This is a genomic window from Anaerococcus porci (assembly GCF_009696575.1).
In the GTDB taxonomy this organism is placed as follows: domain Bacteria; phylum Bacillota; class Clostridia; order Tissierellales; family Peptoniphilaceae; genus Anaerococcus; species Anaerococcus porci.
Window position 1 is genome coordinate 115,344 of the sequence record NZ_VULQ01000003.1, and the last position, 57,671, is coordinate 173,014.

Here is a 57,671-nt window from a genome sequence, read left to right on the forward strand (position 1 = left end):
ACTTTCTCTTGAACAAAATAAAGTTGAAATACCAACAATAAGAGCCGTAAGAGTTGCAGCAATGGGACCTTTGGGTGGCATTGGAGATGCTATTTTCTGGTTTACACTTGTGCCGATAGTTGCAGGAATTTCTTCTAATATGGCATTACAGGGTTCTATAGCTGGACCGATTCTATTTTTTACAGTGTTTAATATTTGTCAATTTGCCCTAAGATTCTGGCTAATGAATTGGTCATATAAAATGGGTGAGTCTGCAATTGATATCTTGACTGAAAATGCAAAAGAATTTACAAGAGCTGCATCAATCCTTGGTGTTATAGTTGTTGGAGCACTTGTAAGTGTATATGGGGATACATCAATAGCTCTTGAAGTAGACAATGGTACAACAAATACTCCTGTACTTGTAGATACTATCGTAAATAATAATGAAATATCTCAATATGATGATCTATTATACAAGGATAAGGAGAAAAAAGAGTTAAATGATGGTGCAGTAATAAGAGATTTAGGAAATGGAAAATCAGAAATAGAATTTAACACATATGAAGAACAACCAGTAAAGGTTAAAATCCAAGAAGTGCTAGATGGAATAATTCCTGATCTTGTTCCACTTTCTATTACACTTTTATTATTCTTCTTATTGACTAAGAGAAAATGGACACCTATTAAATGTATCGGATTTTTACTAGTTCTTGGAATTGTTGGTGCATATATAGGAGTATTTTAATGACAAATGCAGTAATAGCAGTAAGTCACGCCTCACTTGCTAGTGGAATTTACTCAGCTATTAAAATGATAGCTGGTGACTTTGATAATGTAAGAATACAAGAATTCAAAGAAAATGACGACTTAAATCTCTTTGATAAAAAACTTAAAGAAAATTACGAATCATTAAAGGAATATGATAATGTTATAGTTTTGGCAGACTTAGCTGGTGGAACCCCTTTTAATAGAGCAGTAATGACTTTAGGTGAATTTGATAATGTGAGAGTTTTGGCAGGTCTAAACTTTGCTCTTTTATTTCAAGCTATAAATAGTGAGGGAAATAATATTGACGAATGTGTTGATGATATATTAAATATAGGAAGAGAATCAATAGTTTCATATAAATCGGAAGAAAACAATATAAATACAGATGATTTTGAAGATGGTATTTAGAAAGCAATACAATAATATAGGATTTTATAAAGTAAGGAAATAACTTTATATTATTTAAGGGGCTGTTGCAAAATTATGAATTTCTATCGTTGCATCATTTCAAGTTACTCCTAGACAATTTGAGAATAGCCTGCCGGCTCATGGAGGCCAAATTGTCGTAGAGGGACTTGAAATGATATTGCAACGATTAATTCATTTTGCAACAGCCCCTTTATTTATTCTTAAAGTCTTGTGTTTTAATTGCAAATTTCCAAGTATTAATACTTTCTACAATATTTTATCTTATATTATTTTCTATATCTCGTATCTTTTCTCTCCATTTAGGAAAGTTGCTTTTAGATTTAGTTCATCATCTAGCAAGATAAAGTCTGCATCATAGCCTACCTTTATCTTTCCACATACATCATCTATATCTACAGATTTAGCTGGCATTAAACTTGCCATTTGAACTGCTTCATAAACATCTACTATATCCCAATCATAAACATTTTTAACAGCTTCTTTAAGTTTTAAGATTGAACCAGCCAAGGAGCCTGATTCTAGTCTTGCTGTACCATTTTCTACCTTAACTGGAAATTCTCCAAGTTTATAATTACCATTTGCCATACCACCTGCCATCATACAATCTGTAATTAGGACAATTCTATCATAGCCTTTTTTATCTATAAGAATTTCAGCTGATGCTGGGTTTACATGATGACCATCACAAATTAGTTCTGAATAAGCATCAGAATTCATGGCTGCTCCCACCATTCCTGGCAATCTATGGTGAAGTCCACTCATACCATTGAAGGTGTGAACAAAGATATTAGCTCCTGCATCAATTGCTTCCATAGCCTCATCATAACTTGCATCAGAATGTCCTAAGGCAACTTTTACTCCCATAGCATTAGCTTTTTTAATGAAGTCTTTTACTCCTTTTCTTTCTGGAGCTAGGGCAATTTTATTTACAAGTCCATTTGACAATTCTTTCCATTTTTTAAGCTTTTCTATATCAGGATCTGACATATATTTTTCATTTTGAGCACCCTTGTATTTTTCTGTAAAAAATGGTCCTTCTAGGAATATTCCACGAACTTTAGCACCTGTTACATCCTTGTATTCATCTCCTACAAGTTTTACTGCATCATTTAGTCTCTCTGTTGTATCTGTAAGAGTTGTTGGTAAAAATGATGTAACACCACATTCTAAAAGTCCCTCACTTATTACATTTAGCGCTCCTTTTTCAGCATTCATTATATCCTTATTTTTGTAACCATGGATATGAGTATCTACAAGACCTGGAGCAAGGATTCCTTCTAAGTATTCATATTCTTCTGGTTCATTTTTTGAAATTGATTTTACTTTTGCATTTTCAACTTCTATATATAATTCTTCTCCAACACTGTCTTCTAATATTACATAATCTGCTTTATAAAACATCTTCTTCTCCTTGTACTTTCTATATATTATAATACCGACTAAGGTGAATTTATCAAAATGGTATTTGTTTATAAATGTTTGTTTTTTATTACTTTATACTTATTTTTATATGTTATTAAATTTGATTAACTTAGGCTTTATTGCAAAATATTATTTAATTATATTGACTTAATTTTTTTATTATGATAATATATATAAAAATAAATCAGAACATAAAAAAGAAGAGTAACTTATAAAGATGATTTAAGAGAGCTTAGTTGTGGTGAGATAAGTAGATTTTTTGTAAGTGAAGATGGCCTTTTATTGTTGGCTTGCGATATGTAGCTTGCTAGGGGTATGCCCCTTATAGCAGATGGTATTGTTTGATACCTACTAAGTCTATTATCGTGAGATATTAGAAAAATAAGGTGGTAACACGAGTCTTCGTCCTTTGGTCGAAGGCTCTTTTTTGTATATAGAAAGGAATATTATGCCAGTTATATTATCTGAAGAATTAATTAAAAAGGAAATTTTAGAAAAAGAAGACATTTTTACCATTGATAAATCTAGGGCAAAAAGTCAGGACATAAGGCCTTTAAAGATTGCCATAGTAAATCTTATGCCTAATAAGGAAGAGACAGAAATTGACCTTCTTAAGCTTATATCAAATCATGCACTCCAGATAGAGGTTGACTTTATAAGAACTGATTCATATATAAATAAACACTCCAATTATGAAAGATTAAATAAGCTCTATAAGTCATATGAAGATATAAAAAACGAGAAATATGATGGAATGATAATTACAGGCGCTCCCATAGAAAATCTTGACTATTCTGATATAAAATATTGGGATGAGCTAAAAATGATATTTGACTATGCTAGGGAGAATGTCTTTTCTACTATTTTTATCTGTTGGGCATCCCTTGCAGCTCTTAACTATTTCTACCATATAGATAGTTTTTCTTATAAGGAGAAAATATTTGGTGTTTATCCTTTCTTTAAGGAAAGTGAATCTAGGCTTTTGGATGGCTTTGATGACGTCTTTAACATACCTCAATCAAGGTACAAAGGAATTGATCCAAAGGATATAGAGCTTGTAGATGATTTGAAAATTTTAGGTGAAAGTGATGAGGTTGGCCTAAGTCTTGCTGCAAGCTGTGATTATAGGTTTATCTTTAGCCTAGGACACTTCGAATATAATAAATATACTCTTGATAGGGAATATAAGAGAGATTTAAAAAATGGATTAGATGCTAAAAAACCTGTAAATTATTATTTTAAAGATAGCGATAAGATAAATATGAGCTGGAAATCAGCAGCAAGTCTTTTTTTCTCAAATTGGATAAATTATGCAGTATACCAAAATACACCTTATAGGCTAGATTCCATAAAAGAGAAGTCAGTATCAAAGTTTGGTGGCTCATCGCTTTCTGATGCGGGTCAATTTAGGAGAGTTAAGGAAATTATTAATAAAAAAGACGATAGGAATGTAATAGTCGTATCTGCACCTGGAAAGAGAAATCCTTACGATATAAAGGTAACCGACCTTCTTATAAAAGCTAGCGAGTCAAATGAGAAGATAAATAATATAGATAAGGAAATACTAAGACTAAGTAAGGTAAAAAATGAAGAAATTGAGATTAAAAATAAAATCTTAGAAAAGATAAGGGAAAGATTTTATGAAATTGTAGATGACTTAGACCTTAATAAAAATATAAAAAAAGAGATAGATGATTGTATTATAAGTGTGTCAGAGTCTTTAAATAAGGACTTTAACCTATCTCGTGGTGAGTACTTAAATGCTAAAATCCTTGCCCTCTACCTTGATTATGATTTTATAGATAGCAAAGATTTAATATATTTTGACGAAGATAATAAGGTTAATTTTGAAAGGACAACAGAGGCTATAAGAAAAAATATAAGAGCTGGAATGAAGGTGGTTGTTCCGGGATTTTATGGAAATAAAGATGGTTATATAAAAACTTTTGAAAGAGGAGGTTCTGATTATACTGGATCAATTTTGGCATCAGCCTTAGACTCATCTGTCTATGAAAATTGGACTGATGTTTCTGGGATTATGACAGCAGATCCCAACATAGACAAAACTGCCAAAAAGATAGAAAAACTCAAGTATAAGGATCTTGAAAAAATAATAAATTCTGGAGCAAGTGTCTATCAAAAGGATGCCATAGCTCCAGTTATGGATAAGAATATTACTATAAAAATACTAAATACCAACAAGCCTGATGATTCCGGTACTACTATAAAAGATTAAAATCCTAAAAGACAGGACTTAAAACCTGTCTTTTAATTAGTCTATAAAGTTTTACAATTTTAAAATTAACGCTTGGTATATATCTAAGGCCTCAGGTTCAAAGTCTCTTTTGTTATTTAGGATAATTTCGGCATCTTTTATCTCTTCTGCTATTTTTTCATCTATTAGGACAAAGTCATCTGAAAGATTTACTAAGACCATAAATTCCTCATCTTTGAAAAATCTTTTAAAGATATAGGCACTTTCATCAAAATAAATTTTCTCATAAGAACCTAGTCCATAAATTGAATTAATTTTTCTCATCATTATAAGTTCATGAATGTAGTATAAAAATGAATTTAAGTTCTTTAAGTCCTCCTTGTAGGAATTGTTATAATTTACCATAGACCCATAGTAATTTTCAACTTTTGAAAATCCTCCCAAATCTGTCATCTCCCACCTTAAAGGGAGTTTACTAGATAGGCTAGTGGTTTTTTTAATCTTCTTTATAATATCATCTTCACTTAAATCCTTATTTTTAAGAATTTTATATCTAGCTTTTATCTTTTTGTCATTTATCTTAGCTATATCAATATAATATTCACTTCTTGCTTCAATCTCTTCGCCTTGAAAAACGAAAGGTAGGGTTTTAAGAGAAAATAATAGGATATAAAGAGCCTTCATAAAATCATGTGACTCATCTTCATCATCAAGAATTTTATCAATTAGCCTAGGATAATAAAGATTTGTTAAATCTATACCATAGTGGATATATTTTTCCTCTGTATTTTTTTGAAGTTTATCCAAAAGTTCGTAATATTTCCTATATTTATTTTTCTCTATTATAGAATTTATATTTGATATATAGACTATATCAGAAAGATTTTCATCATCAATTAGGGAAATATCTCTTACACCTATTATAAATATCAATTTATTTTCTTCGCAAAAAGACTTTATTTCTTTTAAAATACTAGAAGAATTATCTCCAAATCTTTCAAAGAAAAGATCAACATCATTAAGTCTTATGCCCTTTACTCCCTTGTTTTTCCAATAAGATATTATATCTAAAAATTCATCCTTAAAAATATCTATCTTATAAGATTTAATCAGGTCACGAAAGCTAAAATCTAGGATTATTTTCATCCTAATTTCTTTAGCTTTTTTACATAGGTTTTCTATGTCATCTTCTTCTCCCAATTCTTTTTTTAGCTTATAAAAATTATATGAATTTTCATTTTCATAAAAAATATTATGTATTAGGCAATAGGTAAATCCAATCTGACTAATTGTAGATAATTTATTTTGTAATCCTTTTATATCTCCTATTCCGTCATTATCATGGTCAAAAAAAGACTCAACAAAGACTTCATAGTAGCTTGATTTTTTTAAAATATTGTTCATTTTCCCTCGCTTTTAATGAGATATTTACTTATATATTATTACCCTTATTAATAATTTTTCTACATATATCTATATTTTAGTAAATTTTAAAAGATAGGGTCATTATGATTAAATATAAATTAACTATTTTACTCAAATTATAGGTATTTAAATCTTATATTTATAAATATAGACTTTACCTATCTTAACTATAAATATAATAATATATAAAATTAGGCTTTTGCAAAATCTTGCAGAAGCCTTTTTCTTAATTTATATCAGAAACTTTTATTAACTTATCCTCTGGAAGGGTAAGAATCATAACTTTTATACCTTTTTCTTCTATTTTTTCTAAATCTTTTATCTCTTCATCTTTCAAGTAGATTGATTGGGTAATTTCTTTTGTATCTATTCTTCTTCTTTGATTTCCTAAGTTTATTTTATCTATATTTAAACCCTTATCTATAATTTCTAATGCAGATTTGGTATTTTCTACTAAAAGTATAGCTCTTATATCTTCTTCTAAGTGTTTTAATTTATCTATTGCATCAGCTATAGAAAGAAAATATGATTTTACTCCTATAGGTGTTGCCACATTTAGGATTTTTATTTTCTCACTATCTTCTGCTATTTTATCATCTGCTACTATTATTGTATTAGCCTTTACTTCATTTAGCCATTTTTTTGAAACTTGACCATGTAAAAGCCTATCATCTATTCTTGTAAGTACAACTTCTGCCATTTAAATCTCCCATAGATTTTCTTTATATACTCCATCCTTAAACATTTTTTTGAATTCTTCTTGGGCTGGTTTTAAGTCTTCCTTGTAGGTTATTCCTATCCACTTATCATTTGTAGGAATTACTTTAACTTCTGCTATATCATCTTCTAAAAATTCTCCAATCATATTAGGTAGGATATATTCTGCATCTATTAGTCTATCCCTATTTTTTTCTAAATAGTTTTTATAGTATTTTTCACTTATTTCTATGAATTCTGGGAAGGCTGCCCATACATTCATTGAAACTAAAGAGTCTAGGTTTAGGAAATCTTCAGGATGATTTTCCTTAGAAAGCACTTTTCCATCTTTATTTTCTATACCATGGGTTTCTTTAATATCTATTAACATATGGTCTTCATTTTCTAAGCATATTCCCCTATTTACTACCCCATTTTTTGATAGGGTATTTTTTAATTTATAGCCTGCCATAGAAACTTGTAATTTTTTCTTGTTTTTTTCTATAATTTCCGGGTTATTTAGGTAGTCATACATTAGCTTGAAGACTTCCCTACCGTAATAGTCATCTGCATTTATTATTAAAAATGGCTCGTTTATAAATTCTTTGGCATCTATAACAGCTGGGACTGTACCCCAAGGTTTAAGACGATTTTTTGGAACTTCAAATCCTTCTGGAAGTTCTTGTTTTTGGAAGGCATATTCTACATCTATTAATTTTTCTATTCTTTCTCCTATAACTTCTTTAAAGTCCCTTTCTATTTCATCTCTTATGATAAAGACTACCTTATCGAATCCAACTTTTTTTGCATCATAGATTGAATAGTCCATTATTGTATGACCAAAATCATCCATCTTGGCAAGTTGCTTTACTCCTTTTCCATATCTTGAACCAATTCCAGCTGCAAGTATTACTAAACTTGTACTCATTTATGCCTCCTCATATCCATTAGGATTGTTCTTTTGCCATCTCCAAGAATCTTCACACATATCCTCTAAGTCATTTTCACATACCCAGCCTAGGATATCTTCTGCTTTTTTAGCTGAAGCATAACATTTTGCAATGTCTCCTTCACGCCTATCTTCTATTTTATATGGAATTTTCACTCCACTTGCCTTTTCAAAGGCCTCTATCATTTCAAGAACTGAATATCCTTCTCCTGTAGCAAGGTTAAATATTTCCACTCCTGAGAGCTTATCCATAGCCTCCATTGCCTTAACATGACCTTTAGCAAGGTCAACTACATGGATGTAGTCTCTTACTCCTGTGCCGTCTTTAGTATCATAATCATCTCCAAATACATGAACATAGTCATATTTTCCTATTGCAACTCCTGTTATATAAGGGATGAGGTTATTTGGAATGCCCTTTGGATCTTCTCCTATAAGTCCAGACTTGTGGGCTCCTATTGGATTAAAGTACCTAAGTAGGATTACTTTCCATTCATTGTCAGATACATAAAGATCTGTCATTATTTGTTCCATCATGGACTTAGACCATCCATAAGGGTTAGTACATTCACCTTTTGGAAAATCTTCTGTTATGGGGCAAGTTTTAGGATCTCCATAAACTGTTGCTGATGATGAGAATACTATATTTTTAACATTGACTTCTTTCATAGCTTCTATAAGAGTAAGAGTTCCAGTTATGTTATTTTGATAGTATTCAAGTGGTTTTTTTACACTTTCCCCAACTGCCTTAAGGGCTGCACAGTGAATTACTACATCTATTCTTTCATTTATTAAAACTTCTTTTATTTTCTCTTTATCGAGAACATCAGCTTCATAAAATTTTAAATCTTTTCCTGTAATTTTTTCTACTCTTTTTAAGCTTTCTACTGACGAATTTGAGAGGTTGTCATAGATTACAACTTCAAAATTATTGTCTAAAAGCTCTACTGCTATATGTGAGCCAATAAATCCTGCTCCGCCTGTTATAAGTATTCTTTTCATATACCATCCTTTAGTTTTCTAAAATATTAATTTCTGTTTGTGGGTCAAAGAAATGCATTCTTTCTTGATCTAAGTATAATTTTACCACATCTGCCTTTCTAATAGGATTATCCATATTAAGTTTTGCTAAATACTTATCTTTTTTACTATCTAGGTAAACATATTGCTCGCTTCCAAGCATTTCTGTAAAGGTAACTTCTCCTTCTAACTGACAAGGGGTTACTCTTTTTTGGTCATAAAGATGTTCTGGTCTTATGCCAAGTATTACTCCTTTATCTAAGTAGCCAAGCTCTTCTAATTTTTGACCTTTTACTATATCTATTGGAAGCTTATTAGATTCATTTTTAGCAAAGTATAATCCATCTTCTTTTATTATACTAGTATTTATGAAATTCATCTGAGGAGATCCAATAAATCCTGCTACAAAAAGGTTAATAGGATGTTGATATACTTCTGTTGGACTTGCTACTTGTTGGATTTGTCCTTTATTCATTATTACAATCCTATCTGCCATTGTCATGGCTTCTGTTTGGTCGTGGGTTACATAGATAAAGGTTGTATCTAATTGCTCATGTAGTCTTGAAATTTCTGCTCTAGTTTGTACTCTTAGTTTGGCATCAAGGTTACTTAAAGGCTCATCCATTAGGAATACTTGTGGATCACGAACTATGGCACGTCCTAAGGCCACCCTTTGTCTTTGTCCACCGGAAAGGGCTTGTGGCTTTCTTTCTAGGTATTCTTCAAGTCCTAAAACCTTGGCTACTTGATCAACCTTGGTATCAATTTGGTCTTTGGGATATTTTTTAAGCTTTAGGGCATAGGACATATTTTCTCTTACAGTCATCTGAGGGTAGAGGGCATAATTTTGAAAAACCATAGCTATATCCCTATCCTTTGGTTCTACATCATTTACAAGCTTATCTCCTATATAAAGCTCACCTTTTGATATATCTTCTAGTCCTGCTACCATTCTTAGAGTTGTAGACTTACCACAACCTGATGGTCCTACAAAAACTATAAATTCTTCGTCTTTTATCTCTAAGTTGAAATCTTTTACAGCTTCTACTCCGCCATCATATATTTTATAAATGTTTTTAAATGTTAATCCTGCCATTTTTCCCCTCTTATGAAAATCTCCTGTTATATAAGTAAAGATCTAGCAATAGTAATCCAAGTGATATTATTTGGATAAATAAATACTTATATCCAGTAGTAGCATGTCCTATAAATTGTAAAATTACAGCTATTATGAAAATTAGACCCAAAATTAAATTGGCCATTTTTTTCTTTTTATAATAATCCATAACTACTCCTTAATCCACTTTATCTCGCCTAATCTAAGACTTAAATCTTTTACATTTCCATCTTTATCATATACTTTTGTTTCTATATCCTTATTAGAGTTGTTTATAATACAATACTCATCAAGGCCTTTGAAAGCTGCAACTTCTGCATATATACTTTCTGCAAAGTATTTTTTAAGTTCATCTTCCTTATGAGATACATACATGATGGCTCTTTTTATAATCCTTGTATTTTGAAAAGAATATGGACATCCTGCCATATAGAAACTTCTTCCCTTGCCATAGTCTCTTGTAGCCATTCTTACACCTTCATTGTAATAGTCTAGAATTCTTGTATCCTTATCTATGGCATATACATTTTCTTTTCCTTCTCCATAGTCTATCTTTCCTATTACATCCTCAAGTATAAAGTGGGAGTCTTCTACTTTTGTGAAATACTTGTTTCTTCCTTGTGAGAATCCACATTCTACATCAAGACCAAGGACATCCCTAAGTTGGAAAAATTTGCCATTTTTTTGATATGCTGATGGGTCTCCAACCCCAATAAATCCTCCACCATTATAAACATAAGAACGTAATTTTTCGATTATTTTACTATCAGAAAAATAATCAGCTCCAGAAAATGCTGTGTAGGCATCTCCAGCATTTATTATCACATCAAATTCATTAAGGTCTTTTTCTTTTAAATCATCAAAGTTTATAAAGGATACATCTACATCCATACCTGATAAGGCTTCCATAAGTCCCATATAGGAGTAAGCAAGTTTAAATCTTTTACCATGGGCTACAATGTGTGAACCCCAACGTCTTATCTCACCCCATGAGTTTAGTATTGCAACTTTGGCACTTACCTTTGGAATCTTTTCTGAAATTTTATTATAGATTAGCCTATATTCATCAGCAATATTTGCTATATAGTCTGTAAAGTCTTTAAATTTGTAGGCAAGGGATAAGTATCCACCATATCCAATCCTATCTAATGGACTTCTTAGAAGTGCTCTTCTTGCCTTTATCCAATTATCTCTTGCCTCAATTGATGGATCATTTCCTTCATAAAAGGTATCTGGGAAAAAGTATGGTAAAAATCTTCCCTCTTTCATTTGTGTGTCTATATCGGATATTAGTCTTAAAGTTATTCCATCTCCAACACTACCTACCACTCCATCAAGACCAATTTCTTTAAAATATTTGCCAAAAGGCTCTATTCCAATCCATGAATCTCCCAAAAACATTACAGCTTTTTTGTTATATTTGTGAACTAAGTCTACTAGTCTTTTTGCCCTCTCAGCTACAAATTTTGATTCAAAATCTATATAGGTTAGAAATTCTTTAGAAGGTTTCCTATACATTGAATTGTAATATCCTTCATCTATAAATACTTCCGGAGATAGTCTATAACCATATTGAGCTTCAAATTTATCTAAGGCATTTGGAGATACTGTATGAAGGTATCCAAACCAGTCTACATATTTTTCCTTAGCCTCTTTGTTAAATACTAGGGTAAAATGATAGAAAAATGTTGTAAACCTAACTATATCAGTTTTAGGATTTTCTATAAGCCATTTTTCTAGAGCTTCTTCTACGTATTTTGATGTTTTCTCCCCTCTTACATCCATTGGTATATGGTGAGGGACATCTTTCCAATCATTTGTTATATAATTATACATTTGAGTTGGATCCCAAATGCCAAAGGCTAGGAAGGAAACTGAATAGTCGTGAAAGGGTATTGTTTTTATAATGACCTTATCTTTATCTAGGGTCCAATCATTTATATCAACAACTTTCCCTGTTGTCCTATCTCTTACTTCCCAGTATTTTTTATAGTCTGATTTGTAATCGATTTTGATTTGCTCATCATAGTAGTCTTCAAGTAGATCTATTTCAAGACTTTCAGATGTAGCAGTTTTGAATTCACTTGAAAGATAAAGTCTAATAGCCTCATCTAAGTTTTTTTCAGCAAAGTCATTTATATCTCTTACTGTAAAGTAGGTTGTATATATATCTACATCTTCTATATCTTTAATCTCATCGGGAAGCTTTGTTCCGTCAGAATCTCTTATAGCATCTGCCTTAAGTTTATCAAGCATTTCCAAAGTTTCATTATAGAAATTTTCTTCACTAGGAAGGGTTAACCTTCCCCATAGTTTATTTTGATTAGTCATTATCCTTTATCTCCTCCTATCATCATTCCTTCTGTAAGTTGTTTTTGTACTAGTATATACATTATTAAAGTTGGTATCATTACAATTACGAGTCCTGCATAAAGTCTACCATAATTTGCAGCCCCTCTTGCTGCTTGTTGTAGGTTAATAAGACCTACTGGTAGAGTTTTTTTAGTTTGGTCTGTCATAAGGGTTAGGGCTAGAATATACTCATTCCAAAATGACAAGAAATTAAATAATATTACTGTTATAACAGCTGGTTTTGCCATTGGAATCATTATATCAACCATGGTTCTAAAGTAGCCTGCTCCATCTATATAAGCTGCTTCTTCGTAAGATTTTGAAATAGATGAGAAGAAATTTGTAAGTAGATAAACTGTAAAAGGAACTGCAGTTGCTGCATAAATAAGGGCTAGAACTAACCTGTTATTTAATAGGAAAGCTCCTCCCATAACATTTGATAAGGGTCCTTGGTTTATCATCTTATTTAAATCTCTTAAAAGCATAAATATTGGAATTACTATATAGGAAAGGTTAATAAAAAGACCTGCTTTAAGTATGGTGCTAATTATTGACTTTCCTCTAAATTCCATACGAGCAAGTATATAGGATGCTGGTAGGGAAATTGCTAAAAGTATCACTAATCCTAAGAATGTAACCATAACTGAATTTAGGAAAAACTCTCCCATATTTGCAGCTTCCCAAGCATCTTTGAAATTGTCTAGGTAAAAGCTTGCTGGAAGTTTCCATGGATTTTGATAAAATTCTGGATTTGTCTTAAGTGATGACATGAACACCCACATAACTGGTATGAGGATAGATAGTGCCATTACTATAAGGCAAAAATATATAAATACCTTAAATAGTTTTGATTTTTCTTTCATTGCTCACTCCTAATATTGGATTAGATCTCTTTTAGTTAACCTATGCACTATAGCTGATAGGATAAAGGAGAATAAAAATACTACAACTCCTATAGCAAGTCCATAACCAAAGGCTGAATTGGTGTAGGCTTGTTCATATTGGTAGTTTAAAAGGGTTAAACTTGCCCCATCTGGTCCTCCGCCTGTTAAAGCCTTTATGATTTGGAAGGCTATATTTATATTACTTATTACATAAAATGTAAGGGTTGTTCTTATTGTTTGCCATGTAAGAGGTAGGGTTATATCAAAAAATTGTCTAATCCTACTAGCTCCATCAAGCTTTCCTGCTTCATATAGGTGTTCTGGAATCTGACTCATAGTTGACATATACATAACCATATAATATCCAATCGCTTGCCAGATCATGGCAAAACCAATTGAGTAAACAACCTTGAGTCTATCTCCCAAGAAAGATATATTCTCACTTCCTGGATTTATAAGTCTTAAAAGTCCATTTATAAGACCTTCATCCATGCCATAAACTACTGCAAAGATTGATGCTATAACTGCAATAGATAAAATATTTGGAATATAGAAAATAATCCTGAATACGTTTTGCCCCTTAAATGATTCACGTGTCAAAATTGATGCGAAAACAATTGCCATAACCATAGTAACTATTGTAACTATAACTATAAGAAAAATTGTATTTTGACTTGCCCTAACAAAATTTGGATCTTTGACTAAAATTTTGAAGTTATCTAGACCTACAAATGTCTTATTACCTGAAAGTCCTCCTGTTTTAAATAGGGATTCTTTAAATACATTGAATGTAGGATATACCATAAATAATAAATAAAGAATAAAGGCTGGCAATAGACCAAAGAAAATAAATCTAGACCTATTTTTGCTATTTTTCATAAAATCTCCTTGTTTTTTAGCTAAGCTTTAAAGTCCTAACTTTCACACCAAGTAAAAGCTTTATTTTTACAAGCTTAGACGCATGGTAATTACCTTTTCTTTTATTATATGAAAAGAAGATTAAAAAGTCAACAATAATATTAAACGTTTTCTTCTTAGATTTTAAATCCTACTTTATTTAAAAGAATTTTCTATTTTTTATTACAAAAATATAGTTTTTTTCACAAAATTAAAGTAGTTAAAGATTAAATATATAATATTGGATTTAAGTAAATAGGGTATAAATGTGTATGAGGTGACTTATGAAAATAGTTATAATAGGGGCAGTTGCAGCAGGAGCAACCGCTGCAACCAATATAAGAAAAATTTCTAAAGACAGCGAGATAATCTTACTTGAAAAAGGAAGAGATACTTCCTTTAAAAACTGTGAGATTCCTTATTATCTTTCAGAAATGGTTAAAGATAGCAAAGATTTAATAGCAAGAAATCCTGAAGCTTTTAAGAAAAATAATGATATAGATGCAAGAAACTTTAATGAAGCAATCTCTATAGATAGGGATAAAAAGGAAGTTTTAGTAAATGATATTAAAAATGATAAAACTTATACTGAATCTTACGATAAGCTTATAATTGCAACAGGAGCTTCTCCTTTTATTCCAGATTCTATAAAAGGACTTGATAAGGATAGAGAAAATGTCTTTAAGGTAGAAAATGTAGTAGATGTTGAAAGGATAAGAGCTTATATAAAAGAGAAAAATGCCAAAAAAATCATAGTAAATGGAGCAGGTTTTATAGGTATAGAGGCAGCTGAGAACTTAAATGAACTTGATGGAGTAGATATTTACCTTATAGTAAGGTCAAGAGTCCTAGAGGCAAATATTGATGAAGAACTTGCAGGATTTGTAGAAGAGAATATAAGAAAACATATAAACATGATAAAAAATGATGAGATTATAAAGGTAGAAGATGATGAGCTTATTTTAAAAAGTGGCAAAAAATTAGACTACGATGTGCTCATAAATGCTATAGGTATAAAGCCAAATTCAGAAATTGCAAAAAAAGCTGGTCTTAAACTTACCGAGTCTGGGGCTATTGATACTGATCGAAATTTCTTAACAAATGACCCAGATATCTATGCCATAGGTGATGTTATAGAAGTATATAACCCACTTACAAGAAAAAATGGCAAACTAAATCTAGCATGGCCTGCTCACAGAGAAGCTAAATTTGTAGCAAAACATATCTTTAATATGGCAGGAAAGTCCCCTTCATTTATAGGGTCATTTTCCCTAAGGTCTTTTGATATTAACATTGCATCAACTGGCCTTTCAAGAAAAGTTCTTGAAAGTGAAAATATTGCTTTTGAATCAACTCTTATAAGACACAATGACTCAGTAGATATCCTACCTTACTCTAAACCTATGAACATGAAAATACTTTTCGACTCACACACTGGCCTTATCTACGGTATCCAAGCTGTAGGAGAAGGTGATGTAGTTAAAAGAATAGATATAGTAGCAGGACTTGTTGGAATGGGTGCTGATATTTATGATCTTTATGATACAGAGCTATCCTACCAACCAATCTTCTCAACTCCAGAAGATGCCCTAAATACATTAGCAAGTCAGGCTATAGATATATTTGAAGGTGATTTAAAGCATGTGAACTTATATGAACTTAAAGATAAAATTAATGACTTTAGGATTATTGATATAAGAAGTAAAGAAGCTTTTGATAAATCTCACATAAGGGGTGCAGAAAATATTGAAAGTTCAAAAATCAGAGAAAATCTTGATTTAATTAATAAGGATGAAAAGACACTTTTATATTGCAACTCAAGTAATATCGCAAAGTCTTTGACTAAGTTTCTAATAAGCCAAGGTTTTAACAAGGTCTATATGCTTGAAGGCTCTATGGTCTTTTTGGAAAAATATGTGGATGTTTTAGGACTTGATTTATTGGAAAGATAAAAGAAGGACTGTTTCAAGTATAATTGGAACAGTCCCTTTTATTTTAGACAAAATTAAGATGCATTCTTATCTTATTTTATTTAGAAAGATTTATTACATTATAATTACCATTTTCCTTAAATATATTATCGTGACTTATTACGATTACAATACCATCTTTTTCTAATAAACTTTCTATCAAATTAAGAACATGAATTTTTACTTTTTCATCTAAGAAATTTGTTGGCTCATCAAATATATAAGCACTTCTTCTTGTTTTTGATACTAGCTCTAATTGGGCTAGTTTTTTTGACCAGAAGATCCATTATACACTTTATTTAAAATTCCATATTGGCTTATTATTGGCTCTGAAGGTATGTAAACTATATCTTTATATAATATATCAATTTGTTTATTTAAAATGTTACCATTTATTAATATTTGTCCTTCATATCTATTTGATAGGTTTAAAATTGATTCCGCTAATGTTGTTTTTCCGACACCATTAGAGCCAACTATTAAATTTACTCTATCTTTATCAAATTTAATATTTAAAGGTTTGTGAAGTTTTTTTCCATCACTTCCAAGTCCAACATAATCTTTAAGAATAATTCCTCTTATTTTCTCATTATTAAAATTCATAGAATCAATATTTAAAAATTTATTATATGATTTCAATGCTGGCTTACTACTTACGTATTCTCTTCTTATATTAAATAAATCTAACATAGGACTCCACAGATTGCTTATATATAAAGATACTGCAGTATAATCACCTGCTGTCATTTCTCCTTTAGCAATTAAAATTATTGAAATTATAGTAGTAAGTGTTATGGAAAAATTTAAAGTCCCGTATACAAATATGTTATATATGACACTTTCATACTTAACCTTTCTAATCAAATCATTTCTAAATTTTTCATAAAAAGTTTCTATATTAAGCAGCTGTTTCTCTTCTAAAAACTTCTCCTCTTTACTAATACTTTTTTGATCTATTAAATATCCCTTGATTTTTTTCATATTTCCCAAATGATCTGAAGATGCATTACTTATATTGACCTCACTTTATAGGAAACTATTGCAGAAATAGGTATTATTATAAGAAAAGCCAGCAAAATCCATTTAGATATAAAGTAAACTATAAAGCAAGTAACTATAAACTTACTTATATTTATAATAATCTCTAATATATTTCTATATATAAAAGGCTGAACTATTTCAAAGTTTTGCCCTAACTCTTGTGTCATTCTTGCCTTATCCAAGTTGTTCTTTTTATTATCATAAACTTTAAGTAAATTATTTATTTGAGAAAATTGATTTATATATGCTTCTAAATCATTAATCCCAAAATAATAATCTTCTAACACATAAAAAAAGTGAACGAAAATACTTATTAATAACATTGATAAAATATATATAATAGCATATTTTATGTTTTTATTAATTGCACTATCTATAGCTTTTGATATTATCAAAGGATTTAAAAGAGTTAAAGATATTACTATAACCCTTATTAATAATAGTTTAATAAATTCTTTCTTATTCGTGTATTTCCAAAATTTCAACATCATCGATAAGCTCCATTAACTTAGTATAGTCATTTAATATAATTATTTTTTCTTTAATATAAGGTGAAAATGAGTCAAGTCCAAAATTTTGTGTAAAATTTACTAATCCAATATTTGCTATTTCAACCTAGTATATAATTTAGAAGACATAATCCACTCCTCATTAATATCAATGAGGAGTGTTAAAACTTTCTATATATAATTTATATTAGAGTGTAACAAAATGAGGTATTGTAATAAATAAACCTAAACAATATTATGGTCTTGACTTAATATTTTATGAAATAAATTAAATTCAAATATTATCTAAGTTATTAATAGATGCTATCTTATAAATTTCTCTAATATCATCCTCATTCATAGAATAAAACCCACCTGTTTTTTTCCCATTTAGATTATTTAAACTTACTAATTCATCTATATCATAATCATTGATACCCAACTCTTTAAAATTAATAGGCATGTTTATTTTCTTAATAAATTTTTTAAACTTTTCAATACCAATATTAGCAGTTTCAAGATAATTTTCATCATTAATTTCAACTTTAAATACTCTATTTGCAAATTGAACAAATTTATCTAATCCATGTCTTGAAACTACATATTGCATCCAAGCAGGAAAGATCACAGCCATTCCAGCACCATGATTACAATTATATTTAGCAGACAAAACATGTTCTAAATGATGAGAATTCCAGTCTTGTTCTCTATCACATCCAATAATATTATTATGAGCCATTGTTCCAGCCCACATTATATTTTCTCTCGAACTTAAATCCTTGCTATTTTGTATAGCCATTGGTCCAATTTCTACTAAAGTTTTCATTATACCCTCTAACAACCTATCAGATAATTGGACACTTTCTGTATTAGTAAAATATCTTTCTAAACAATGTGTAAAAATATCAATTATACCAGAAGCTGTTTGAAATTTATTTAATGTTAATGTAAGCTCTGGATTCATTATTGAAAAAACTGGTCTAATCAAATCAGATTCTATGGCGATTTTTTCAAAAGTTTTCTTGTTAGTTATTATTGCATTTGGTGAACTTTCACTTCCAGAAGAAGCTATGGTTAATATAACACCTACATCGATTGCTTCTTTGATTTCCTTACCACAATAAAAATCCCAGAAATCTCCATCATACTCTACTCCGATAGCGATAGACTTTGCTAAATCTATAGAGCTACCTCCACCTATTGCTAATATAAAATCAGTTTTTGAACTTTTTGCTATATTAATACCCTGATATACTAAGTCTGATGTAGGATTAGGCTCTACCTTATTAAATAAGCTATATTTTAATTCTTCTTTTTTTAAGGATTCTTCTATACTAGCAATTAATCCATTAGATTCAAATATTTCTGGGTAAACTATTAGAACATTATTTTTATTAATTCTTTTTATCTCTTCTCCAACTTTTATATGACTTTCTTTGCCAAAGATATATTTTGTTGGACTATAATAAGTGAAATTTTGCACTTACTTATCCTCCTTCTTTGGCTGACCATAATTTTTAAATCCTTCTGCAACTTCCTTCATTTCATCATCAGTCAATAAAATAGGTTTACCTATACTCATTGCTCTATATTGAATTTCAGCAACATATTCCATCTCTTTAGCAAGACTATAAGCAGAACTTATATCTTTTCCACATACAACTATGCCATGATTAGCAAGTAGTACCGCATCGGATTTTCCAGCAGCTTTAACAGCTGATTTTGCTAATTCCTCTGTACCATATCTTTTATAATCTGCACAAGGTACTTCTATTGAATTAGCATCAGCAATAACATAATGGACTGGCTTTATTGGCATTCTTAAAGCCGAAATAGTTGTACAAAAAACAGAATGAGTGTGAACAACAGCTCTAGCATCCGGTTTATTCTTATAAAACAGTGTGTGTAAATGCCATTCACTTGAAGGTTTTTTATCCCCATCTATTATATTTCCTTCTAAATCCATAACAACTATATCTTTTGAAGTTGTCTTTTGATAATCTACACCTGATGGAGTTATAAATACAAGTCCACTTTCTTTATTAAATATGCTTAAATTACCACTAGTACCAGAGCTTAAACCTTCTGTACTCATTTTTTTTCCATAATTTACTAAAGCTTGTTTTTCCTCATTATAATTCATGTGTTCTCCTTAATTATTTTTTAAAAATATTATGTTCTATCCATTTATTATAATAATTTTTTATTAATTTATAATTACTAGGATTATATTCTTCATTTTCATTATTAAAATTGTTATTACTATGATTGAAATATTCATTGCATATCTCAAGTAAGCCAAATAAAGTTGCATCATTAAAATGTTTTGGTAATATAATTGATTTTCGACTTAAATTTGACAGCATCTTTATTAATAGTTTAGATTTAAATCCATTTCCCATTCCAATAATGTTAATATATTTTCTTTTATTAATTTTTTCCATTTCTATTAAGTTTATATATATAGAACATGCTATATCAGCAAGTATCGCTAATGCGAAATCTATATCTTCTATTTTACTGTCAAGTGGTGTCTTTAATATAAAAGATCCTGAATTCTTCTTTAAACTTCTAATTCTCGAAGTTGATGTTAGATTTGCAATTACTTTTATATCTTTTATTTTATCGCAAAGTTTTTCAATTTCTTCATATGTTAAACTTTCAAAATATATATCTTTAAAATTCTGATAATTTAACCCTGTTATACCAGGGTTAAATTCTGAAATATAACCATCACCTTTTAAAAAAGAATTTATCCAAGTCTCTTTAGAATCCATATTTGGAAGATTTTTTGAAAAGCTAATAATAGGTGTAGTTGTACCAGAAATTACATACAATGAATTGTATTGATTTGGATAAATCTTCATAGCAACTTGCGTATCAGCTCCTCCTACAATAAATATGGCATCTGATAATTGACTGAATTTTTTTACCCATTCTCTTTTTATTTTTCCTAAACTAAAGCCAGAATTAACTTTTTTAGGTGGTGATAAACTTTCTAATTCAAAAATTTTAGCTATATCATATGAATAATCTAAATCATTTAAATCATATAATTGAGTATCAGTTGCTTGACTAGGTTCTATGGTCAGCTTTCCGGTAAATTCAAATGCTATCCACTCACTAACACTTGTGAAACTATAAATATCATTATACTCAGTTTTATATACATTTTTATAACCTAAGATTTTTGCTGCAGGAAAATCTTCAGTTAACTTTTTCCCAGTTCTTTCATATATATTTTTATATTCAATATTAGATATATATTCTCTACCTCTATTATCAATATTTGGTAAACCGATTACAGCTTTGTTATCATTATTAATCAACACTACAGATTGTCTTGTACTTGAAGAAGAAATAGCTGATATTTTTTTATCAAAATTTGACAATAACTTTAATAATGCTCCCTCAAATTTTTTCATATATTCATTTGGTAAAAAATAGATTGAATCATTGTAATTGTAGTCAATTCGATAATGATTTTTAAACTTTTCAGACTTTAAAACTTTACCATCCTCTTCTATAATGGACAATTTACTATTTCCAGTTCCTATATCAATTAGAAGATAAAAATTTTTCACTTAAATAATCTCCTTATTATAAATTATTTTTAATAAATCTTCTCCTTTAAACCATTTGAATATTCTTTCATTTAATATTTTAGATTGATGTGATGTAACCTGAAAAGTAGCACCTCCAATATGAGGAGTCAATATTACATTATTATTTTTTAGAAAATCCAGTTCACTATACTTAGGAGGTTCTTTAGGTAAAACATCTAGTATTACAGTTATTTTTTTATTTTTTATAATATTTATTAAATCATTGTTATTTATTACTTGTGATCTGGAACTATTAATTAAAATGCCTCCTTCTTTTATATAATTTAAAAGCTTATAATCTATCATATTGTTTGTTTCTGAATTCACTGGTAAATGTATACTAATTATATCTGACTCTTTAAAAATATCTTCTAAGTTCTTTTCTTTGTATTTTTCTATATCTTTAACATATGGATCATAATAAGAAATATTTGCTCCAAAACTAGTTAATAAATTTGCTAAACTTTTTCCAACCGCTCCAAGTCCAACTATCCCTACTTCTTTGTTATATATTTCTTGACCCATCCAAGTGTAATATGGTGTAGTGCCTTCCTTCCATTCACCATCTTTTATCCATTCTATAGAAGGTAAAATATTTCTATAGCTCATTATTATCATACCTACTATATATTCTGCAACAGCAATAGAGTTTCTACCCGGCGTACATATTACTGGTAGTTTATGCATATTGCATGCATTTATATCAATATTTGCTGGATTTGACCTACAATCTCCTATTAACTTAAGATTTTTGTATGAGTCTAATACTTTATTTGTAACCCTATCTAATTCTGTTATTAGGACATCTGGATTTACTCTATTTAAATTGTCTATCATTTCATTTTCATAAAATCTCTCTCCAGTGAGTGTCCAGGGTTCATATATAACTTCATCAAAAATATTTTTCAAATCTATTAGATTATTTTCAGAATAAGGTGCTCTAACATAAACTTTCATAATTATATCTCCTTATATCTTTTATAAATTATTTATATAATCAACTACTTCTTTACCATATTTTATTTTGTACCTATTTAATATTAAGTATTTACCAAAATTAATTAGCAATATGTCTAATTTTTTTCTTTTATCTCTATCTTTCAAAGAAGTTATTTCTTCCACTTTAGAATCTCCTATATCCCTTCTAATAATTTCAGTTCCTGCATATCCAAATGAATCTGCTATAACCTCACTAATATAGGTTTGCTTAAATAATTCGTTTTTAAAGTATTCATTTTTAATATACTTATCATATGCATCATATAACTTAAATATGGTCATATCTATTGTTTCTTCTAATAATTTATTCAACGCGTTTTTTCTTTTATCTTTTAGTATCAAACTATTTGCTAAAGCAAAAGAAATATTTCCCCAAACATTTCCAATGTCATAGCCCATAGGTCCGTAGAAAGAAAACTCTGGATCAATAACTTTTATGCCATTTTCATTAACAAATATACTACCAGTATGTAGATCACCATGAATTAAAGCTTGGGAATTACTTTGAAAATTATCCTTAAGTTTCAATACTTCACATATCAATTTTTTATCTTCATAAATATTTTGTTCTACATATTTAATCAAATCCTTATTAATAATATTTCTATCTTTATAATTAAAATAGGGTTCTGTCAATACAAGATCTTCAGTTATATCACATAAATCAGGATTTATAAATTTCTTGACATTTAACTTTTTCTCTTTTCTAGATAAAACATAATCTGTCATTGGAATTAAAGTTCTTTTTAAAAATTCAGACAAAGAATCTGATAAGTGATTATATATATTTCCCTTTTTTAATTCTTTTCTTAGGTTTTTATAAGAAGAGATATCTTCCATTATTATCACTGATCTTTCTTTATCATAAAAATAAACCTTAGGTACAGAGCCTGGATAATTTTTATATTGAGATATTAAAGCATTATATTCTATTTCACTTCTATTTATATCTAGAGGTCTACCTGATGATCTCAAATATACATCAGACTGTTTTACTATTATTGATTTTCCAGAATTATTATCACTTACTTTAAAAACATAATTTATATTCCCATCACCTATTTCTATACATTTTAAGTTATCACTATCTTTAAAAAAATTATGATTGCGAACATAATCCAATATTTCTAAATTGCTTAATAATTTTGATTTCATAGCTATCTCACTTCCTGTTTATATTATCTCGAGTTTTTATTTTAGGAAAACCTACAAATATAAATGCTATACCAAATATTGCCAACAAAATACTATACCATGAATAAGGAACAATAGATAAAGTTGATATCTCTGCTATTCCTGCTGCTAATAAAATTTGTCCTGCCCATGGAGTAATTCCATTACCTATGCTTGCAAATAAATCAAGAATACTCGCTGTTCTTACTCTATCTACACCAAATTCATCTGAAATATCTCTTGCTATAGGCCCTACAGTTATTATTGCAATCGTATTATTAGTTGTTGCTACATCTACTAAAAATACTAAAAAAGCGATAGCTAGTTCGGCACCACTTCTACCTTTAACGTTTCTAGTCAATCTATAAAGCAACCAGTCTATGCCTCCTAAATAATGCATTAACGCAACCAATCCACCTACCATTACAGCAATTACAGCCATGTCCTCCATCGCAATTATTCCTTCTCCTAAAATTCCAAATGCTTCTATCAATGTAAAAGTGCCTTGGAATATCCCAATAATTACTCCAACTAATATTGCAGATCCCATAGCTAATATTACATGAACTCCAATTAATGATAATCCTATAACTAATATGTAAGGCAATAACTGGATAAAATCCCAAGAAAGATTTTCATTAGATATGTTAGATGAACTTGACATAAAACCAAGTAATAGCAGAGTTATAATCACTGCTGGTAATACCATTAGAAAGTTAGCTCTAAATTTATCTTTCATTTCAACTTCTTGAGTTCTTGTTGCTGCTATAGTGGTATCAGAAATAAAAGATAAATTATCTCCAAACATTGCTGAGCCTACTACAGTACCACACATCAATGGCATCAATATCCCTGTAGAGTTTGCTAATGCAACACCTATTGGCATTAAAGCCGTTACAGTACCCATAGAAGTTCCCATAGAAAAACTTAAGATACAACCTATTATAAATACACCTGGTAAAATCATACTCTGAGGTAACAAACTCAAGCCTAAGTTTGTAACTGATTTAACAGCTCCCATTCTATCAGCAACAAGATAGAACATCCCGGCTTCTAAGAAAATTAGAAACATTAATATTAATGTATCATCGCCACCACCTTTACAAAACATGGTTACTAACTCATCAAAACTTAAATTTCCTTTAGATTTTTTTATAGAAAATATAAAAGCAAATATACAAGCTATTAATATTCCTACATTTAAAGGTAAGGAACTAGCACTACCTGTCATTATTGTTATTAATATGTACAAAAATATAAATATTAATAATGGAACTAAACCAAAAAAACTACCTTTTTTTCTTTCTTCTTTCATTTTTTCTCCTTTCGTTTTTTTCTTCATAAAAACGTTTGCTTCTTTCAATCATAATACCACATTATTAAATAAAAGTAAACAATATATTGGAGATTTTTTGGTATTTTGTGGTTTTTTTGTTTGAGATAATTATGATACAATTTATACTATAATAGTTAAAATATAAAAATTTAAGGATTAATATGTTAAAGATAGATAGACAAAATAAAATTTTAGATTTATTAAAAAGAAATGATAGTGTATTAGTAACTGAATTAAGTGATTTTTTTAATTGCTCTGATGAAACAATTAGAAGAGATTTAAAAGAATTAGAAAAATCTAATTTACTTACAAGGACGCATGGAGGTGCTTTTTTAACTCAAAAGAATGATAAAACATATCCTACGAAAATAAGAAATATCTTATTATTAAAAGAGAAAATTAGAATATGTAAAAAAGCTCTAGAAATTATTGATAATAACGACTTTATTTTTCTAGATTCTAGTACAACCTGTTATCAACTAGCTAAATTCATACTTGAATCTGGTTTAAGTGTAACAATTGCTACAAACTCTTTTATAATATCACAATTATGTACTCAGAAAAAAAACGATATAAATCTTATAGTTTTAGGAGGTTATTTAAGGAACAATAATATGTCTACTGTTGGCGTAGAAGCTGTAGAGCAAATAAATAATTATTTTGCAGACAAGTGTTTTATTTCTCCACCAAAAGTAAATTTAGAAAAAGGTATTTTTGATAATAATATTTTAGAATCAAAAGTAAGAGAAGCTATGATAACAAATTCAAATAAAAAAATTATTTTAGCTGATAATACAAAATTTCAATCAATAACTAATTACAAAATTACGAATACTAGCAATTTCGATTTATTAATTTCAGATATAGAATTATCAACAAATAAAAATGATATTTTAAAAAAATATAACGTTAAATTTATTCAGGCCTAGTTATTATATTAAAAAATTGTAGATTATTCAATGAATAAATTAAAAAATTTTAATTTATTAAAAATAATTAAACCAAGTCTAATTAATTTTAGAATGTGTAAAATCTTGTATACAGTAACAGAATATTTAAAGCTACAAAAAGAACATTTATTTAGTGATAGTAGAGGACAATCCATATATAGTATTACATACTGAAATCAAACGCCATTCTACTTATCAGTATTCTTTAAAAAAGATGATTTGATATTAGAAAAAATTAGAAAATATTAAAATTTATTTAAGTTAGTGTGTCTTTTTGTGGAAAAGTTAGGTTTTGTATATAATAAACTTACAAGTTTTTTCAAATATAATACAAAATATATTGATTTTATTAATAAATATTAAATAGTAAAAATGGAATAATAATAGATAATGTAAATCTAATAAGCCAAGGTTTTAACAAGGTCTATATGCTTGAAGGCTCTATGGTCTTTTTGGAAAAATATGTGGATGTTTTAGGACTTGATTTATTGGAAAGATAAAAGAAAAACTCGATTAAGCCAAATTTGCTATAATCGAGTTTTTTAATATTTTTATTTAATTTTATCTAAGGCTTGTAATAAATCTTCTATTATATCTTCACTATCTTCAAGTCCTACTGAAAGTCTTATAAGTCCTGGTGCAATTCCAGCTTCTTTTAATTCTTCTTCTGTATAGGTTGAATGAGTCATGCTTGCAGGGTGCTCTATTAATGTTTCACAATCTCCAAGACTTACTGCAAGTGAGCATAGTTTAACATTGTTCATAACAATCCTACCAGATTCTATACCTCCCTTTACTTCAAAGGCAATCATAGCACCAAAGTCTTTCATTTGTTTTTTAGCTATGTCATGATTTTTAAAATCAGAAAGTCCTGGATAGTATATTTTTTCTATATTTTTGTTTCCTTTTAGAGCTTCTACTATTTTTTTAGCATTCTCCACGTGTTTTTTCATACGAACTTCTAAAGTCTTCATACCTCTAAAGATTAAAAAGGCATCATGAGCTGAAAGTACTGAACCTGTAAAGTCTTTTTGACCAACAAATCTTACTTGGGTCATTAATTCTTTGCTTCCTGCAGAAAATCCCGCAACAACATCTCCATGTCCATTTAGGTATTTGGTGGCAGAGTGAACTACTATATCTGCCCCAAGTTTTAATGGATTTTGTAGGTAAGGGGTTGCGAAAGTATTATCTACTATAACCAAAGTATCAGAACTATTTTGCTTGGCTAAGTTCGCTACAGCTTTTATGTCAATAATATCAAGAGTAGGGTTTGCCGGTGTTTCAAGATAGATTATTCTTGTGTTATCTTTTACAGACTTTTTAAGCTCATTAATGTCTGTCATATCTATAAAATCAACATCTACATTGAATTTTTTTATTTCATTTAAAAAGGCAAAGGTACATCCATAAAGGGTTTTACAAGCTAATATATGATCTCCAGCCTTAATAAATGGCCAAATTGATGATGTTATTGCACCCATTCCTGATGATGTGGATACAGCAGCTTCTGCTCCTTCTAGGGCGGCAAGTTTTTCTTCTAGGGCATTGTTAGTTGGATTTCCAAGTCTTGAGTATATATATCCACCCTCTTCTAGGGCAAATCTTCTTCCTCCTTGTTCGGCATTATCAAATATAAAAGTTGAAGTTTGATATATAGGAAGTCCTAAAGAACCAAACCCATCTTTATATGATCCTTTATGTATTGTATTAGTTGCAAATCCTCTTTCTTTTTTAATATCTGTCATTTTTTATCCTTTCTTATTTTTACAAAACAAATTACATATAATATAATAAATTCAAAACATATTAGGAGGTATTATGAATTTAACTAAAATTTATTACGCTATTGAAGTTTCTAAAACTGGTTCTATTTCAAAGGCTGCTAAAAAGCTTTACACATCTCAACCTGCAATCTCTATGGCCATAAATGATTTGGAAAGAGAATTGGGATTTAAGATTTTCAAAAGATCTAATGCAGGCACTCAAACTACAGCCAAGGGCCTTGAATATCTGATTAAATGCCAAGACTTAATCAAAAAATACAAGGAAATTCAAAGACAATATGCTCCTATCAATAAAGATGCTAATGAACTTAGTGTTTCAAGCCAACATTTTAACTTTGCAGTATCTGCCTTTATGAAACTAATAAGCCTTCATAAGGATCAAGTCTTTAAATTCTACCTTAAGGAAACCACCTCTCTCGATGCTATTAGAAATGTTGAAAACGATTATTCTGAAATTGCCTTTATTTATATAAATGACTCATATAAGAAGGCAATATTTGATCTTTTTAGGGAAAAATCCCTAAATTATACTTCTATAGCCCAAGTTATACCTCACGTTTTCTTAAATAAAGACCACCCTCTTGCAAATAAGGAAGTTATAAGTATAGAAAGTCTATATGACTACCCTATGATAATCTACGAACAAGACGAATCCGAGATTTTGCCTGAGGAGTTTATAACTCTTCCAAATCATAAGCAGATAATCTATACCCAGGATAGAGGAACATCTCTTGGACTTATTTCTAACACAAAGGCATTCAATATTGGTACTGGATGCATACACCCTAATAGCGGTTATGATAATATAAAAACTATAAGGCTTGAAAATCCTGATAATCTTTCTATGGATATAGGTTACGTATATAAGACTCAAAGAAGACTTTCTCCTCTTTGTAAACAGTACCTATCTTTGATTAAAAAAGAGCTTGTTCTGTGTCTTCCAGATTTTTAAGATGATTGGCAATCTTTGATTCCGGCATATCATATTCAAAGTTCCACTTATCCTTAGCCTTAGTAAATGGTATATAGATTGATATTATGGAAATTATAGCTAGGATAAATTGATACCAGAAAAATGGTATAAGCTCAAAAGGTGCAACAAGTCCATTAGTAAAACCTGCTGCTATAAGAACTTGGGCTCCATATGGCACAAAACCTTGAAATACACATGAAAATGTATCTAAGAGAGAGGCTGATCTTCTTGGATCAATCTTATATTCATTGCACATCTTCTTTGCTATAGGACCTGAAATAATTATGGCTACAGTATTGTTTGCTACTGCAATATCCGCTAAAGATACAAGCGATGCAATCCCCAATTCTCCAGATTTTTCATCCTTGGCAAATTTTCTAATCTTTGCAATTATCCAATTAATTCCTCCCTCTTTGGAAACCATATTAGAAAGACCTCCTATAAGCATGGATAAGAGAAATATCTCAAACATTCCTGTAAAACCTTCCCACATGGTTTGAGTTAGGGCCAAAAGATTAAAACCATTGTTTATAAGAAGAACAATGCCTGATAAAATTATGCCACCTGTAAGCACTAAAAATACATTAACACCCATAAGTGCAACTACTAGTACAAATATGTAAGGTATAATCTCAATAATATTATAAGTTAAGTCAGATGCTTGAGCTTGTGTTTCAGGTTTACCGAAGATTAATAACAAGATAAAAGTTATTATTCCAGATGGTAAAGCCATTTTCATATTCATCCTAAACTTATCTTTCATATCACAATTTTGAGTTCTTGTAGCTGCTATGGTCGTATCGGATATAACTGAAAGATTGTCACCAAACATAGACCCACCTACTAAAGAACCCAACATTAAAGCAAGGTTTATTCCTCCTGATGTTGCAAGTCCAACCGCTATTGGACCTAAAGCTGTAATTGTGCCAACCGATGAGCCTGTAGCAATAGAGATAAAACAAGCTATCAAAAATACACCAGCCGTCAAAAACCTAGCGGGTATAAATGATAGTCCCAAACCTACTACTGAATCTACACCACCAGAGGCATTGGCTACAGTAGAAAAGGCTCCAGCCAATAAGTAAATCAAACACATTATAATTATGTTTGAATCTCCACAACCTTCAATCAGATTATCAAACTTTTCATCAATACTTCCCTTAAATAATAAAAATGCACTTATAATACCAACAAAGGCTGCAATTGGTGCTGGTAGTTGGTAAAAAGCCATCTCAACATTATTTAAATGTAGAATGATACCAGTAGATAAATAGATTAGTACAAAAACTAGAAATGGTATCAAGGCTTTGCCCGATATTTTATCATTGTTTTTCAAAACACATCTCCTTTCTAATGATTACGTTTTCATAAATATGATATATCTGAATTTACTTTTTGTAAAATATATGATTGTTATAAGGTCTATAAGAAAAATTTATATACTAAAAAATACACCTTTTGTTATATATTGTTTTATTGTTATGTTTTTTTTTATCAAAAAATTGACAATTTTTTAGGTATGATACTATATAAAATATAAATATTATTCTATATAATATTAGAAACAATAAAAAAATCTTCTAATTTAGGAATTAATGAGCCTATATTCATTGTCACTAATTGTCTAAGCTATGAGATAATTTATATAGATGAAAATTTTGAAACTATGGAATATGAAGAATTCAAAAATGATAACACCGAAAGATTTTTTGTAGAAGAAAGTAATAAAAAGTGGAGTTTTAAAATGAAAAAATACATATACAAATACAAATCAAATCTACTCTTATCTACTTTTTTTGGCATATTAGAAGTATATTTTATCTATCTTTATAGTCTAAAGTCTGCTGAATTTGTTGATATTATAATAAAAAATGACAATCCCAATATAGGAAAAGTTTGTATTACTACAATAATTTATATAGCTTTTTCTTATATTTCATTTTATATTTCAGAATTAAATTGCCAAAAATTTGCTAATAGTATAAGTTTTGAATTAAGACATGATTATTTTGAAGGTTTGTATGAAAATAAAATTTCTTCTTTTTATTTAAGTAAAAAAGAAAATTATATTACGGATATAGACCAAAATATCGATCAACTTAGGTTAGATTATTTAATGAATTTGCCTAATTCTATAAAGGGTATTGGTCAAGTTCTTGTGTATTTGATTGCATTATATAAGATACATATAATTATTTTAACTCTTACTATAGTATTTGTAATTTTTCCTGCTATGATTAGCAAAATCTTTTCTAAGAAGATTTCAAATTTAAGAATACTAAGATCAAACAAACATTCAATATATCTAAGTAGACTAAATGAATTATTGGATGGTTTTTTGCTTATAAAAGAATCTAATAGCAAAAAGTTTTTTATAAAAAGATTTGATGAATCTAATAAAAGTTTGCTAGATGCAAGAAAAAAATTGAATTTATCAACTTCTATTTTGTATGAATCTATGTTTGCTCTAAATTTATTATCAGCAATGCTTATTATTTTATTTGCATCTATTCTTGTAAGTAAGGGACATATATCTTTAAAAGAACTTATTGCATCTATTACTTTGGTTTCTATTTCAACAAATGCTATAGCTGAAGCTTTTAGATATACAAGCAATGTTTTTTCAACAAAAGAGATAAAAAATTTGGTTTTAGAAAAACTTCCTAAAAAAGATTTTATCAAAAAAGATAAACTTAAGCCAAAACTTGATTTAAATATTAAAAATCTTGATTTCTCCTATGATAATAATAAGATTTTTCTAATTTGAGTATTGATATTAAGGAAAATAAATCTTATGCAATAATAGGAAAATCAGGTTCTGGAAAATCATCTCTTGCTAAAATCCTTATGAAAATAAATGAAAATTATAAAGGGGATATTAGTTTTGATAATGGTGATTTTAGAGATTTTAGTGAGTTAGAAATATATTCTCTAATCTACTATATTCCACAAAATCCAATAGTCTTCAATATGAACTTGTTGGAAAATATTGTTTTAGGAAGTAGTGATTATGATAGAAATGAAGTTTTGGATATAATAAAAAAAGTAGATTTAGATTATTTGCTTTCACAAAAAAAAGATGAGAAACTTGATAGTAATTCTCTTTCTGGTGGGGAGAAAAAGAAGTTAGAGATTGCAAGGGCAATTTATAAAAATGATAAATTAATTATATTTGATGAACCTCAAACAGGTCTTGATCCTAAATCATCCCAAACTATCGACAATCTAATTTTTTCTATGGATGATATAACAAGAATTGTTATAACTCACAAGCAAGATTGTGATTATTTGAATAAGTTTGATAGGATTATCAATATAGAAGATTATAAGTAGATTATTGTAAACAAAAGCACTACCATGTATTATGCGGTAGTGCTTTCTTCTTTTTCTTTATTGATTTTTTTTATTCTTACTATTTTTATTCTAGTTTCTTCAATATAGAGAATTTTAAATTCATATCCCTTATAGATTACTTTTTTATCGCTGCTATCATCATCCGGTATATATCCCAATTTATCGATTAAAAATCCAGCTACCGTATCATATTGATCATCATCTTCATCTATGTCTATATCAAGTATTTCGTTTAAATCTCTTATTGATGTTGAACCTTTTACTATATAAGAGCCCTTTGTTGATGTTCTTATATCAGGTAGGTCCTTATCATAAGTATCATCCATATCTCCTACTATCTCTTCTACCAAGTCCTCCATGGTAACAATTCCTGAAAATCCACCATACTCATCTATAAGAATTGCCATATGTATATGGTCTTTTTGCATCTGTTGGAAGAGTTTGTCAGTTTCTATCTTTTCTGGAACAAAAAAAGCTGGTTTTATAAGTTTTCTTATATCTACGCTTTTTATACCAACATCTATTGCCTCAAGCAGATAGTCTTTGGTATATATTATACCTAATACATTATCAAGATCTTCATCATAGACAGGTATTCTTGAATGTTTAAGTTTTATAAATTCATCTAGATATTTTCTTTGCCTATCTTTTATATCTATCATGAATACTTCAGGTCTTGCTGTCATTATCTCTTCTGCCCATACATCATCAAATTCCATGATTGAGTTAATCATCTTAGACTCTAGGGGTCTTAGGACTCCTTGGTCTTCTCCAACTTGGACAATAGATTTAATTTGTTCAGTTGTAACTTCCTTTTCTATGGCTTTGCTTTCTATGCCAAAAATTGCCATAATTAGGTTAGTTACTTTATTTACAATACCTACAAAGGCTTTGTTTATAAAAAGAATAAAGCTTGCCAATAACCTAGTGCTTTTAGCTATCTGATATGGGTTTCTTATACCTATCCTTTGTGGAATCATGTTAGCAAATATTCTTTTTATAACTACAAATACAACTACCATCATTAGCATTATGACAATTTGCATAAAGTCTGATTCCCTATTAAGAAATATCTTTAAAGATGTATTGATATTTAATAAAAGATATGCCATAGTTATAATTGATAGTACTGCATCTTGAAAATTTTGGGTTTGCATTAGTCTTTGTTGGTCTTGAGATAATTTTAAGATGTCTTTCGCCTCATCATCTCCATCTTCCGCCATATCTCTTAGTCTTTGGTGGTTTAGACTTGTAAATGCCGAAAACATCATATTAATTGTTGCATTTATAAAAATAAGGGCCAAAACAACTATGAAAATTTTTATATTCGCGTAGGGTCCTTCTGTATCCATTACATTCTCCTTGTTTTATGTATTTTATAAAAGGACGTTTTTAAACGTCCCATTATTCTACTAAACTACGAATTTTCCTATATTCAAGACTAAGCTTGATCTGATATTATATCTTTTACTTTCATAAGCCTTGATATAGTAGCTCTTTCGTTTTCTTCTAGTTTAGCTCTTATATATTTTATAGTTTCTTCAAGATCAGGTATAGTTCTATATTCTAGGGCATTTACCCTTCTTCTTGTTCCTTCTATCTCGTCTGCCATAAGCTGAGTTGTCTTTTCAAGCTCTGCTAATTTCAAAAGCTTATCCATAACCTCATTTAGACCCTCTATAGCCGTATCAAGTTCTGCTGATGTTTGGGCAAGACCATATGGGTAGATGGATGCATTTTCATTGTCACCCTTTTTTATCTTAAATTCCATAGCAGGAATCCTTACGCTCATGACATTTTTTGTCTTTATATCTACCCCCACTTTTTGGGTCGGAAAGCTAACTGCCTCTTCAAGAAATTCTGGACTCATAAGTGATGAGGCTACTAGAAAGTCCTTTGATGAGTTTTTTAAGAGTTTTTCAACTTCTTCACGAAGTTTTTTATTTTCCCTAATCTTTTCTAGGAATTGTCTCATAAGCTCATCTTGCTTGTCTTTTAAAAGCTTGTATCCCCTAGTCGAAGTAGCCAATCTCTTCTTTAAGGTATTTAAGTTCATCCTTGTAGGAGTTACATTAAGCCTAGCCATGATCTAATTCTCCTCTTTTGTCTTATCAGTGTCCAGATATTTTTCGATAAGTTCGTCATCAATTCTCTTAAGTTCAGATTTTGGTATGATTTTGAGAAGTTGCCAACCAAGATCTAAAGTTTCTTCTATTGTTCTATTTGTATAGAAACCTTGGTTTATATACCTATTTTCAAATTCCTTGGCAAATTCTGCAAAGGCTAAGTCTGCCTTTGATAGGGCTGAATCACCTAAGATTTTTTGAAGCTCTCTTGCATCAACACCTGATGCGTATGCCGCATAGATTTGGTTCATAGTATCAGCATGATCTTCACGAGTTTTTCCCTCACCTATACCCTTATCCTTAAGTCTTGATAGGGATGGTAGGATTGATACTGGTGGTTGGATACCCTGATTGTATAACTCATTTGATAAAATGATTTGCCCTTCTGTTATATATCCAGTCAAGTCTGGGATTGGGTGGGTTATATCATTTTCTGGCATAGTTAAGATTGGAATTTGGGTAATGGTACCTGGTTTTCCCTTTAGTTTTCCTGCTCTTTCATATAAAGTTGCAAGGTCTGTATAAAGGTAACCTGGATATCCACGACGTCCTGGAACTTCTTTTCTTGCTGCTGATACCTCACGAAGAGCTTCTGCATAGTTGGTCATATCTGTCATTATAACTAATACTTGCATATCTTTTTCAAAAGCAAGGTATTCTGCTGCTGTAAGAGCCATCTTTGGTGTAGAAAGACGTTCTATGGCAGGATCGTCTGCAAGGTTTATAAACATTACTGACCTATCTAAGGCACCTGTTTTTTCAAAGTCTTTTCTAAAAAATTGTGCCTCTTCGAAAGTTATACCAATAGCTGCAAATACTACAGCGAAATCTTCACTATCATTTAATACTCTAGCTTGTCTTGCAATTTGGGCTGCAAACTTGTTGTGTGGAAGTCCTGAAGCTGAGAATATTGGAAGCTTTTGTCCACGAACAAGGGTGTTAAGTCCGTCTATGGTTGATACACCTGTTTGAATAAATTCTGATGGATAGTCACGACTTACAGGATTTATTGCTACCCCGTTTACGTCTCTTTTTTCCTCAGGAATTATAGATGGACCGTCATCTATTGGTCTGCCTAAACCATTGAAAGTCCTTCCTATCATATCTTCACTTACTCCAAGTTCAAGTGGCCTACCTAGAAATCTTACTGATGTTGATTTAAGGTTAATTCCAGAAGAGCCTTCAAAAAGTTGAACCATAGCGTTTTTTTCATCAACTTCTATAACCCTTCCTCTTCTTCTTTCTCCTGTTTGAAGTTCTATATCTACTAGTTCTTCGTAGTCAACCCCTTCTACATCTTCTACAAGCATTAGGGGTCCTACAACTTCTGATACACTTTTATATTCTTTAAGCATTATTCATCATCCCCCTTAGCTTCAGCTTCTTTGCATTGTTTATCTATCTCTTCTTTGATTTGGTCAAACTCTTCTAGATTTTCATCTTTTATAAGTTTAAGTCTTGTAATTTTCTCTTTTACATCCAAATTTTCTAATTGTTCAAGATTTGCTCCATTTGATAGAGCTTCTAGAGATTTGTCATAGAAATATAGGATTGTATCAAGCATAAGATCTTGCTTTTGCATAGGACAGAAAGCATCTGTATCATGGAAAGCATTTTGTTGAAGAAAGTCTTCTCTTAGTGATTTTGTTGTATTAAGCTTTAGTTTATCATCATCACTTAATCCATCACGACCTATAAGTCTTACTATCTCTTGAAGAGATGATTCTTGTTGTAGAAGGCTCATAGCCCTCATCCTATTTTTAGAAAATCCTTCATTTATAGTCTTGTCTATATGGTTATCCATCTCATCTTGGTATAGAGAATATGAATTTAGCCAATTGATAGCTGGAAAGTGTCTTTGGTATGAAAGGTCATAGTCAAGTCCCCAGAATACCTTTACTATACGGAGGGTTGCTTGGGTTACTGGCTCTGATAGGTCTCCTCCTGGAGGAGATACAGCTCCTATTACTGATAGAGAGCCCTCAATATCATCTTTTCCATTTATTATAACTTTTCCACTTCTTTCATAAAAGTCTGCTATACGGCTAGCAAGATATGCTGGGAAACCTTCATCTCCTGGCATCTCTTCCAAACGACCACTCATCTCACGAAGTGCCTCAGCCCATCTTGATGTTGAATCTGCCATTAAGGCTACTGAGTAGCCCATATCTCTGTAGTACTCAGCTAGTGTTATACCTGTATAGACACTAGCCTCTCTTGCTGCTACTGGCATGTTTGATGTATTTGCTATAAGTACTGTCCTTTTCATGATAGATTCACCTGTTTTTGGATCCTCTAGTTCTGGAAATTCATCCAATACATCAGTCATCTCATTGCCACGTTCTCCACAACCTACATAAACTACAACATCAGCATCTGCATATTTTGCAATTTGGTGTTGGATTACAGTCTTTCCTGATCCGAATGGTCCAGGTATAGCAGCAGCTCCTCCTTTTGCAACAGGGAAGAAAGTGTCTATAACTCTTTGTCCTGTTATAAGTGGTGTGTCTGGGTCAAGTTTCCTCTTAAATGGTCTAGCTTTTCTTACTGGCCATTTTTGGATCATGTTAAGTTCCTTATCCCCATCTTCAGTTTCAATAATAGCAATGGTGCTATCTACTGTAAATTCACCTTCTTTTATCTCTTTAACTTTTCCAAATACTCCATTTGGAACCATTATCTTGTGTTCTATTACAGTGGTTTCGTCTACTAAGCCTAGGACATAACCTGGTTTAACCTCATCGCCTACTTTTGCTACTGGTCTAAATTCCCATAGTTTTTCCCTATCTAGTGGTGGTGCTGTAACTCCTCTTTTGAGGAATTCTCCTGCCAAAAGCTCAAGTTTTTCTAGAGGTCTTTGGATTCCATCATACATTCTTTCAAGAAGCCCTGGTCCAAGCTCAACTGAAAGGGGTGCTCCAGTAGAAACCACCTCATCTCCTGGTCCTATTCCTGTTGTTTCCTCATAAACTTGGATGTTTGCAACATCTCCCCTCATCTCTATTATTTCTCCGATGAGCTTATCTTTTGAAACCTCGACCACATCATAGATATTGGCATCAGTAAGTCCTTTCGCTTCTATAAGTGGACCTGATACTCTTGTTATTTTACCTTTATTCAAATTGGTCTCCTTCTAGTTCAAAATGTTAGCTCCAACAGCTTTTTCTACACTTTTATTGATATCTGCCAATCCAAGTCCAAGATTTTCCTTGTTGGATGGAATAAGTATAATTGCTGGAGTCATTTCTTCTCTGTACTTATCTATAGTTTCTGGAATTTCTTTTGCAAAGTCTTCTGTTATGAATATAACTCCAACATCTTCTTTGGAAAGTTTATTCACAATTTTTTTTGCACTATCTCCATCAACTGCTATATATACATCAACTCCCAATGCTTTAAACATTAGGACTGAATCTTTATCTCCTATAACGGCTACCCTATACATATAAATTACGCAACCTTTCTTCTATAAATTCTCTAGAAAGCATATTTTGCTTAGCCACAAGAATTATCCTAAGATTTTTAATCTCCATTTCACGATTTATCAAATATCCTAGCATAACCTCTGGTCCATAGCTAACTTTCTTAGAGTCTTTGGCAAAGTCTAGTAAATAATCATCTATAGCCTTTTCTATCATTCTTGTAGCCTCTTTTAGATCCTTGCTATCAAGGGCCTTTTTTACTAGAGGATAAGTTTTTTCATTTATAAAAAAGTTTGCTAAAAGACCCATATCTTGGTTAAAGCCAAGAATAAAATTATTCTTATTAATAAATCCACCGTCTATTAAGGCTTTTTTTAATAAGTCTATAGACTGATTTTGACCCTTAATCCTCAAAAGTGACTTAAGATTGACAAGGTCAATTCTTTGTCTAGTAAAGTCTACTAATGAATCAAAAGCTAAATTTTTAGCATCTATAAGAAGCTTTTGATAAAAGTTCCTATCAAGAGATAAGTCTATATCTTGTGGATCTTTTGTATCTTCATATAAGTCTAGGGCATTTTGAGCATATGTTATATACACATCATCAAAAGTCTTAAAATCGCTTTTTATAGCCTTTTTTATAGCTGATAAATCAATTGTACCTATATCCATGTAGGCAGTAGAATAATCGGCATCTTGGATTAGCTCTTTAACTAAGACTTTGAGGTTGTGAAAGTTGTATTTTTCTTCTAAAAATACTATAAGATTTTTATCTGGGCTTATTTTTCTTATTTTTTTGTAAGATTCTTTAAGCATAGATAAAAGTGCCTTCTCATATTCTTCATTCCTATTTATATCCTTCATAAACTCCCCATAACTTGAGTCATTTAAAAGGGAAATTGCTTCAGAAAGATTTGAGCTATCTACTAGTCTTTGAATATTATTTGAAGTAAGGAGATTTTTTTCATATACTCTTGTTGTTACAGAAGCACGGATAAACTGTTCTCTATCCATCTAATCACCTCACTTAAATATTCTATCTGCTATAATTTTTTCCAAATTATCCCTATCATAGTTAAGTAGGGAAGAATACCTATTGTCATAAGATATTTTTCCACTTCTCACTACAAAGCCTTCATCTACGCTTTCTTTAGATAATTTTAAACCATTAAAGCTATTTTCATCAAAGTGATATTTCATATCCTTTTGTAGGAGAATTTCTCCATTATTAACATCAATTTCTTTAAGCCTATTTTCTACAAATTTTTTGTAGTCATTAGGACCAAGTTTTCTAAGTTTTTCTAAAAGCTTATCTAAAATATCATCTACTAGCTCATTTTTAGCCCTGATTTTTATATCACGAGCCTCTCTTTCACTAGTTACCTTTGAGTTTTCTATAATTCTTTTTGCATCTTTTTCGGCATTATCTATTATTTTTTTAACTTCTTTATCAGAATCAGCTTTTGATTCTTTTTTTATTTCTTCACTTCTTTTATTAGCGTTAGCTAGTATATGATCTGCTTCCTTTTTGGAATCCTCTCTTATACCATCTAATAATAAATCAAGCTTACTCATAATAAACCCTTACTATTTATTTATTAGAAGTAGTGAAATTACGAAACCTAAAATTGCATATAACTCTACCATTACGGCGTATACTATACCTTGTACGAAGTTGTCCTCATTCTTGGCTAAGATATTCATACCACTTATTGCAACCTTAGCTTGAGCTATAGCTGAGAAATATCCAACCATACCTATAGGAAGTGCTGCAAATATATAATAAAGTCCTTGTTCAAATGAAACATCTCCACCTAGTTTTCCTAAAATCATAAATCCAATTACAAATCCATAAAGTCCTTGTGTACCTGGTAAAAGTTGAAGTACAAGTGCCTTACCAAACTTTCCTGGTTCTTCTACTGTAAGTCCTGCTGCAGCCTCACCTGTCATACCAGTTCCTTTAGCAGATCCCATACCTGATAAAAATACTGCTATTGCAACACCTACAGCACCCATAATTTTTCCACCATTTTGAATTAAAAAATCAACCATTGTATCCTCCTCTGATTATATTTATAAATTTACTATCTTCTATCATTTGTCTAAATTTCTTACCTCCACCCTCATAGAACTTGTTAAACATTTCTACATATATAAGTCTAAGTGAGTGAACATAGGCTGAAAGAGTTGATAAAAATAGGTTAAATAATTGGAATCCAACAAATATTATAACTCCAGCAACCTTACCTATAATTCCAGCTGACCATACCATTGCTACAATTAGGTTTACTGAGTAGGCTACGAATCCACCTGAAAGAACAAGGGCCATAAGTCTTAGAAAAGAAACAAAATCTCCAATCCATGAACTTATACCATATAGAGAATAAAGACCTCCAGCAGCTTTACCAGCTACCGTTTTATTCTCACGCCCTCCAGTTAGTACTATACCTACCATACCTACTACCATTACTATCATAGCAATCTTTTTTGCTTCATTTTCTAGTAAAAACCATGCTATTGCTCCACCTACTGCCATATACCAAAATAATACATCAAATATAGCACCTAGTGGATCTCCATCTCTAATTAGCATATAGGCCTTTACTCCAAGAGCAGTAAATAAGGAAATACCACCTATGATAAGTGAAATTATCATAAGAGTGTTAAAGTCTTTTTGTGTATCTATAAGTCCTGGTATTGGTATAATTCCACCAAAAAAGGAACCAAATATTAATCCAAACACACAAGCTGAAAGTCCTACTCTTTTAAAAAGTCTTACCATTTTAAGGGTTGATTTTGGAAGGTCAACTACTTTTGGTAAAATCAAGGTTCCCAAAAATAATAAAAGTCCATAACCAAAGTCCCCAAGCATGAAACCTGTAAAAATAGTATAGAAGATTGAAACCAAAAGAGTTGGGTCAACTTCGTTGTACTTAGGTAGGGAGTAGGTTTCTACTATAGACTCGTATGGATCAATTAACTTAGGATTATCCAAAATTATTGGTACATCAGAGTCATCCCTTTCTGCTTCATTTATTTCTAGTAAGTATCCATCTCCTAAGGCTTGATCTAGATCGTCTTTAAACTTTTTATTTAAGTTTCTTGGTATATAACCTTCAATCATATCAACTCTTTTAGTCTTTAGAAAATACTCACTTGAAGCTTCTTTTCTTCTTAAGTTTTCAAGATAGGTTTTATAAAGGTAAAGATCAGGCAAAAGCTCTATAAAATCTTTAATCCTTTTCTCATTATCTCTTAATTTTTTTTCTTCTTCCTCAATTTTTTTATTATTTAAATAAATTTGTTCATTTGCTTTTTTTCTAGTCTTAATAATAGACTTAGAAAAACCATGATCTCTAAGAAAGAGTTTAAATCTATCACTTTCTTCAAGGCTTGATATTGCATATAAGAAATTTACATTATCCCTTTTTAAAATTTCGACTACAAAGGATTGAGAAAAATTCTCTTTAACTAGGTCTTTATCAAAGTCCTTATAAAATTGATCTGTAATTGTACCAATTTCTACATAAAACCTATGAGAGTGTTCTATCTCTTCTACACTAAGGTCAAGGTTTTTAAAAGGTTCTAATTCAACATTATTCGCCCTAAGTTCTTTAATCTTATCCTTAGCCTTATCCCTTAAATCAAGGTCTTCTTTAAGCTTTGGATAGATTTGATCAAACCTAAAATTTAAACCTTCCTTGTTGAGATTTTCAATACTCATATCCTTTTTATTTAATTTGACTTTACCATCTTCAAGATATTCTTCTAAAGAATAGATAGCATAATCAAGTTTTGAAATATTCTCATCAATTTCAAGTAGCCTATTAGAGTTATCTACCTCTTTTAAGTAGTCCTCATCATCATCGACTTTAAGATCATTAAAATGAACATAGTTAAACTTTTGCAATATATCAAGAAGCAGGCTTCTATCATATTCAAAGGAAAAAAGATTAAACTTATCCATTTTAACTATTGCCATTTGCTACTATCCTTTCTACCAAAATTTCTAGAAGGTCATCAATTTCTCCTTGATCCCTATTTTTAATTTCTTCACTATCTTCATTGGCCTTAGCTATAACTGGCTTTTTATCATCTTCTGCCTTAGCCTTAGCCTTATCTTTTATATCTTTAGCATGGGTTTTGGCAGCATCAATTGCCTTTAAAGATTCAATCTCCGACTCCTTTTTGGCAGCATCAATTATATCTTTGGCTTTTTTCTTGGCATCGTCTACAAGTTTATCAGCCTTAATTTCAGCTTCTTTAACTTGATTTAAAACTTCACTTGCCATCATTCACCTCCTAATATGTACAGTAATATTATAACATACTGACACTATAAATATATATTACCCAATTATTATGATTTTATAGATATTTTTTTCTTAAAATGATAAGCTTAGATTGTCAGACAAGCATAATAAATATCTATAAAATTTTCTTTACAAATTAACATCTTCCACCACTTGACATTAGGAAAGAAGCAGGTTATAATTTGTTTGATAATAGTTATCATTTACTAAATACCTAAAATAATATCCCATAAGGAAGCAGTTATGAAATCTTTTAAATTACAAATTAATATAATAATAGGAATATTACTTATATACATAGCCATTATCAGTATGAATTTTATTTTTGAGAAAAATCTCCTAACAAAGTCTGTGAGCATAGGACTTATGCTCCTATCTTTAATGCTTGTCAAAAGATCTGAGCTAATTTATAAAAAATCAGCCCAGACAGTCTTTTTTATTTCTTTCTTTCTTATATTTATAAGTTTTCTTACTTAACTATTTTTGGTCAAGTTTTTGATTAAGCTTGTGAACTGAGTTTATAAATCTAATAGTTCCTGAAGGTAACCTAAGTAGGAGAGATTCAGTCTTTGCCATATTATTTTTCATGTAAGATACTCCCTTAAGGAAAGTTCCGTCTGTAATTCCTGTGGCTGCAAAGAGCACATCATCTCCCTTTACTAAATCTTCTATCTTATATACCTTGTCAAAGTCTACGCCCATTTTTATACATCTTTTAACTTGCTTTGAATCAGATGGGGCAAAGACTCCTTGGAAGTCTCCTCCTAAACACTTAAGAGCTGCTGCTGCTATTACTCCTTCTGGAGCACCTCCTATTCCCATAATCAAATCAATCTTCCCACAAGATAGTTCTGTTGCAATAGCTGTAAGAACATCCCCATCTTCTACCATGGAAATTCTTGCTCCTGTGGCTCTTATTTCTTCTACTAATTTTTCATGCCTTGGTCTATTCAAGACTGATACAGTTATATCGGAAATCTTTTTATCAAGAGCTTTGGCAACATTTTCTATATTTTCCTTAACGGACTTGTTAATATCTATAAATCCCTTAGCCTTAGATCCAGTTGCAATCTTATTCATATATACATCAGGTGCATTTAAAATACAACCTTTTGGTGCAACTGCTATTACCGAAATGGAGTTAGAGGCACCATTGGCAAGTGATGAAGTGCCATCTATAGGATCTACTGCAATGTCTACCACATCATCTTCATGCATATTGCCTATTTCTTCTCCTATGTATAACATAGGTGCTTCATCTATCTCACCTTCTCCTATAACAACTTTTCCATTAATACCAAGATAGGTAAACATAGCCCTCATTTGATCTACTGCTATATTATCAGATTCATTTTTCCTACCTTGACCCAAATATTTAGCAGAGCCTAGGGCTGCGGCTTCTGTTACCCTACATAAGTTAATACCTAAATCTCTATTCATTTTTTCTCCTTTTAAGATTATAGAAACGTTTGCTACAAATACATTTTACCAAAATCTATAACAAAATTAAAGAAATTTACAAGAAATAGAAAAGCATTTAAACTTTGATTTTTTCAAATTTATGATATAATCATTAGGTATAAAATAAAAGGTGGTTTTATGAAAAAAATATTTATAATTCTTTCTCTTGTTTTTCTAGTATCTTGCACTGGTAAAACAAAGGAGAATTCTTACAGCAATAACTTATCTAAAAATCCTGTAAGTTCAATAAAAAGCTCTGATGATAAGAAAAATAAGAAGAATAAAAAAAACAACAAGCTCGAATATGCCTATGATTATATGGATGGATATAAAAGAGATAAATCTCTTTATGTAGATAGGATGCTTGGAGATTACCCATCTGATGTAAATTCAAATAAAGATATGGCTTATGAGAAAGAAGAACTTAAAAATCTTGATTATAACAAAAATCTTTTTATCTCAATGTATAATATAAGAATACCTAATAGATCCCTAGTTTTTTCAAATGATAATTCTTATGTAATAGACTTTCCTGAGTCAGATGACTATGAGATATCTATAAAAATAGATAAGCTTTTTAAGGATGGAGATTACTCAGAAAATGAACTAAAAGAAAAGTTACTTGAATTTTCTTCAAAAAATACAATGGATAAGGCAAAAGACGGAAAAAATATTACCCAGCCTGTAGTAAATCTTTATAGTGATTATAAAAATGCAGCCTATTCTATAATAGAAGACAATAAATTTTCCTATACCAACATGTATGTAGCTACTCCTGCAAATATTATTAATTTTGAAATAATAGAAAATAAGGAAAAATCAGACGATTCTTCTTTCATAATGTCAGATCTTCTTTCAACATCCTATCCAGAAAGTGAAGATGTTCCTATAGTAAGTAAGTCCTTTAAAGACTATGGAGATAAAATAAATCTATATGCTACAAAAAAAATAAATATGGGAAATTTCTCTTTTAAAATCCCAGCCGATATGGAGAATACCCAAAAATCAGACCTTTTGACAGTTTTTGAAAAACAAGTTTCAGGAAAAACTATAAATCAAGTCATTGTTTCAAAGATTAAAAAAGAGGAAAATATGACAATTAAAGATGCTTTTAACAAAAGCCAAGGTACATCAATTCCTCCTTCCTATATAACTTCTATGGGAAAGATTACTGAAGAGAAGATTAATGATAAGACCTTCCTCAGGTCAAAAGCTAGAATCTATACAGAGCAATTCTCTCTTGAAGGAGAAAAGGTGGTCTTTGAAGAAGGTGACTATTTTGTTTCTATGATTCTTACAGGACCTTTAAAAAATACAGCTAAAACCATCCTTTTAAACTCAAATATAATAAACTCTCTTACATTTAAATAGGTGTATAGATAAAATAAAAGTGGCTATTGCAAAATAATGAATTGACTTTTGCAACAGCCACTTTTTATATTACTTTATAGGTTTTTTTCTAATAGTATAAGAACTTACTGCAAAAAGCATAACTATAAGTCCAACTATGCTAAATAATATTGTTCCCTTTCCACCAGTAAATGGATATTCTTCTCTGTTATTTTTTATAATTATAGGGTTATTATCATCATTTACTAATGCCTTTTCAGATACTTTATTTTCTTTTAAATCTATAGGATATATCTTTGCTTTCTCAACTTTAAATTCATATAAGTATGCATCTTCTGGTAATTTGTAACCAAATTTAGCCTTTACTTCTTTAATTCTATAAATTCCATCATCTAGTTCTCGAAATCCAAATCTACCAGAACTGTCACTTTCTACCTTATACGCATCTTCTTGTTTTTCTACAAAATCTCCATTCTCATTTATAGGATGGAATTTGCTATTTTCATCTTGTTTTTCAAGGATAAACTCTGCTCCTTTTAATTTATTCTCTATATTATCACTATCAACTTTTTCAAATAATATATTTGCTTTAAGTTTTTTATTTACTATGACTGTTGTGTTATCCTTGATATTTATAATATTGCCTTCACTATCTACATCAAAGCTTGATACAGCTTCTTTTGGTAATGAATATCCATCTAAACTTTCTGTCTCCCACAGCTCATAGGAACCACTAGCTAATTTCTCATAAGAGAAGTTTCCATTTTTATCTGATACTCTTTTAGAATCTGATAGCACTTCTCCATCTTTTCTAAGTTCAAATGAAACACCTTCTAGTGCATTGTTCGTAGGTTGGTTTTGAGGATTTTCTTCATCTGAAGTTTTTTGTGTATCAGATACCTTGGTAAATACAATTTTATTTACATTATTTTCTAACTCAAGTGAAACTATTCCTCCACCCTCTGCAGATGATTCATGGAATATTGAGTAGGTATAGGATTGATCTATTATTTCATCTTTAGGATCATAATATGCGTAATAGTTGTAATTATTATAATAATACCTTTTATTTGAGAACCTATTGTATTCAACAGTAGTTTTTAATTGTTTAGCATTTTCACTTGTAACTTTTCCCTTTACTTCAATAAGATATGTTTCATTACTTTGGTAATCATTGTAATCATTTTGATCTCCAAGTATCATCTTTATAAATTTTACTCCACCTGGACTTGCTCCATTATAAAATTTATTATTTAAGTAGGTGAAATTTCTATCATTAGCTAAATTATCAAAATCTATTCCATAAGAGTCTGGTAAGGCATTGATATTATTTACCCTATATTTTCTAACGCTTGTAATATCTATATCTGCATCTTCACTATAAAAATATAAAGTCTTATTAAATGTATTTTCCTTTTGCCAGTTAACATATATAACCGATGTAAATTCCTTATTTGAAATATTTAGCTTGGTCATATAATTTTTTACCTTTACAGATGGATCATAGCCAGATTCATAACTTACATTTATATAATCAGAAAATACTTGATTTGCTATTGAAGCACTTATTCCAACATTTGATGTATCATTTTTGATTTTTAGCCTATCTATATACATATGTGTATTTATACTTATATAATCAACACTATAATATTTTACATAATCGGTAAAGGTAAAGGTAATAGACTTTCTATCTTCATTTATCTTTGCACTTGCAAGTTTGCCAGCTTGAGAATAAATATCTAGTTGATCATCTCCTAAGTAACCAATCCCATCTATATCTACATTATCTGAATACTTTAATGTAAAAGTATCTCCTGGATTGATTTTAGTTCCTTTATCTAATTTATAATAAAGATTTATTGATATTCCTTCTCCCATATTAGGCTTTACAACATTTTCATCATTTTCTGTTGATGTCATAGAAGACTCACTCTTATCTAATATAAATAAATCTGAAACATCTTTAGGTGCATATCCTTCTTCAATTTTGGTAGAGAATTCAGTACCTATGTTGATTGGTATAGGTTTCTTATCTACAATATAGCCAGGAAGTGATTGTATTTCTTTTAGCCAATACCTACCATAGGCTAAGTTTTTAAAGATAATTTCTCCATTTTCGCCTGTTTTTTCTTCCCTTTTGATATTGCCTTTTTCATCCATCAATTGAAATCTGACACCAGCTAAGAAATTATCTTTTTTGTCCTTTTTTATTATTTTAAATTCGCCTATCTGTTTTTTATTTGGAACCTTTAAAATTGGTTTTTCATAATCACCACTACCACTAGCAGATGAACCTTGTACCAAGATTGCATTTGTTTTACCTATTACATCTTTAGGACTTGTAGCATCCCCACCCTTGCTAAAAACTATAGTTTGTATTGGACCTTGAGGTTTTCTATCTGGATTTTGGACATCTAAATCCAACTCACTTTCTACTCTTAAAAGATAAGTAGATGTTCCTATATTGTTTTTAATGTCAATTATTGCTGTTGGGGTAGCAAAAGAATAATCGTATCTAACAGTATAGCTACTAGGATTTACTTCTTCAAATTGACTATGGTCCATTATTACAGCATCTGGCAGATAATTTCCTACAAATTTGTATAATTTTATAGTTGTCTTTTCATCAGATAAGTTAGCAGTATTTATATATTGAGAATTAGGACTTGCAGGATATACTTGTATTTGAGCTTGTCCACTTATATTCCTTGAAAGAGGATTAATATAAGCTAGTTGTACATACCTTCCATTTTGATCATTAACATATTCATATGCAGCCTTGATATTTGATATATTATTTTTACCTACAGAAACGTTGGTGTGTTTAGCATAAACTCTCTTTGATAATCTTTGATCCCCTATACTTACATAAAAGTCATAGTCCTTATTATAATATGCCACATTCACATTTACTGAATGCTCTAAATGTAATTTCATGTCAACAGATTGAAGTCCCTCTATAGCATTTGTAAATACATAGCTTATTTTTTTATTGGTTCCTCTTTCTATATCAAAAGATGGATTAATAACTGGATAAGCTAAAATCACTCCATCAGATGTAAGAATATTAGGATAGTTAAGCTTATCTGGCTGAATCATATTATAATGAAGGGTGTCTGATACATCTAGTGTAAAGTAATCTCCTTCCTTTGCACTTGTATTTAATTGCAAATCCAAATCTATAGTAAATTTATTCGTATCATTAGATGTATTTACTGGATTCGTACTTTTGATTTCAGAGCTATTTAACATCCTTATATTATCAGTCAAGTTACTTCTATATTGGATTTGTGGTTCTTCTGCAAGCTCTCCTAGTTCATTTATAAACACCTTTCCTTGACTATTAACAAATACAGTCCATTTTTTGCTTATCTTTTGATAGCCTAAAGGAGCTGTTTTTTCTATTAGGCTATATATTCCAGATTTTAAGTTATCTATAAAAACTTTACCATTAGAATCTGAACTATATATATTTTTAAAATTCCCATCTGTTGATTGTAATTCAAATTCTGCGCCTTCAAGTGGTCTATTATCTTCTTCATCATATTTATAAATTTCAAATTTATAATTTTCATTACTATATAAACTAAACAGACTTCTTTTTGCTCTTTTTTTAACATAAGGATTGCTACTTGTACGGTTTAAAGATGAATCAGTATCAGAATCATTTTCAAATTTTATAACTTCTTTACTTGGAGTAGATGTAGAATTTTCTTTGTCTGTGTTCTCCTTAGTTTCATTGCTGCTATTGTTGTCTTCTTTTACAACTTCTGTCTTACTTTCTTCTTTATTTTCTTTTTCTAATTGGTATTGCTTAAGCTTATCATAGTCATTCTTTAGGGAATTTGTATCATAAATATATAACTTATTATCGCTTATAGTTGCAAATATTTGACCATCATTTTTTATATTTATACTTGCATCTTCACCCATTTGGAAAAGGTTAAAACTAGGATCTAATGACTCATACCTTTCAAATTCTAGGTTGAAAGCTAATTTATTTTTATCTTTTTCATATTGGCTATATCCGTTTTTAGAAAAATCAAAGTCATCTAAAACTTTAAAGTCTATATATGAATAATAAGGTCCATAGGGTTTTTCCTCTTTACCATCTACAATCTCTTCATAAGCACTATCATTAACTATCCTATATCCATTCTCATCTTTTATTACTGATATTGATATATCAAGTCCTTGACTATTAAGATTTTCTTTTACCCTATTATATTCTTCTTGTGCTTGACTTTCATTTTCAAAATACCCATCTTCGTATAATTTGAGTTCATCTCTTACAATAAGCCTAAATTCACGTGTATTTTTATCAATTCCTAGTCCTATATTAAATTTATTATTATCACTTTCCTTATTACTTAAATCATAAAGTTGTTGAGCTTTTTCAATAGAAAGATAAGTAAGATCATCTTTTTTTAGGCTATCATCTAATTTTATGGTGTTTACATCTATCTTGTCAGCGCTTGCAGTAAAATCCGGTTTGATTGTTTGTATTATTATAAAGAATGCTAGTAAAAATGATATTGATTTTTTTATTGACTTTGACATATATACTCCCTTTAATTGTCAAGAATGCATTATTATAATCTCTTTGCATGAGTTTTATAATATATAGAGATAGGTGGTTATTTCATTGTGACATGCTCTTTGCTTTATATTTCATTAATTTTCTATATCTTGCAAAATATCTTATTAATATATACTCTAACTATAAAAACTGTAAGTATGGCAAAAAATAAAATTTTATTTTTTGGATTCATATAAATTTAAGTTTGGCTTTTTATTTTATAGAATTATTCAATTAAATATGGGTATACACTCTTTTATAATAAATTCCAGCATATTCACACAAATAAAAACAAAAAATCGACTTTGATTCCTTTACATTTGCAAAGTCGGATATTATAGCTTTTTACTCATATACAAATGAAAAAGTTTGTATATTACTCTTATATTATTCTTTTTTGACTTTCCATAGTCAATATTTTTATCATTAAATTTTAATATTTTGATGATTTTTTTACCTTCCTTTATTTTGAAAAATTATACATAATATTTTGCACTTAGTTTTATCGTTATAAATAATATAAAAATGTCTTGGAGATTAAAATGAAAGTAATTCTAATACCTTATTTATTGATAAAGTATATCACTTGTTATAAAATAAAAGAGGGATTTTATGAAAAATAAAAATACAATTTATAAAAACTTAATAGTTTTTACCATGATATTAGTTATTTGGGAATTTATCTTTAGGATTAAGATTTTTTCACCAATCTACCTTCCAGGACCTTATATGGTATTAAAAAGTTTCCTAGAAATGATTGCAGATGGTTCGCTTATTGTCAATATCTATATGAGCTTATTTAGGATAGGACTTGGCTTTATCTTAGCCTTTATTACTGCCTTAGGCTTATCTTTAGGCTATTTTTTAAATGCTAAGGTCTTTTCCTACCTCGATGGAATCTTAAATTTCTTAAAAAATATCCCACCATTGGGGCTTGTTCCCTTACTTATACTCTGGCTTGGTATAGGAGAAGGGACAAAAATCATCATGGTCTTTATGGCATCTTTCTTTCCCTTGTTTTTAAATATGAAAAAGGGTTTTTTAGGATTTGATAAAGAGCTTGTAGAGATGGCTTTAAGCTTTTCTTATAATAAAATGGATATATTTAAGAAGGTAATTCTTCCACAAAGCCTTCCTGATATATATACAGGGATTAGAATCTCTTTAGGATATGCCTACAGATCAATTATCGCAGCAGAAATGATAGCAGCAAGTTCAGGTCTTGGCTATCTTTTAAACTTTTCTAGGCAGATGTCAAGAACAGATAAAGTCTTAGTGTCCCTAATTGTAATAGGATTTTTAGGACTTTTTACAGACTATTTATTGGCTAAGCTTTCAAAAATAGTATTGAAAGGAGATTTAAGAAATGAAACTTAAAGATGTCAGAAAAAACTATTATCTAGATAAAAAGATAATAAGAGCCCTTGATGGTATTACACTTGACATAGATATATGTAAAAGAAATGTCCTTATAGGTCCATCTGCTTGTGGAAAGTCTACTCTACTTAAAGCTATAGGGGGACTTATTCCCATAGATAAAGGGAAAATTTTAAAGGATAATCTTAAAACATCTTTTGTTTTCCAAAATCCAAGACTCTTACCTTGGCTTAATGTAAGAGAAAATATAGCCTTTTCTATGAAAGATAAACCTTTATATGAGAAGATTGATAGATGGATATCTATAATGGGACTTGACGATTTTAAAAATGCCTATCCAAGTGAACTTTCGGGAGGAATGAAGGCAAGGGTAAACCTTGCAAGAGCCTTTGTCTATCCAAATGATTTTCTTTTGATGGATGAACCTTTTGCCTCCCTTGACCAGGTAAAAAAGGAAGAACTTGAAATTGAGCTTCTTTCTTATATAAAAAAGGCAAATACTGGTTTTTTATTTGTAAGTCACGATTTAAATGAAGCCCTTAACTTAGGTGAGATAATTTTTATTATGAAAAAGGGAAAGATTGTTTCAAAACTTAACTTAGCTGAAAAAAGCTGGAACTATGAAGGGCTAAAATCATATTTTAAAAAGATAATAGGAGGAGAAAATGAAAAATAAAATATTAAAAATATTATCTATTTTTGTACTTATACTAAGTGTTTCAGCTTGTTCAAAGCAAAACACTAATGACAATGCCACATCAAATGATGTTTCACGTGAAACAAAAAATGAATTTTCCATTGATGAGCTTAATATCAGCTATGTAACTGCACCACTCAATGTCCCATCAATTGTAGAAAAAAACAAGGCTTTTTTCCAAAAACACCTTCCAGGAGTTAAAATTAACTACAAGGAGATAACGAGCGGTGCAGACCAAACCCAAGCCTTAGCAAGTGGAGATGTAGACATACTTTTTGGTCTAGGGGGATCATCTGCTGTTCTTGCCAAGTCAAATGGTCAAGATTTAAAAGTCATAAATATGTATTCAAGAGCTCCTGAAGCTTTCTCTATATTTTCTAAGGATAATTCTATCAAAAACCAAGATGATTTAAGGGGCAAAAAAATCGGAGGCCCTGTTGGAACCAACCTTCATCAACTTCTTTTATCCTACCTTTGGCTTAATGGTATGACTGATAAGGATGTAGAGTTTTCTAATATGTCTATTCCTGATGCAGGCTTAGCCCTTGAATCTGGTAACTTAGATGTAGCACTTTTAGGTGGAGTTGCAGCTTACAAGGCAAAAGAAGCCGGCTTAAATGAAGTAGTAAATGGTAAGGGCTTAATTGATGCTATAATCTGTGTAGCTTCTAGCGATAAGTTTATAAATAATCACCCAGATGTTATAAATGCTCTAAAAGAAGCCCACGATGAAACTCTTGGTTTTATGGAAGAAGAGCCTGAAAAAACTCGTGAAATTGTCAAAAAAGAACTTGACCTTGATGATAAGGCATATGATTATATGTATCCTATGTATGACTTTTCAAATGAAATAAAAGAAGAAGATAAAAAGGGATTTGAAAGAACTAGGGACTTCATGCTAGATAATGGTATGATAGAAAATAAATTTAATATTGATGACTTGTTTTAAGTCTTATCTTTTATATATAAATAAATTATTTTTAAATCTTTTAAGGGATTTTTACAAGATATTATTTTTATATACTTTTGCCATTTAAAACAAATTGCATTTTTAGGAAAATTTATGTATAATTAATTAAGATTTATATTAAATTAGGCAATGGAGGGGACTATGGCTTTTATAAATATAAAAAATGTTAAAAAAAATTATAAAATTGGAGACAATCTAATAAGAGCCCTAGATGGGGTCAGCCTTTCTATAGAAAGGGGAGAGTTTATTGCTCTTTTGGGTGCATCAGGATCTGGTAAGTCAACCCTTCTAAATTGCCTTGCAGGACTTGAAAGACCAACAAGCGGTGAAATTTCTTTTGGAAATATTTCCCTCAACAATTTAAATGAAGAGGAAGTAACCAAGTTTAGAAACTTAAATATAGGATTCGTCTTTCAATCCTACAACCTTCTTCCCCATCTTACAGCTTTAGAGAATGTATCTCTTCCCCTTATTTTTATGGGAATAGGGAAAAAAGAGCGAGATGAGAAAGCCTTTAAGATTTTAAGGGATTTAGGACTTTCTAAAAGAATTTATAATAAGCCAAATGAACTTTCTGGCGGTCAACAACAAAGAGTTTCCATAGCAAGAGCCTTTGTATCAAATCCAAAAATAATTTTTGCAGATGAACCTACAGGAAACCTTGATACTAAAACAAGCTTTGAAATAATGGATATGATTAAAGAGATGATAACTAAGAATAAACAAACCCTCATCATGGTAACCCACGATGAGGAAATGACAGAGTTTGCAGATAGGACTTTTTTTATGAGAGATGGTCAAATAGAAAAAGTTCACGAAAAACTAAGCATAGATGAGGTACTAAATAATGCAAGAGAACAAGGAAATAAATAATCAAGTAAGCAATACAGACAACTCTCAACCCCAAGAGCAAAACCCTATTAAAAACAAACCGAAATTAATTATTTCATCCTATGAAATAAAACCAAAAATGGTAGAAGCTGGAAAAAATTTCACCCTGAATCTTAGCCTATACAATACAAATGCGGAAAATACCATCTACAACCTAAAGGTTAATATTGATCAAGGAAATAGTCAAAATACAGGTACTCCTAGTGGAGGTGAAAACAATACTATTACAGATGCAGCTGTATTTTCTCCTGTAGGAAGGTCTAATACTTTTTATCGCTCTGCAATTTATCCTTGGAACTATACATCAGAGTCTTTAACTATGAATGTTCTTCCCAACGCCAAGGCTGGAAACTATCTTATGAATGTAAACTTTGAATATGAGGACTATTTGGGTAACCAATATCAAAGCACTGAAACTATTGGTATTCCTGTAGTTCAAACCGCATCTATATCAACATCTGATATAAGCATGGATGATATTTTTCAAGGTGAACCATCAAATATTTCCCTAAATATTTACAATACTGGAAAAGACAATTTAACAAATCTTATGTGTAAGGTTGAAGGTGATGGTTTCTCAGTAGATGAAAAAAGCCACTTTATAGGAAATTTTGCCCAAGGAGCAAGTGACACCTACTCTTTTAATGTAACTGCTAATGAGGGAAAAATTCTCAAAGGAAAAGTTGTAATAAGCTATGAGGACTCAACAGGACAGACCCATACAGAAGAGAAGGAATTCTCCAAAGAAATTAGTGAAAATACTCCTTTAGATAGCCAAGGAAACCCAATTGATAAGAATGGAGAACAAATTCCTGTAAGTGAAGAAAGACCAATTTATAAATCACCTATAGCTTGGGGAACTTTCCTAGTTTTAATTTTCTTAATAGTATTTTTTATAAGAAGAAAAAGAAAAAAGAAGAGGGAAAAGGAGCTTAATATAGATGAAGATTAGTGATAGATTGTCCCTTTCATTTAGAAATCTACTAAGAAGAAAATCAAGGACTATTCTTACAATTCTTTCTGTTCTTATAGGAACAGTTTCTATAATAATGCTCCTAACACTTGCTATTGCCATGGACAAAGAACAAAAAGATATGATTGAGTCTTTTGTTGGCATAGAAAATATTGAAGTAACTAGCTCTGGCATGGGAAATAAAATCAATAAATCAACTTTCTCTAAACTAAAAAAAATAAATCATGTAAAATATGTAATCCCTTACAAGGACTTCTACTTTGATATAAAACTTAAAAGTGATAATAAAGCTAGATTACAAGCAAACTCAGGCATTAAGCTTATACCTGATGATATATTTAAGAAAATAAAACCAGATATGATAGAACAGGGAAGAGCCTTAAACTCATCCGATGATTTATCCATGCTTATAGGAAGTGATGTAAAAATATCAAAATTTAAAAAAATGGGACAATACTACCAAAAAGTTCCTGTAGATAAGCTTGAGCCTTTAAGTCAAAAATATAAGCTTACTTTAGGATATAGGGGTGAAGCTTTGCCATCACCTTCCATAAACAATGAATCAAAGCCTCAAAATATAGATGTTGATATGAAGCTTGTTGGAATACTAAATGATAAATCTTTCCTAGATAAAAACACTGTCTATATAAATGAAAAAACTTTCAAGTCACTTGAAAAAGAAGATCAAAAACTTGAATTAAAAAGTCTTGATTCAGATAATGGCCAAGGAAATAATAAAGAACTCTTTACATCAGTAAGCTTAGTTTGTGATAAGTATGAGAATGTAAGTGGTGTAGAGGATGAAGTTAAATCTATGGGTTATGAAACATCATCATCTATACAGATGATAGAAGATATAAATAAGGCGAGCAAAAATATCATGCTTATCCTTGGTGGTATTGGTTCTATTGCCTTTTTTGTATCAGCAATAGGAATAATCAATACCATGCTTATGTCAATCTATGAAAGGCAAAAGGAAATTGGAGTAATGAAAGTAATTGGAGCAAGTGTCTCTGACATAAAGTCTATGTTTTTGATAGAAGCGGGATTTATAGGTTTTTTTGGTGGACTTTTGGGTCTTTTAACATCTCTTTTAATAACCCTTATTATAAACCATTTTATAGGAAATATGGCTGATCCATCAGGTGAAAATTTTAAACTTCTAATTCCAATTTGGCTTGCTATCCTGGGAGTTTCCTTCTCATCTTTGGTAGGAATCCTTGCAGGCTACCTACCAGCCATAAAGGCAACAAAGCTTTCTGCTATAGAAACTTTACGAAGTAACTAATTTAAGACTTAATAAAATGTGAATTAAAAACTAAACTGACCCAAAAGTTGGACTAAAAACAACTTTTGGGTCAGTTTTTAATTGCAAATATATTATAAAATTCAAAATAAAAATGGTAAAAGAATTTTAAATTATGGAATTTAAGGATTAAAGTGATAGAAAACTTTTAAAATTCCTAATACTCCTAAAAAATGAGAACAAAAGATAATTTCTTAGCTATATCATGAGTGGAAGACTTATTTGAAAAATAAAATAAGAAATGTTTAATTGCAGAAAATTCTATATTTTAGATTTAATAAATAAACAATGAGAAAATTTACAAAAAAAGTCTGATATTATAAAGCATAACTTTTTTTATAAAAATATGAAATTATTTATGAAATTATTTGACTTTAGTTTTATCTTATGTATAATATAGTATAAGAAAAATAAATTATTGTGGAGAAGCGAGTAGAGTTAATAACCTGCTCGCTTTGTGTTTTTATGACCTTTTAAAATTAAAAGGCAGAAAATATTTAATGGTCAATAAAAAAACGATCCCAATGCAAAGGAGGTGTAATTTATAAATTGAGGGTCAATCATTGCATATTTTGTTGATAATAATAAGCTAAGTAATTAATTTAAATTCATTTAAAAATTAGAAAATTTAAGGAGAAGAAATAATGCGTATTTTTCAAATTTCTGATACACATGTAAGGGGTGATGGAAAACTATCATTCCAAAAAGCTGATACTATTAAGCTTTTGACTAAAACAGTTGAGTATTTTCAAAAATTAGAAGATTTTAAACTTCCTGAATTTTTTGTGGTGTCTGGGGATTTATCGGAAGGTGGAAAAAGAGATGGTTATGAGTATGTGAAAAAAGCATTGGACGCTTTACCAAGACCTTCTTACATACTTCCTGGCAATCATGATAAAAGAGATTTCTTTTTAGACATATTTAGAAATGAAGCCCCTGTTAAAGAGGATATCAAACCTTATATTTGTTACTCTCTTGAAGATTATCCAGTTAGAATAATTGTAGTAGATACCTCTATTCCTGAAACTCATTTTGGTGGTTTATCAAAAGAGGTCGAAAAGTGGCTAGAGGCTCGAGCCAATGAGGATGAAGGAAAACCAACATTAGTATTCACTCACCATCCTCCGTTTGATACTGGTATGACAGCAATGGACGAAGGTTTTATAAATAGTGATAAATTCGCTAAATTATTAAAGAGATTTAAAAAATGTAAATTATGTCTTGGACATTTACATGTATCTATGTCAACAGTATGGGAAGGTATACCTTGTGTTGTCGCTCCTTCTATAGCTATGCAAATGGAAGTTGATTTTCGTGATAAAGATGGTAAAGATGTAAGCAAAGAAGAAAAAGAAGATAACTTCAAAGGTGGAGGAGATCGCTTTTATTTAGGAAATCCAGGCTATTTAATACATGAATTAGTTAATGGAAATCAAATAAATAGTTATGTATCAACTATACCAGCTGGTGCTGATTATTCTGGTCCTTTTCCATTTAAATATTATGAAGGTGAACATTAATTTACTAAAGAATATAAATATTAATAAATTTAAGGAAGTGTTATGAATAGTATTGATAAAGAAGAAAGTAAAAAAACAGAAGAAGAATTGATGAAACGATTTCGTAAGTCAGCAGGTATAACTTTATATGAAAGTTCTGTACAATGGTATTGTTTCTTGATTTATGCTACTGGTGCTGCTTTGGTTTTCGATAAGGTATTTTTCTCAAATTTTAGTCCATCAATGGCTAAAATATTTTCTTTCCTATCATTCGGAATAGGTTATATAGCTGGTCCTTTTGGTGCAATATTTTTTGGACATATAGGTGATAAAAAAGGACGTAAATTTACAATGTATACATCCTTATTAATGATGGGAATTGCCACATCTGTAATAGGAATTCTACCTCCAGCACAAAAGATTGGAGGCTGGGTAGGATTAGTATTGGCTGGAATGAGGATGCTGGTATGTTTTGCACGTGGAGGAACTTGGGGTGGAAGTATACTTATGGCTTATGAAAATGTGCCTGAGAATAAGAGAAACCTTGTTTCTGCTCTTCCTCAAATAGGTATGCCTATAGGTCTTCTCTTGGCTTCAATATTCTTGCTAATTCCTTATTATTTAATGGACTCAGCAAGTTATCTAGCATATGGATGGCGTTTCGCATTCTTATTAGCTATTGTATTGAGTATTATCGTTGTACTACTAAAGGGTCATATGATGGAAACAGATGACTTTAAGAAAGCTCAAGCAAAACTTGAAAGTAAGGAAGAAGAAGACAAGGAAAAACAAATTGGCCTTGGTTACATGCTTAGGAATTATTGGAGAACTTTACTTTTAGGTTGTGGTACTCGTTGGATAGATGGCACTTG

At 30.2% G+C, this 57,671-nt stretch carries 49 protein-coding genes (2 of these 49 cut by a window edge); 17 read left to right on the plus strand and 32 right to left on the minus strand.

Annotated features, from left to right (window positions below; genetic code table 11):
• Positions 1–727, plus strand: partial view of a PTS system mannose/fructose/sorbose family transporter subunit IID gene (locus FYJ26_RS03650; protein ID WP_154539711.1) — the 3' portion only. The gene continues 269 nt to the left of window position 1, outside the view; 727 of the gene's 996 nt are visible here — the last part of the coding sequence; its start codon lies off the left edge, out of view; it ends in the stop codon at positions 725–727.
• A complete protein-coding gene (locus FYJ26_RS03655; RefSeq protein ID WP_154539713.1) occupies positions 727–1,158 on the plus strand; it encodes a PTS sugar transporter subunit IIA in 432 nt (143 codons plus the stop codon). Before FYJ26_RS03650 ends, FYJ26_RS03655 begins: the two co-directional genes overlap by 1 nt.
• A gap of 294 nt (positions 1,159–1,452) precedes the next feature.
• Here FYJ26_RS03655 and nagA read toward each other — a convergent pair whose 3' ends face one another.
• Positions 1,453–2,580 carry an N-acetylglucosamine-6-phosphate deacetylase gene (gene nagA, locus FYJ26_RS03660; protein WP_154539715.1) on the minus strand — a complete coding sequence of 376 codons (1,128 nt, stop codon included), beginning with the start codon at positions 2,578–2,580 and terminating at the stop codon, positions 1,453–1,455.
• 469 nt (positions 2,581–3,049) lie between these two features.
• Between nagA and FYJ26_RS03665 the strand changes: the two genes are divergently transcribed.
• Positions 3,050–4,837, plus strand: a complete 1,788-nt coding sequence (locus FYJ26_RS03665; protein ID WP_154539717.1) for a homoserine O-acetyltransferase/O-succinyltransferase family protein — start codon at positions 3,050–3,052, stop codon at positions 4,835–4,837.
• Positions 4,838–4,888: 51 nt separating this feature from the next.
• Here FYJ26_RS03665 and FYJ26_RS03670 read toward each other — a convergent pair whose 3' ends face one another.
• From FYJ26_RS03670 to FYJ26_RS03710, 9 genes are all read right to left on the minus strand, one after another.
• Positions 4,889–6,220: an alpha-amylase family glycosyl hydrolase gene (locus FYJ26_RS03670; RefSeq protein WP_154539719.1), complete on the minus strand. Its 1,332-nt coding sequence runs from the start codon at positions 6,218–6,220 to the stop codon at positions 4,889–4,891.
• Positions 6,221–6,467: 247 nt separating this feature from the next.
• Positions 6,468–6,941 (minus strand): PTS system mannose/fructose/N-acetylgalactosamine-transporter subunit IIB, encoded by a 474-nt coding sequence (locus FYJ26_RS03675; protein ID WP_154539721.1) that lies wholly within the window; start codon positions 6,939–6,941, stop codon positions 6,468–6,470.
• Positions 6,942–7,865: a sugar phosphate nucleotidyltransferase gene (locus tag FYJ26_RS03680; protein WP_154539723.1), complete on the minus strand. Its 924-nt coding sequence runs from the start codon at positions 7,863–7,865 to the stop codon at positions 6,942–6,944.
• Positions 7,866–8,888, minus strand: coding sequence for a UDP-glucose 4-epimerase GalE (gene galE, locus FYJ26_RS03685; RefSeq protein ID WP_154539725.1), 1,023 nt, complete (start codon positions 8,886–8,888; stop codon positions 7,866–7,868).
• A 10-nt stretch (positions 8,889–8,898) separates the two neighbouring features.
• Positions 8,899–10,002 (minus strand): ABC transporter ATP-binding protein, encoded by a 1,104-nt coding sequence (locus tag FYJ26_RS03690; RefSeq protein WP_154539727.1) that lies wholly within the window; start codon positions 10,000–10,002, stop codon positions 8,899–8,901.
• Between the two features lie 10 nt (positions 10,003–10,012).
• On the minus strand, positions 10,013–10,192 hold the full coding sequence (locus FYJ26_RS03695) for a DUF6903 family protein (RefSeq protein WP_154539729.1): 180 nt from the start codon (positions 10,190–10,192) through the stop codon (positions 10,013–10,015).
• Between the two features lie 2 nt (positions 10,193–10,194).
• Positions 10,195–12,354, minus strand: coding sequence for a 1,3-beta-galactosyl-N-acetylhexosamine phosphorylase (gene gnpA, locus FYJ26_RS03700; protein ID WP_154539731.1), 2,160 nt, complete (start codon positions 12,352–12,354; stop codon positions 10,195–10,197).
• Positions 12,354–13,238, minus strand: coding sequence for a carbohydrate ABC transporter permease (locus FYJ26_RS03705; RefSeq protein WP_154539733.1), 885 nt, complete (start codon positions 13,236–13,238; stop codon positions 12,354–12,356). The genes gnpA and FYJ26_RS03705 overlap by 1 nt, the downstream gene beginning before the upstream one ends.
• A gap of 9 nt (positions 13,239–13,247) precedes the next feature.
• Positions 13,248–14,138, minus strand: coding sequence for a carbohydrate ABC transporter permease (locus tag FYJ26_RS03710; protein WP_154539735.1), 891 nt, complete (start codon positions 14,136–14,138; stop codon positions 13,248–13,250).
• A 302-nt stretch (positions 14,139–14,440) separates the two neighbouring features.
• On the opposite strand from FYJ26_RS03710, the gene FYJ26_RS03715 reads away from it, so the two are divergent.
• Positions 14,441–16,108 (plus strand): FAD-dependent oxidoreductase, encoded by a 1,668-nt coding sequence (locus tag FYJ26_RS03715; RefSeq protein ID WP_154539737.1) that lies wholly within the window; start codon positions 14,441–14,443, stop codon positions 16,106–16,108.
• A 279-nt stretch (positions 16,109–16,387) separates the two neighbouring features.
• On the opposite strand, the gene FYJ26_RS03720 is transcribed toward FYJ26_RS03715, so the two are convergent.
• The 8 genes from FYJ26_RS03720 to FYJ26_RS03755 form a co-directional block, all read right to left on the minus strand.
• Positions 16,388–17,107, minus strand: coding sequence for an ATP-binding cassette domain-containing protein (locus tag FYJ26_RS03720; RefSeq protein WP_154539739.1), 720 nt, complete (start codon positions 17,105–17,107; stop codon positions 16,388–16,390).
• Positions 17,108–17,136: 29 nt separating this feature from the next.
• Positions 17,137–17,658, minus strand: coding sequence for an ABC transporter ATP-binding protein (locus tag FYJ26_RS03725; protein ID WP_154539741.1), 522 nt, complete (start codon positions 17,656–17,658; stop codon positions 17,137–17,139).
• 292 nt (positions 17,659–17,950) lie between these two features.
• On the minus strand, positions 17,951–19,138 hold the full coding sequence (locus FYJ26_RS03730) for an iron-containing alcohol dehydrogenase (protein ID WP_326831236.1): 1,188 nt from the start codon (positions 19,136–19,138) through the stop codon (positions 17,951–17,953).
• The gene (locus FYJ26_RS03735) at positions 19,139–19,798 is read right to left on the minus strand and encodes an L-fuculose-phosphate aldolase (protein WP_154539743.1); all 660 of its coding nucleotides are present in this window, start codon (positions 19,796–19,798) and stop codon (positions 19,139–19,141) included.
• A 13-nt stretch (positions 19,799–19,811) separates the two neighbouring features.
• Positions 19,812–21,239 carry an FGGY family carbohydrate kinase gene (locus FYJ26_RS03740; RefSeq protein WP_326831237.1) on the minus strand — a complete coding sequence of 476 codons (1,428 nt, stop codon included), beginning with the start codon at positions 21,237–21,239 and terminating at the stop codon, positions 19,812–19,814.
• Entirely contained in the window at positions 21,240–22,217 is a 978-nt protein-coding gene (locus tag FYJ26_RS03745; RefSeq protein ID WP_154539745.1) for an NAD(P)-dependent oxidoreductase, read from the minus strand.
• A gap of 21 nt (positions 22,218–22,238) precedes the next feature.
• Positions 22,239–23,414, minus strand: coding sequence for an S-methyl-5-thioribose kinase (gene mtnK, locus FYJ26_RS03750; protein ID WP_154539747.1), 1,176 nt, complete (start codon positions 23,412–23,414; stop codon positions 22,239–22,241).
• Between the two features lie 7 nt (positions 23,415–23,421).
• Entirely contained in the window at positions 23,422–24,684 is a 1,263-nt protein-coding gene (locus tag FYJ26_RS03755) for a Na+/H+ antiporter NhaC family protein (RefSeq protein ID WP_229771206.1), read from the minus strand.
• A gap of 245 nt (positions 24,685–24,929) precedes the next feature.
• On the opposite strand from FYJ26_RS03755, the gene FYJ26_RS03760 reads away from it, so the two are divergent.
• The gene (locus tag FYJ26_RS03760; RefSeq protein ID WP_154539749.1) at positions 24,930–25,697 is read left to right on the plus strand and encodes a DeoR/GlpR family DNA-binding transcription regulator; all 768 of its coding nucleotides are present in this window, start codon (positions 24,930–24,932) and stop codon (positions 25,695–25,697) included.
• Positions 25,698–26,269: 572 nt separating this feature from the next.
• Here the strand turns inward: FYJ26_RS03760 and megL are convergent.
• On the minus strand, positions 26,270–27,466 hold the full coding sequence (gene megL / locus FYJ26_RS03765) for a methionine gamma-lyase (protein WP_154539751.1): 1,197 nt from the start codon (positions 27,464–27,466) through the stop codon (positions 26,270–26,272).
• A gap of 73 nt (positions 27,467–27,539) precedes the next feature.
• Between megL and FYJ26_RS03770 the strand changes: the two genes are divergently transcribed.
• Complete coding sequence (locus FYJ26_RS03770) at positions 27,540–28,457, plus strand: LysR family transcriptional regulator (RefSeq protein WP_154539753.1); 918 nt, start codon at positions 27,540–27,542, stop codon at positions 28,455–28,457.
• Here the strand turns inward: FYJ26_RS03770 and FYJ26_RS03775 are convergent.
• Positions 28,420–29,814 carry a Na+/H+ antiporter NhaC family protein gene (locus FYJ26_RS03775; RefSeq protein WP_154539755.1) on the minus strand — a complete coding sequence of 465 codons (1,395 nt, stop codon included), beginning with the start codon at positions 29,812–29,814 and terminating at the stop codon, positions 28,420–28,422. The two genes, FYJ26_RS03770 and FYJ26_RS03775, sit on opposite strands and share 38 nt — an antisense overlap.
• A 408-nt stretch (positions 29,815–30,222) precedes the next feature.
• Here FYJ26_RS03775 and FYJ26_RS03780 point away from each other — a divergent pair, with 408 nt between their 5' ends.
• Positions 30,223–31,245, plus strand: coding sequence for an ABC transporter ATP-binding protein (locus FYJ26_RS03780; protein WP_195837844.1), 1,023 nt, complete (start codon positions 30,223–30,225; stop codon positions 31,243–31,245).
• Positions 31,242–31,811 (plus strand): ATP-binding cassette domain-containing protein, encoded by a 570-nt coding sequence (locus FYJ26_RS03785; RefSeq protein ID WP_154539759.1) that lies wholly within the window; start codon positions 31,242–31,244, stop codon positions 31,809–31,811. Before FYJ26_RS03780 ends, FYJ26_RS03785 begins: the two co-directional genes overlap by 4 nt.
• 29 nt (positions 31,812–31,840) lie before the next feature.
• Here FYJ26_RS03785 and FYJ26_RS03790 read toward each other — a convergent pair whose 3' ends face one another.
• The 11 genes from FYJ26_RS03790 to glpX form a co-directional block, all read right to left on the minus strand.
• Positions 31,841–33,184, minus strand: coding sequence for a hemolysin family protein (locus tag FYJ26_RS03790; protein ID WP_154539761.1), 1,344 nt, complete (start codon positions 33,182–33,184; stop codon positions 31,841–31,843).
• Between the two features lie 89 nt (positions 33,185–33,273).
• A complete protein-coding gene (locus FYJ26_RS03795) occupies positions 33,274–33,918 on the minus strand; it encodes a V-type ATP synthase subunit D (protein WP_154539763.1) in 645 nt (214 codons plus the stop codon).
• A 3-nt stretch (positions 33,919–33,921) separates the two neighbouring features.
• Entirely contained in the window at positions 33,922–35,313 is a 1,392-nt protein-coding gene (locus tag FYJ26_RS03800) for a V-type ATP synthase subunit B (protein WP_154539765.1), read from the minus strand.
• Entirely contained in the window at positions 35,313–37,079 is a 1,767-nt protein-coding gene (locus FYJ26_RS03805) for a V-type ATP synthase subunit A (RefSeq protein WP_154539767.1), read from the minus strand. Before FYJ26_RS03805 ends, FYJ26_RS03800 begins: the two co-directional genes overlap by 1 nt.
• Before the next feature lie 12 nt (positions 37,080–37,091).
• On the minus strand, positions 37,092–37,403 hold the full coding sequence (locus tag FYJ26_RS03810) for a V-type ATP synthase subunit F (RefSeq protein WP_154539769.1): 312 nt from the start codon (positions 37,401–37,403) through the stop codon (positions 37,092–37,094).
• Positions 37,396–38,394 (minus strand): V-type ATP synthase subunit C, encoded by a 999-nt coding sequence (locus FYJ26_RS03815; protein ID WP_154539771.1) that lies wholly within the window; start codon positions 38,392–38,394, stop codon positions 37,396–37,398. Before FYJ26_RS03815 ends, FYJ26_RS03810 begins: the two co-directional genes overlap by 8 nt.
• Before the next feature lie 9 nt (positions 38,395–38,403).
• Complete coding sequence (locus tag FYJ26_RS03820; RefSeq protein ID WP_154539773.1) at positions 38,404–38,955, minus strand: V-type ATP synthase subunit E; 552 nt, start codon at positions 38,953–38,955, stop codon at positions 38,404–38,406.
• Positions 38,956–38,967: 12 nt separating this feature from the next.
• Positions 38,968–39,432, minus strand: coding sequence for a V-type ATP synthase subunit K (locus FYJ26_RS03825; RefSeq protein ID WP_154539775.1), 465 nt, complete (start codon positions 39,430–39,432; stop codon positions 38,968–38,970).
• On the minus strand, positions 39,425–41,362 hold the full coding sequence (locus tag FYJ26_RS03830; protein ID WP_154539777.1) for a V-type ATP synthase subunit I: 1,938 nt from the start codon (positions 41,360–41,362) through the stop codon (positions 39,425–39,427). Before FYJ26_RS03830 ends, FYJ26_RS03825 begins: the two co-directional genes overlap by 8 nt.
• Complete coding sequence (locus FYJ26_RS03835) at positions 41,349–41,672, minus strand: V-type ATP synthase subunit H (RefSeq protein WP_154539921.1); 324 nt, start codon at positions 41,670–41,672, stop codon at positions 41,349–41,351. Before FYJ26_RS03835 ends, FYJ26_RS03830 begins: the two co-directional genes overlap by 14 nt.
• A 498-nt stretch (positions 41,673–42,170) precedes the next feature.
• Positions 42,171–43,133, minus strand: a complete 963-nt coding sequence (gene glpX, locus FYJ26_RS03840) for a class II fructose-bisphosphatase (protein ID WP_154539779.1) — start codon at positions 43,131–43,133, stop codon at positions 42,171–42,173.
• A 159-nt stretch (positions 43,134–43,292) separates the two neighbouring features.
• Here glpX and FYJ26_RS03845 point away from each other — a divergent pair, with 159 nt between their 5' ends.
• Positions 43,293–44,525, plus strand: a complete 1,233-nt coding sequence (locus tag FYJ26_RS03845; protein ID WP_154539781.1) for a hypothetical protein — start codon at positions 43,293–43,295, stop codon at positions 44,523–44,525.
• Between the two features lie 69 nt (positions 44,526–44,594).
• On the opposite strand, the gene FYJ26_RS03850 is transcribed toward FYJ26_RS03845, so the two are convergent.
• The gene (locus FYJ26_RS03850) at positions 44,595–49,067 is read right to left on the minus strand and encodes a SpaA isopeptide-forming pilin-related protein (protein WP_154539783.1); all 4,473 of its coding nucleotides are present in this window, start codon (positions 49,065–49,067) and stop codon (positions 44,595–44,597) included.
• 631 nt (positions 49,068–49,698) lie between these two features.
• On the opposite strand from FYJ26_RS03850, the gene FYJ26_RS03855 reads away from it, so the two are divergent.
• From FYJ26_RS03855 to FYJ26_RS03890, 8 genes are all read left to right on the plus strand, one after another.
• Positions 49,699–50,463, plus strand: a complete 765-nt coding sequence (locus FYJ26_RS03855) for an ABC transporter permease (RefSeq protein ID WP_154539785.1) — start codon at positions 49,699–49,701, stop codon at positions 50,461–50,463.
• Positions 50,453–51,139 (plus strand): ABC transporter ATP-binding protein, encoded by a 687-nt coding sequence (locus tag FYJ26_RS03860; RefSeq protein ID WP_154539787.1) that lies wholly within the window; start codon positions 50,453–50,455, stop codon positions 51,137–51,139. Before FYJ26_RS03855 ends, FYJ26_RS03860 begins: the two co-directional genes overlap by 11 nt.
• Positions 51,129–52,109, plus strand: a complete 981-nt coding sequence (locus tag FYJ26_RS03865) for an ABC transporter substrate-binding protein (protein ID WP_154539789.1) — start codon at positions 51,129–51,131, stop codon at positions 52,107–52,109. Before FYJ26_RS03860 ends, FYJ26_RS03865 begins: the two co-directional genes overlap by 11 nt.
• 162 nt (positions 52,110–52,271) lie before the next feature.
• Positions 52,272–53,003: an ABC transporter ATP-binding protein gene (locus FYJ26_RS03870; RefSeq protein ID WP_154539791.1), complete on the plus strand. Its 732-nt coding sequence runs from the start codon at positions 52,272–52,274 to the stop codon at positions 53,001–53,003.
• Positions 52,978–53,973 carry a COG1361 S-layer family protein gene (locus tag FYJ26_RS03875; protein ID WP_154539793.1) on the plus strand — a complete coding sequence of 332 codons (996 nt, stop codon included), beginning with the start codon at positions 52,978–52,980 and terminating at the stop codon, positions 53,971–53,973. The genes FYJ26_RS03870 and FYJ26_RS03875 overlap by 26 nt, the downstream gene beginning before the upstream one ends.
• On the plus strand, positions 53,963–55,282 hold the full coding sequence (locus FYJ26_RS03880; protein WP_154539795.1) for an ABC transporter permease: 1,320 nt from the start codon (positions 53,963–53,965) through the stop codon (positions 55,280–55,282). The genes FYJ26_RS03875 and FYJ26_RS03880 overlap by 11 nt, the downstream gene beginning before the upstream one ends.
• Before the next feature lie 662 nt (positions 55,283–55,944).
• The gene (locus tag FYJ26_RS03885; protein ID WP_154539797.1) at positions 55,945–56,820 is read left to right on the plus strand and encodes a metallophosphoesterase; all 876 of its coding nucleotides are present in this window, start codon (positions 55,945–55,947) and stop codon (positions 56,818–56,820) included.
• Between the two features lie 42 nt (positions 56,821–56,862).
• Positions 56,863–57,671, plus strand: the 5' portion of a protein-coding gene (locus tag FYJ26_RS03890) for an MFS transporter (RefSeq protein ID WP_216629208.1). 538 nt of this gene lie beyond the right edge of the window; 809 of the gene's 1,347 nt are visible here — the first part of the coding sequence; its start codon is at positions 56,863–56,865; its stop codon lies beyond the right edge, outside the window.

What these genes read in the sequence shown, in the direction of transcription:
- megL (WP_154539751.1), bottom strand. Translation starts at nt 27,466, where the DNA reads ATGACAGATATTAAAAAAGAAAGAGGATTTGCAACTAATACAATACAT.
- FYJ26_RS03825 (WP_154539775.1), bottom strand. Translation starts at nt 39,432, where the DNA reads ATGGTTGATTTTTTAATTCAAAATGGTGGAAAAATTATGGGTGCTGTA.
- FYJ26_RS03780 (WP_195837844.1), top strand. Translation starts at nt 30,223, where the DNA reads ATGAAAAAATACATATACAAATACAAATCAAATCTACTCTTATCTACT.
- FYJ26_RS03655 (WP_154539713.1), top strand. Translation starts at nt 727, where the DNA reads ATGACAAATGCAGTAATAGCAGTAAGTCACGCCTCACTTGCTAGTGGA.
- FYJ26_RS03870 (WP_154539791.1), top strand. Translation starts at nt 52,272, where the DNA reads ATGGCTTTTATAAATATAAAAAATGTTAAAAAAAATTATAAAATTGGA.
- FYJ26_RS03690 (WP_154539727.1), bottom strand. Translation starts at nt 10,002, where the DNA reads ATGGCAGGATTAACATTTAAAAACATTTATAAAATATATGATGGCGGA.
- FYJ26_RS03735 (WP_154539743.1), bottom strand. Translation starts at nt 19,798, where the DNA reads ATGAATTATAATGAGGAAAAACAAGCTTTAGTAAATTATGGAAAAAAA.
- FYJ26_RS03790 (WP_154539761.1), bottom strand. Translation starts at nt 33,184, where the DNA reads ATGGATACAGAAGGACCCTACGCGAATATAAAAATTTTCATAGTTGTT.
- FYJ26_RS03885 (WP_154539797.1), top strand. Translation starts at nt 55,945, where the DNA reads ATGCGTATTTTTCAAATTTCTGATACACATGTAAGGGGTGATGGAAAA.
- FYJ26_RS03810 (WP_154539769.1), bottom strand. Translation starts at nt 37,403, where the DNA reads ATGTATAGGGTAGCCGTTATAGGAGATAAAGATTCAGTCCTAATGTTT.
- FYJ26_RS03795 (WP_154539763.1), bottom strand. Translation starts at nt 33,918, where the DNA reads ATGGCTAGGCTTAATGTAACTCCTACAAGGATGAACTTAAATACCTTA.
- FYJ26_RS03880 (WP_154539795.1), top strand. Translation starts at nt 53,963, where the DNA reads ATGAAGATTAGTGATAGATTGTCCCTTTCATTTAGAAATCTACTAAGA.
- galE (WP_154539725.1), bottom strand. Translation starts at nt 8,888, where the DNA reads ATGAAAAGAATACTTATAACAGGCGGAGCAGGATTTATTGGCTCACAT.
- FYJ26_RS03665 (WP_154539717.1), top strand. Translation starts at nt 3,050, where the DNA reads ATGCCAGTTATATTATCTGAAGAATTAATTAAAAAGGAAATTTTAGAA.
- FYJ26_RS03675 (WP_154539721.1), bottom strand. Translation starts at nt 6,941, where the DNA reads ATGGCAGAAGTTGTACTTACAAGAATAGATGATAGGCTTTTACATGGT.
- FYJ26_RS03695 (WP_154539729.1), bottom strand. Translation starts at nt 10,192, where the DNA reads ATGGATTATTATAAAAAGAAAAAAATGGCCAATTTAATTTTGGGTCTA.
- FYJ26_RS03860 (WP_154539787.1), top strand. Translation starts at nt 50,453, where the DNA reads ATGAAACTTAAAGATGTCAGAAAAAACTATTATCTAGATAAAAAGATA.
- FYJ26_RS03760 (WP_154539749.1), top strand. Translation starts at nt 24,930, where the DNA reads ATGTTAAAGATAGATAGACAAAATAAAATTTTAGATTTATTAAAAAGA.
- FYJ26_RS03710 (WP_154539735.1), bottom strand. Translation starts at nt 14,138, where the DNA reads ATGAAAAATAGCAAAAATAGGTCTAGATTTATTTTCTTTGGTCTATTG.
- FYJ26_RS03720 (WP_154539739.1), bottom strand. Translation starts at nt 17,107, where the DNA reads ATGAAAAAAATCAAGGGATATTTAATAGATCAAAAAAGTATTAGTAAA.
- FYJ26_RS03670 (WP_154539719.1), bottom strand. Translation starts at nt 6,220, where the DNA reads ATGAACAATATTTTAAAAAAATCAAGCTACTATGAAGTCTTTGTTGAG.
- FYJ26_RS03815 (WP_154539771.1), bottom strand. Translation starts at nt 38,394, where the DNA reads ATGGATAGAGAACAGTTTATCCGTGCTTCTGTAACAACAAGAGTATAT.
- mtnK (WP_154539747.1), bottom strand. Translation starts at nt 23,414, where the DNA reads ATGAAATCAAAATTATTAAGCAATTTAGAAATATTGGATTATGTTCGC.
- FYJ26_RS03865 (WP_154539789.1), top strand. Translation starts at nt 51,129, where the DNA reads ATGAAAAATAAAATATTAAAAATATTATCTATTTTTGTACTTATACTA.
- FYJ26_RS03855 (WP_154539785.1), top strand. Translation starts at nt 49,699, where the DNA reads ATGAAAAATAAAAATACAATTTATAAAAACTTAATAGTTTTTACCATG.
- FYJ26_RS03725 (WP_154539741.1), bottom strand. Translation starts at nt 17,658, where the DNA reads ATGATGTTGAAATTTTGGAAATACACGAATAAGAAAGAATTTATTAAA.
- FYJ26_RS03705 (WP_154539733.1), bottom strand. Translation starts at nt 13,238, where the DNA reads ATGAAAGAAAAATCAAAACTATTTAAGGTATTTATATATTTTTGCCTT.
- FYJ26_RS03800 (WP_154539765.1), bottom strand. Translation starts at nt 35,313, where the DNA reads ATGCTTAAAGAATATAAAAGTGTATCAGAAGTTGTAGGACCCCTAATG.
- FYJ26_RS03835 (WP_154539921.1), bottom strand. Translation starts at nt 41,672, where the DNA reads ATGGCAAGTGAAGTTTTAAATCAAGTTAAAGAAGCTGAAATTAAGGCT.
- FYJ26_RS03770 (WP_154539753.1), top strand. Translation starts at nt 27,540, where the DNA reads ATGAATTTAACTAAAATTTATTACGCTATTGAAGTTTCTAAAACTGGT.
- glpX (WP_154539779.1), bottom strand. Translation starts at nt 43,133, where the DNA reads ATGAATAGAGATTTAGGTATTAACTTATGTAGGGTAACAGAAGCCGCA.
- FYJ26_RS03745 (WP_154539745.1), bottom strand. Translation starts at nt 22,217, where the DNA reads ATGAAAGTTTATGTTAGAGCACCTTATTCTGAAAATAATCTAATAGAT.
- nagA (WP_154539715.1), bottom strand. Translation starts at nt 2,580, where the DNA reads ATGTTTTATAAAGCAGATTATGTAATATTAGAAGACAGTGTTGGAGAA.
- FYJ26_RS03715 (WP_154539737.1), top strand. Translation starts at nt 14,441, where the DNA reads ATGAAAATAGTTATAATAGGGGCAGTTGCAGCAGGAGCAACCGCTGCA.
- FYJ26_RS03830 (WP_154539777.1), bottom strand. Translation starts at nt 41,362, where the DNA reads ATGGCAATAGTTAAAATGGATAAGTTTAATCTTTTTTCCTTTGAATAT.
- FYJ26_RS03845 (WP_154539781.1), top strand. Translation starts at nt 43,293, where the DNA reads ATGAAAAAAATATTTATAATTCTTTCTCTTGTTTTTCTAGTATCTTGC.
- FYJ26_RS03850 (WP_154539783.1), bottom strand. Translation starts at nt 49,067, where the DNA reads ATGTCAAAGTCAATAAAAAAATCAATATCATTTTTACTAGCATTCTTT.
- FYJ26_RS03820 (WP_154539773.1), bottom strand. Translation starts at nt 38,955, where the DNA reads ATGAGTAAGCTTGATTTATTATTAGATGGTATAAGAGAGGATTCCAAA.
- FYJ26_RS03680 (WP_154539723.1), bottom strand. Translation starts at nt 7,865, where the DNA reads ATGAGTACAAGTTTAGTAATACTTGCAGCTGGAATTGGTTCAAGATAT.
- gnpA (WP_154539731.1), bottom strand. Translation starts at nt 12,354, where the DNA reads ATGACTAATCAAAATAAACTATGGGGAAGGTTAACCCTTCCTAGTGAA.
- FYJ26_RS03875 (WP_154539793.1), top strand. Translation starts at nt 52,978, where the DNA reads ATGCAAGAGAACAAGGAAATAAATAATCAAGTAAGCAATACAGACAAC.